This window comes from Brevundimonas fontaquae, assembly GCF_017086445.1.
GTDB classification, from domain to species: domain Bacteria; phylum Pseudomonadota; class Alphaproteobacteria; order Caulobacterales; family Caulobacteraceae; genus Brevundimonas; species Brevundimonas fontaquae.
In genome coordinates, this window is the sequence record NZ_CP070968.1 from 57,672 (window position 1) to 113,321 (window position 55,650).

The 55,650-nt window shown below is 67.2% G+C and carries 57 protein-coding genes (2 of these 57 running past the window's edge); 29 read left to right on the forward strand and 28 right to left on the reverse strand.

Going from position 1 to position 55,650, the window contains the following annotated elements; all coding sequences use genetic code 11:
- Nucleotides 1–1,276 carry the 3' portion of a DNA polymerase III subunit gamma/tau gene (locus JX001_RS00280; RefSeq protein ID WP_205681819.1) on the forward strand. 572 nt of this gene lie to the left of the window's left edge, so 1,276 of the gene's 1,848 nt are visible here — the last part of the coding sequence; its start codon lies off the left edge, out of view; it ends in the stop codon at nt 1,274–1,276.
- Nucleotides 1,277–1,285: 9 nt separating this feature from the next.
- On the opposite strand, the gene JX001_RS00285 is transcribed toward JX001_RS00280, so the two are convergent.
- Entirely contained in the window at nt 1,286–1,840 is a 555-nt protein-coding gene (locus JX001_RS00285) for an ActR/PrrA/RegA family redox response regulator transcription factor (protein ID WP_205681820.1), read from the reverse strand.
- Between the two features lie 87 nt (nt 1,841–1,927).
- On the reverse strand, nt 1,928–3,382 hold the full coding sequence (locus JX001_RS00290) for an ActS/PrrB/RegB family redox-sensitive histidine kinase (RefSeq protein WP_241004694.1): 1,455 nt from the start codon (nt 3,380–3,382) through the stop codon (nt 1,928–1,930).
- Between the two features lie 44 nt (nt 3,383–3,426).
- Here JX001_RS00290 and JX001_RS00295 point away from each other — a divergent pair, with 44 nt between their 5' ends.
- The 4 genes from JX001_RS00295 to JX001_RS00310 all read left to right on the forward strand — a co-directional run bounded on the left by JX001_RS00295 (nt 3,427) and on the right by JX001_RS00310 (nt 6,535).
- On the forward strand, nt 3,427–4,050 hold the full coding sequence (locus JX001_RS00295) for an SCO family protein (protein WP_205681821.1): 624 nt from the start codon (nt 3,427–3,429) through the stop codon (nt 4,048–4,050).
- Nucleotides 4,051–4,130: 80 nt separating this feature from the next.
- Nucleotides 4,131–5,411, forward strand: a complete 1,281-nt coding sequence (locus tag JX001_RS00300; RefSeq protein WP_205681822.1) for a polyhydroxyalkanoate depolymerase — start codon at nt 4,131–4,133, stop codon at nt 5,409–5,411.
- The gene (locus JX001_RS00305) at nt 5,377–6,099 is read left to right on the forward strand and encodes a M48 family metallopeptidase (protein ID WP_205681823.1); all 723 of its coding nucleotides are present in this window, start codon (nt 5,377–5,379) and stop codon (nt 6,097–6,099) included. The genes JX001_RS00300 and JX001_RS00305 overlap by 35 nt, the downstream gene beginning before the upstream one ends.
- Nucleotides 6,100–6,157: 58 nt before the next feature.
- On the forward strand, nt 6,158–6,535 hold the full coding sequence (locus JX001_RS00310) for a lysozyme inhibitor LprI family protein (protein WP_205681824.1): 378 nt from the start codon (nt 6,158–6,160) through the stop codon (nt 6,533–6,535).
- 70 nt (nt 6,536–6,605) lie between these two features.
- Here the strand turns inward: JX001_RS00310 and JX001_RS00315 are convergent, their stop codons facing one another.
- From JX001_RS00315 to JX001_RS00325, 3 genes are all read right to left on the reverse strand, one after another.
- Nucleotides 6,606–8,699, reverse strand: a complete 2,094-nt coding sequence (locus JX001_RS00315; RefSeq protein ID WP_205681825.1) for a transglycosylase domain-containing protein — start codon at nt 8,697–8,699, stop codon at nt 6,606–6,608.
- 88 nt (nt 8,700–8,787) lie between these two features.
- A complete protein-coding gene (locus JX001_RS00320) occupies nt 8,788–8,937 on the reverse strand; it encodes a hypothetical protein (protein ID WP_205681826.1) in 150 nt (49 codons plus the stop codon).
- 5 nt (nt 8,938–8,942) lie between these two features.
- On the reverse strand, nt 8,943–9,914 hold the full coding sequence (locus JX001_RS00325) for an alpha/beta fold hydrolase (RefSeq protein WP_205681827.1): 972 nt from the start codon (nt 9,912–9,914) through the stop codon (nt 8,943–8,945).
- Nucleotides 9,915–10,306: 392 nt separating this feature from the next.
- Between JX001_RS00325 and ftsY the strand changes: the two genes are divergently transcribed.
- The 3 genes from ftsY (at nt 10,307) to JX001_RS00340 (ending at nt 12,577) form a co-directional block, all read left to right on the forward strand.
- Entirely contained in the window at nt 10,307–11,242 is a 936-nt protein-coding gene (ftsY, locus tag JX001_RS00330; protein ID WP_055808927.1) for a signal recognition particle-docking protein FtsY, read from the forward strand.
- Nucleotide 11,243: 1 nt separating this feature from the next.
- A complete protein-coding gene (locus JX001_RS00335) occupies nt 11,244–11,864 on the forward strand; it encodes an inner membrane-spanning protein YciB (RefSeq protein ID WP_205681828.1) in 621 nt (206 codons plus the stop codon).
- A 98-nt stretch (nt 11,865–11,962) separates the two neighbouring features.
- Entirely contained in the window at nt 11,963–12,577 is a 615-nt protein-coding gene (locus JX001_RS00340; protein WP_205681829.1) for a MarR family winged helix-turn-helix transcriptional regulator, read from the forward strand.
- A 42-nt stretch (nt 12,578–12,619) separates the two neighbouring features.
- Here the strand turns inward: JX001_RS00340 and JX001_RS00345 are convergent, their stop codons facing one another.
- From JX001_RS00345 to JX001_RS00370, 6 genes are all read right to left on the reverse strand, one after another.
- Nucleotides 12,620–13,915: a cation:proton antiporter gene (locus JX001_RS00345; protein WP_205681830.1), complete on the reverse strand. Its 1,296-nt coding sequence runs from the start codon at nt 13,913–13,915 to the stop codon at nt 12,620–12,622.
- A gap of 172 nt (nt 13,916–14,087) precedes the next feature.
- Nucleotides 14,088–14,486: a phasin family protein gene (locus JX001_RS00350; protein ID WP_241004695.1), complete on the reverse strand. Its 399-nt coding sequence runs from the start codon at nt 14,484–14,486 to the stop codon at nt 14,088–14,090.
- Nucleotides 14,487–14,554: 68 nt separating this feature from the next.
- Nucleotides 14,555–15,328, reverse strand: coding sequence for a creatininase family protein (locus JX001_RS00355; protein ID WP_055754529.1), 774 nt, complete (start codon nt 15,326–15,328; stop codon nt 14,555–14,557).
- A 47-nt stretch (nt 15,329–15,375) separates the two neighbouring features.
- Entirely contained in the window at nt 15,376–15,993 is a 618-nt protein-coding gene (locus JX001_RS00360; protein ID WP_066554093.1) for a TetR/AcrR family transcriptional regulator, read from the reverse strand.
- A complete protein-coding gene (locus tag JX001_RS00365; protein ID WP_055754527.1) occupies nt 15,993–17,603 on the reverse strand; it encodes a DHA2 family efflux MFS transporter permease subunit in 1,611 nt (536 codons plus the stop codon). Before JX001_RS00365 ends, JX001_RS00360 begins: the two co-directional genes overlap by 1 nt.
- Complete coding sequence (locus JX001_RS00370; protein ID WP_112862799.1) at nt 17,600–18,685, reverse strand: HlyD family secretion protein; 1,086 nt, start codon at nt 18,683–18,685, stop codon at nt 17,600–17,602. The genes JX001_RS00365 and JX001_RS00370 overlap by 4 nt, the downstream gene beginning before the upstream one ends.
- A 121-nt stretch (nt 18,686–18,806) precedes the next feature.
- Here JX001_RS00370 and JX001_RS00375 point away from each other — a divergent pair, with 121 nt between their 5' ends.
- Together JX001_RS00375 and nth are read left to right on the forward strand one after the other, a co-directional pair.
- The gene (locus JX001_RS00375; protein WP_205681831.1) at nt 18,807–20,138 is read left to right on the forward strand and encodes a flavin monoamine oxidase family protein; all 1,332 of its coding nucleotides are present in this window, start codon (nt 18,807–18,809) and stop codon (nt 20,136–20,138) included.
- Nucleotides 20,135–20,878: an endonuclease III gene (gene nth, locus JX001_RS00380; RefSeq protein ID WP_205681832.1), complete on the forward strand. Its 744-nt coding sequence runs from the start codon at nt 20,135–20,137 to the stop codon at nt 20,876–20,878. The genes JX001_RS00375 and nth overlap by 4 nt, the downstream gene beginning before the upstream one ends.
- Here the strand turns inward: nth and JX001_RS00385 are convergent.
- On the reverse strand, nt 20,875–21,300 hold the full coding sequence (locus JX001_RS00385) for a MarR family winged helix-turn-helix transcriptional regulator (protein WP_205681834.1): 426 nt from the start codon (nt 21,298–21,300) through the stop codon (nt 20,875–20,877). The two genes, nth and JX001_RS00385, sit on opposite strands and share 4 nt — an antisense overlap.
- 233 nt (nt 21,301–21,533) lie before the next feature.
- On the opposite strand from JX001_RS00385, the gene JX001_RS00390 reads away from it, so the two are divergent.
- Nucleotides 21,534–23,051 (forward strand): methyl-accepting chemotaxis protein, encoded by a 1,518-nt coding sequence (locus tag JX001_RS00390; RefSeq protein ID WP_205681836.1) that lies wholly within the window; start codon nt 21,534–21,536, stop codon nt 23,049–23,051.
- Nucleotides 23,051–23,503 (forward strand): chemotaxis protein CheW, encoded by a 453-nt coding sequence (locus tag JX001_RS00395; RefSeq protein ID WP_205681838.1) that lies wholly within the window; start codon nt 23,051–23,053, stop codon nt 23,501–23,503. Before JX001_RS00390 ends, JX001_RS00395 begins: the two co-directional genes overlap by 1 nt.
- Here JX001_RS00395 and JX001_RS00400 read toward each other — a convergent pair.
- The gene (locus JX001_RS00400) at nt 23,500–24,372 is read right to left on the reverse strand and encodes an ATP-grasp domain-containing protein (RefSeq protein ID WP_205681840.1); all 873 of its coding nucleotides are present in this window, start codon (nt 24,370–24,372) and stop codon (nt 23,500–23,502) included. The genes JX001_RS00395 and JX001_RS00400 overlap by 4 nt on opposite strands.
- 92 nt (nt 24,373–24,464) lie before the next feature.
- On the opposite strand from JX001_RS00400, the gene JX001_RS00405 reads away from it, so the two are divergent.
- Nucleotides 24,465–25,481, forward strand: a complete 1,017-nt coding sequence (locus JX001_RS00405) for an adenosine kinase (RefSeq protein WP_205681842.1) — start codon at nt 24,465–24,467, stop codon at nt 25,479–25,481.
- 45 nt (nt 25,482–25,526) lie between these two features.
- Here the strand turns inward: JX001_RS00405 and JX001_RS00410 are convergent, their stop codons facing one another.
- Complete coding sequence (locus tag JX001_RS00410; RefSeq protein ID WP_205681843.1) at nt 25,527–26,648, reverse strand: aromatic ring-hydroxylating oxygenase subunit alpha; 1,122 nt, start codon at nt 26,646–26,648, stop codon at nt 25,527–25,529.
- A 124-nt stretch (nt 26,649–26,772) separates the two neighbouring features.
- Here JX001_RS00410 and JX001_RS00415 point away from each other — a divergent pair, with 124 nt between their 5' ends.
- The 5 genes from JX001_RS00415 (at nt 26,773) to JX001_RS00435 (ending at nt 31,476) form a co-directional block, all read left to right on the forward strand.
- Complete coding sequence (locus JX001_RS00415) at nt 26,773–26,985, forward strand: ParD-like family protein (protein WP_205681845.1); 213 nt, start codon at nt 26,773–26,775, stop codon at nt 26,983–26,985.
- On the forward strand, nt 26,982–27,749 hold the full coding sequence (gene map / locus JX001_RS00420) for a type I methionyl aminopeptidase (protein ID WP_205681847.1): 768 nt from the start codon (nt 26,982–26,984) through the stop codon (nt 27,747–27,749). Before JX001_RS00415 ends, map begins: the two co-directional genes overlap by 4 nt.
- 88 nt (nt 27,750–27,837) lie before the next feature.
- Nucleotides 27,838–29,877 (forward strand): NAD(+) synthase, encoded by a 2,040-nt coding sequence (locus JX001_RS00425; RefSeq protein ID WP_205681849.1) that lies wholly within the window; start codon nt 27,838–27,840, stop codon nt 29,875–29,877.
- Nucleotides 29,878–30,082: 205 nt separating this feature from the next.
- Nucleotides 30,083–30,307, forward strand: a complete 225-nt coding sequence (locus tag JX001_RS00430; RefSeq protein ID WP_055754537.1) for an alkylphosphonate utilization protein — start codon at nt 30,083–30,085, stop codon at nt 30,305–30,307.
- 41 nt (nt 30,308–30,348) lie between these two features.
- The gene (locus JX001_RS00435) at nt 30,349–31,476 is read left to right on the forward strand and encodes a CobW family GTP-binding protein (RefSeq protein ID WP_205681851.1); all 1,128 of its coding nucleotides are present in this window, start codon (nt 30,349–30,351) and stop codon (nt 31,474–31,476) included.
- A gap of 61 nt (nt 31,477–31,537) precedes the next feature.
- On the opposite strand, the gene JX001_RS00440 is transcribed toward JX001_RS00435, so the two are convergent.
- Nucleotides 31,538–32,593 carry a 1,9-bis(guanidino)-5-aza-nonane synthase gene (locus JX001_RS00440; protein ID WP_205681854.1) on the reverse strand — a complete coding sequence of 352 codons (1,056 nt, stop codon included), beginning with the start codon at nt 32,591–32,593 and terminating at the stop codon, nt 31,538–31,540.
- A 213-nt stretch (nt 32,594–32,806) separates the two neighbouring features.
- Entirely contained in the window at nt 32,807–34,072 is a 1,266-nt protein-coding gene (locus tag JX001_RS00445) for a type III PLP-dependent enzyme (RefSeq protein ID WP_205681855.1), read from the reverse strand.
- A 229-nt stretch (nt 34,073–34,301) separates the two neighbouring features.
- Between JX001_RS00445 and JX001_RS00450 the strand changes: the two genes are divergently transcribed.
- The 8 genes from JX001_RS00450 to JX001_RS00485 all read left to right on the forward strand — a co-directional run bounded on the left by JX001_RS00450 (nt 34,302) and on the right by JX001_RS00485 (nt 42,569).
- Nucleotides 34,302–35,531 (forward strand): DUF2254 domain-containing protein, encoded by a 1,230-nt coding sequence (locus JX001_RS00450; RefSeq protein ID WP_205681857.1) that lies wholly within the window; start codon nt 34,302–34,304, stop codon nt 35,529–35,531.
- A 106-nt stretch (nt 35,532–35,637) separates the two neighbouring features.
- Nucleotides 35,638–36,447 (forward strand): phosphonate ABC transporter ATP-binding protein, encoded by an 810-nt coding sequence (phnC, locus tag JX001_RS00455; protein ID WP_017506638.1) that lies wholly within the window; start codon nt 35,638–35,640, stop codon nt 36,445–36,447.
- Nucleotides 36,444–37,460, forward strand: coding sequence for a phosphate/phosphite/phosphonate ABC transporter substrate-binding protein (phnD, locus tag JX001_RS00460; RefSeq protein WP_205681859.1), 1,017 nt, complete (start codon nt 36,444–36,446; stop codon nt 37,458–37,460). Before phnC ends, phnD begins: the two co-directional genes overlap by 4 nt.
- Complete coding sequence (gene phnE / locus JX001_RS00465; protein WP_205681861.1) at nt 37,457–38,269, forward strand: phosphonate ABC transporter, permease protein PhnE; 813 nt, start codon at nt 37,457–37,459, stop codon at nt 38,267–38,269. Before phnD ends, phnE begins: the two co-directional genes overlap by 4 nt.
- A gap of 91 nt (nt 38,270–38,360) precedes the next feature.
- Entirely contained in the window at nt 38,361–39,428 is a 1,068-nt protein-coding gene (locus tag JX001_RS00470) for a substrate-binding domain-containing protein (protein ID WP_205681863.1), read from the forward strand.
- Nucleotides 39,429–39,548: 120 nt separating this feature from the next.
- A complete protein-coding gene (gene galU / locus JX001_RS00475) occupies nt 39,549–40,427 on the forward strand; it encodes a UTP--glucose-1-phosphate uridylyltransferase GalU (protein ID WP_205681865.1) in 879 nt (292 codons plus the stop codon).
- A gap of 101 nt (nt 40,428–40,528) precedes the next feature.
- On the forward strand, nt 40,529–41,326 hold the full coding sequence (locus JX001_RS00480; protein ID WP_169802112.1) for an enoyl-ACP reductase FabI: 798 nt from the start codon (nt 40,529–40,531) through the stop codon (nt 41,324–41,326).
- Nucleotides 41,327–41,384: 58 nt separating this feature from the next.
- Entirely contained in the window at nt 41,385–42,569 is a 1,185-nt protein-coding gene (locus tag JX001_RS00485) for a benzoate/H(+) symporter BenE family transporter (RefSeq protein WP_241004696.1), read from the forward strand.
- Between the two features lie 14 nt (nt 42,570–42,583).
- Here JX001_RS00485 and JX001_RS00490 read toward each other — a convergent pair whose 3' ends face one another.
- From JX001_RS00490 to ffh, 5 genes are all read right to left on the reverse strand, one after another.
- The gene (locus JX001_RS00490) at nt 42,584–42,970 is read right to left on the reverse strand and encodes a DUF3597 domain-containing protein (protein ID WP_205681866.1); all 387 of its coding nucleotides are present in this window, start codon (nt 42,968–42,970) and stop codon (nt 42,584–42,586) included.
- A 51-nt stretch (nt 42,971–43,021) separates the two neighbouring features.
- Nucleotides 43,022–43,738 carry a glutathione S-transferase N-terminal domain-containing protein gene (locus JX001_RS00495; protein WP_205681867.1) on the reverse strand — a complete coding sequence of 239 codons (717 nt, stop codon included), beginning with the start codon at nt 43,736–43,738 and terminating at the stop codon, nt 43,022–43,024.
- A gap of 83 nt (nt 43,739–43,821) precedes the next feature.
- Complete coding sequence (gene rimM, locus JX001_RS00500; protein WP_205681868.1) at nt 43,822–44,349, reverse strand: ribosome maturation factor RimM; 528 nt, start codon at nt 44,347–44,349, stop codon at nt 43,822–43,824.
- Nucleotides 44,350–44,418: 69 nt separating this feature from the next.
- The gene (gene rpsP, locus JX001_RS00505) at nt 44,419–44,970 is read right to left on the reverse strand and encodes a 30S ribosomal protein S16 (protein WP_165114081.1); all 552 of its coding nucleotides are present in this window, start codon (nt 44,968–44,970) and stop codon (nt 44,419–44,421) included.
- 24 nt (nt 44,971–44,994) lie between these two features.
- Nucleotides 44,995–46,530: a signal recognition particle protein gene (ffh, locus tag JX001_RS00510; protein ID WP_205681870.1), complete on the reverse strand. Its 1,536-nt coding sequence runs from the start codon at nt 46,528–46,530 to the stop codon at nt 44,995–44,997.
- 392 nt (nt 46,531–46,922) lie between these two features.
- On the opposite strand from ffh, the gene JX001_RS00515 reads away from it, so the two are divergent.
- Together JX001_RS00515 and JX001_RS00520 are read left to right on the forward strand one after the other, a co-directional pair.
- The gene (locus JX001_RS00515) at nt 46,923–48,128 is read left to right on the forward strand and encodes a saccharopine dehydrogenase family protein (protein WP_137720283.1); all 1,206 of its coding nucleotides are present in this window, start codon (nt 46,923–46,925) and stop codon (nt 48,126–48,128) included.
- A 13-nt stretch (nt 48,129–48,141) separates the two neighbouring features.
- Nucleotides 48,142–49,314, forward strand: a complete 1,173-nt coding sequence (locus tag JX001_RS00520; RefSeq protein ID WP_205681871.1) for a carboxynorspermidine decarboxylase — start codon at nt 48,142–48,144, stop codon at nt 49,312–49,314.
- Nucleotides 49,315–49,353: 39 nt separating this feature from the next.
- Here JX001_RS00520 and JX001_RS00525 read toward each other — a convergent pair whose 3' ends face one another.
- From JX001_RS00525 to JX001_RS00555, 7 genes are all read right to left on the reverse strand, one after another.
- Complete coding sequence (locus JX001_RS00525; protein ID WP_205681872.1) at nt 49,354–50,730, reverse strand: S41 family peptidase; 1,377 nt, start codon at nt 50,728–50,730, stop codon at nt 49,354–49,356.
- Between the two features lie 139 nt (nt 50,731–50,869).
- Nucleotides 50,870–51,949: a murein hydrolase activator EnvC family protein gene (locus JX001_RS00530; protein ID WP_066554033.1), complete on the reverse strand. Its 1,080-nt coding sequence runs from the start codon at nt 51,947–51,949 to the stop codon at nt 50,870–50,872.
- A 1-nt stretch (nt 51,950) separates the two neighbouring features.
- Nucleotides 51,951–52,415, reverse strand: coding sequence for a 23S rRNA (pseudouridine(1915)-N(3))-methyltransferase RlmH (gene rlmH / locus JX001_RS00535; protein WP_055808890.1), 465 nt, complete (start codon nt 52,413–52,415; stop codon nt 51,951–51,953).
- A gap of 139 nt (nt 52,416–52,554) precedes the next feature.
- A complete protein-coding gene (gene rsfS, locus JX001_RS00540) occupies nt 52,555–52,989 on the reverse strand; it encodes a ribosome silencing factor (protein ID WP_082064315.1) in 435 nt (144 codons plus the stop codon).
- Nucleotides 52,990–53,133: 144 nt separating this feature from the next.
- The gene (locus JX001_RS00545) at nt 53,134–53,799 is read right to left on the reverse strand and encodes a nicotinate-nucleotide adenylyltransferase (RefSeq protein WP_205681873.1); all 666 of its coding nucleotides are present in this window, start codon (nt 53,797–53,799) and stop codon (nt 53,134–53,136) included.
- 79 nt (nt 53,800–53,878) lie between these two features.
- Nucleotides 53,879–54,769, reverse strand: coding sequence for an alpha/beta fold hydrolase (locus JX001_RS00550; protein WP_205683017.1), 891 nt, complete (start codon nt 54,767–54,769; stop codon nt 53,879–53,881).
- A 2-nt stretch (nt 54,770–54,771) separates the two neighbouring features.
- Nucleotides 54,772–55,260: a Fur family transcriptional regulator gene (locus tag JX001_RS00555; protein WP_017505514.1), complete on the reverse strand. Its 489-nt coding sequence runs from the start codon at nt 55,258–55,260 to the stop codon at nt 54,772–54,774.
- 117 nt (nt 55,261–55,377) lie between these two features.
- Between JX001_RS00555 and JX001_RS00560 the strand changes: the two genes are divergently transcribed.
- Nucleotides 55,378–55,650 carry the 5' end (the start) of a SapC family protein gene (locus JX001_RS00560; protein WP_205681875.1) on the forward strand. The gene runs 510 nt beyond the window's last position, so the window shows 273 of its 783 coding nt (coding positions 1–273); its start codon is at nt 55,378–55,380; its stop codon lies beyond the right edge, outside the window.

Sequence of the window (55,650 nt, forward strand, 5' to 3'; positions counted from 1 at the left end):
GGACGAGGTCCACATGCTGTCGACGCAGGCGTTCAACGCCCTGTTGAAGACGCTGGAAGAGCCGCCGCCCCACGCCAAATTCATCTTCGCCACCACCGAGATCCGCAAGGTGCCGGTGACGATCCTGAGCCGCTGCCAGCGCTTCGACCTGCGCCGGGTCGAGCCGGAAATCCTGGTCGAACACCTGGGCCGGATCGCCGACCGCGAAGGCATGAAGATCGAGACCGACGCGCTGGCTCTGATCTCGCGCGCGGCCGAGGGGTCGGTGCGAGACGGTCTGTCGCTGCTGGACCAGGCCTTGGTTCAGGCCGAGCGCGGCGAGACGGTCAAGACCGAGACGGTGCGCGACATGCTGGGTCTGGCCGACCGCACCCAGACCATCGCCCTGTTCGAAAGCGTCATGGCGGGTCGCACGCCCGAGGCGCTGGAGAGTTTCCGCACCCTCTACGGCTTCGGCGCCGATCCGGTGCAGGTGACCAACGACCTGTTGGAACATTGCCACGCCGCCTCGGTCGCCAAGATGCTGGGCCCGAACGCGACCCGCCTGCCCAACGATCAGGCGCAGAAGCTGGCGGTCCTGGGCGCGGCCATTCCGGCGGCGACCTTGTCGCGCACCTGGCAGATGCTGCTGAAGGCGCTGGACGAGGTGCGGCGCGCGCCCAATCCGGCCGATGCGGTCGAGATGGCCATCGTGCGCCTGGCCTATGCCGCCGATCTGCCGGGACCGGAGGAGGCGCTGAAGCGGCTGCAGTCCGGTGAACCGATGGGCGGCGGCTCGGCCCCGCGTGGTGGCGGTGGTGGAGGCGGCGGCGGAACTTCGGCGCAGCTGGCCGCGCGGCCGGTGATGGCCCCCGCCCTGCCCGATCCGCAGACCTTCGAACAGGTCGTCGCCCTGATCGGCGAGAAGCGCGAGGTCGGGCTTCAGATGGATGTGGAGCGGTATGTGAAGCCGGTCTCGTTCAAGCCCGGCGCCATCGTCTATGAAAGCGTCCAGGGCGCGCCCATCGAACTGGCGCGCAAGCTGTCGGCCCGCCTGCGCGAATGGACCGGTCGCACCTGGCTGATCGCCGCCAATGGCCAAGGCGGGGCCGAGACGGTCATCGAGATCCAGAAAAAGGCCCGCGCCGCCGAACGCGCCGAGGTCGAGGCCAATCCCTTCGTCCAGGCGGTGCTTCAGGCCTTCCCCGGCGCCAAGCTGGGCGAGATCAAGACCATCGCCCCGACAGTGGTCACCCCGGAAATTCCCGACGTGGTCGAGGACGACGACGAGGACTGAGGGTTCATCCTATCGCGGCGCGCGCTTGGCCAGGATGCGTTGCAGGGTGCGGCGGTGCATGCCCAGGCGGCGCGCCGTCTCCGAGACATTGTGGTCGCACAGCTCATAGACGCGCTGGATATGTTCCCAGCGGACCCGGTCGGCGCTCATCGGGTTTTCGGGCGGTTCGGGCGAGTCGCCGGTGGCGAGCAGGGCCTTGACCACATCATCCGCGTCGGCGGGCTTGGACAGATAGTCGACGGCGCCGGCCTTGACCGCCGCCACCGCCGTGGCGATGGCGCCGTAGCCGGTCACCATGACGATGCGGGCGTCCTCGCGCTTCTCACGCACCGCTTCGACGATCTTCAGGCCGTTGCCGTCCTCAAGCCGCATGTCGAGCACGGCGAAGGCCGGGGCCTTTTCGCGCAGCCGCTGCATCGCCTCGGCGACGGATTCAGCGGTCGTCACCTGAAAGCCGCGCGCCTCCAGCGCCCGCCCCATCCGGGTGCGCAGGGCCTGGTCATCATCCAGCAGCAGCAGGGACTTGTCGGGCAGGGCGGCGATGCGGGCTTCGAGTTCTGACATGCGTTTCTCTCCTGCCGCTTCAAGTCGGGACGGGTAGCGCGCGGGTCAAGGCCAAGGTTCCGCCTGCGACGCTTCGACCCAATCGCTTCACGCCGCGACCTCCAGCGCCGGCCGCGCCCAGCGCACCGCCACGCGCGCGCCACGGGGGGCCGCCTTGGCCTCCGATTGCGGCAGGCCCTGACCCACGCTGACCGAGCCGCCGGTCCGCTCCAGCAGGGTGCGGGCGATGAAGAAGCCCAGGCCCATGCCGCCCTGACTGGGGGCGATGGGCGGCTCGACCGTTGCACGAGGTTTGGACGGACGGGCGGCGGCGGCGATCTGGGCGGCCAGGGCCTGGCGCGCCTTGCCCTGGGGCCGACTGGTCACATAGGGCTCGCCCAGCCGGGGCAGGATGTCGCCAGCGAAGCCCGGCCCGTCGTCCAGAATCTCGATCTCGATCCAGCCGGCGTCCACCACCGCCTGGACCCGCACCGTCGTCTTGGCGAAATCGGCGGCGTTCTCGACCAGGGTGGACAGGCCGTGGATCACCTCGGGCATCCGGCGCACGCGCGGCGCGGGCTGACCCGGCGGCGTCTTGACCAGAACATCAAAGGCCAGGTCGAAGCCCCGGTGCGGCTCCACCACCTCTTCCAGCAGGGCCTTCAGCGAGACGTCGGCATACAGGGCGTCGTCGCCCTCGGGTTGTTGCGACAGCTGGGTCAGGATGCCCCGGCACCGTTCGGCCTGTTGCAGGATAAGGGCCGCATCCTCGGCCGCGTCGCTGTCGGGGGCCGAGGCGCGCTGAAGCTCCTTGGCCACCACCTGAATGGTCGCCAGCGGCGTGCCCAGTTCGTGCGCCGCCGCGGCCGCCAGCCCGCCCAGCGCCGCCAGCCTTTGTTCGCGTTGCAGCACGTCCTGGGTGGTCGCCAGGGCCAGTTCCAGCTTCTCCGCATCGGCCGCCACCCGCCAGGCGTAGCCGGCGGTGAAGACCACGCCGGTCACCAGGGCCATGGCCATGCCGAGGCGATACAGCGTCGGCAGGTGGAAGTTCTCGTGCGGTCGCCACGGTAGGGGCTCGGACCAGAAAAACAGCACCCCGACCGCGATCAGGGCCAGCACGCCCAGCATCAGGGCCTGACGCGCCGGCAGGGCCGCCGCCGCGATGGTGACGGGGGCGACCAGCAGCAGACAGAACGGATTCTCCAGCCCGCCGGTCAGAGCCAGCAGCACGCCCAGCTGGAAGATGTCGAAGCCAAGGTGGATCGCCGTCGTGCGCCCATCGGGCAGGCTGGCCTCCAGCCGGCGCACCCGCGCCATCGCCCCCACGTTCACCGCCGCACTAATCGCGATGACGATCAGGCACGGCCAGAGCGGCAGGGGAAAATGCAGCCCCTGATGCGCCGTCAGGATCGCGGCGCTCTGGCCGATGATCGTCAGCCAGCGCAGAACGATCAGGGTCCGCAGCGAAAACCCCCGACCGCGACGCGGCGCATCGCTCCAGCCGTTCAACGGCTCCGAAGATGATGCGCCGTGCGGCGCCATGCGGGCTTCTGTCGAGGTCACACGCCTTCTATAGACCGATCACATCCGTTTCGTGAGAGGCCGTCATGCCGCGTCGTTCCATCCTGCTGTTCGCGGGCGCCTGCATCGCCATCGCCGTGGCGCTGGCCATCATCACCGTCGTGGTGGTCAGCGGCAGGGCGCCGACGTCGGACGGCGCCGAGGTGACGTCGACCGGCCAGCCCCTCGTCGGCGGCGACTTCAAACTGGTCAATCAGGATGGGCGGCCCGTCGATCAGACGATGCTGAACGGCAAATGGAGCCTGGTCTTCTTCGGCTTCACCTACTGCCCCGAGTTCTGCCCGACCACCCTGGCCGAGCTGGGCGCGGTGCAGCAGCGGCTGGGCGACAAGGCGGACAATCTGCAGATCGTCTTCGTCAGCATCGACCCCGCACGCGACACGCCCCAGGCGCTTAAGGACTATCTGTCATCCGACGGCTTTCCCAAGGGGACCATCGGCCTGACCGGCACGCCCGAACAGGTGGCGACCGCCGCCAAGGCCTACCGCGCCTTCTATCAGAAGGTCGGCGAGGGCGAGGGCTATACGATGAACCACTCCCTGACCGTCTATCTGATGGGCCCGGACGGCAAGTTCCGCACCGCCGTCGCCGATGGAATAGGCCCAGACAAGACAACCAGGATCATCGAACAGGCGATGGCGCGGGGTTAGCAGAGACCCCATAATCCTTTTGCAGGGTGATGCATTATATGTTGCCCTGCACAAACGGCGCTCGGCCGTATCGGATCGTCATGCTCTACGCCTTTCATGAACTCGCCTACCAGTCGGCCCTGCCGTTCCGGGTCGGTGCGCAACTGGCCCGCAGCTTCTGGACCTCGCCGTTCAACCCGGCGGCCGACACCGCCATCGGCCGCACGGCCTACGCCTCGGCCGAACTGTTCGAGAGCGTGACGCGGCGCTACGGCAAGCCGGCCTGGAAGCTGGAAACCATCGACATCGGCGGCAAGCCGGTGCGCACCACCGAACAGGTGATCTGGCAGAGCCCGTGGTGTCGCCTGGTCCGCTTCGCCCGCAACATCGGCGATCTGAAGCGCGCCAAGAAGCCCGCCTCCGGCCCGGCCGTCCTGATCGTGGCCCCGCTATCGGGCCACTACGCCACCCTGCTGCGCGGCACGGTCGAGGCCTTCCTTCAGGACCACGACGTCTATGTCACCGACTGGGTCAACGCCCGCCAGGTGCCGATGCTGGAGGGGCGGTTCGACTTCTTCGACTACATCGACCACGTCCGGCTGATGCTGGCCGAGATCGGCGGCCGCGCCCACGTCGTCGGCGTGTGCCAGCCCGGCCCGCCCGTTCTGGCCGCCGGCGCGGTGATGGCCGAAGACGAGGACGAAAACCGTCCCCTGTCGATGACCTTCATGGGGTCGCCCATCGACGCGCGCCTGTCGCCGACCGTGACGAACCAGCTGGCCGAGGAAAAGCCCTTCACCTGGTTCAAGTCGAACATGATCCACACCGTGCCCCTGCCCTATGCCGGGTTTGGCCGGCGCGTCTATCCGGGCTTCGTCCAGCTCTACAGCTTCATGTCGATGAACGAGGATCGCCACCGCGACGCCCACTGGAACTACTTCAACAGCCTGATCGCCGGCGACGGCGACGGGGTGGAGAAGCACGAGGAATTCTACGACGAATATCTGTCGGTGCTGGACCTGACCGAAGAGTTCTACCTCCAGACCATCGACATCGTCTTCCAGCAGCATCTGCTGGCGCGCGGCCTGTTGGAACATCGCGGGCGCAAGGTCGATCTGTCCAGGATCACCGACATCGGCCTGATGACCGTCGAGGGCGAGAAGGACGACATCTCCGGCGTCGGCCAGACCCAGGCCGCGCACGGCCTGTGCCCCAATATCCCCGAGGATCGCCGCGTCCTCTACGTCCAGCCGGGCGTGGGCCATTACGGCGTGTTCAACGGCCGTCGCTTCCGTGACGAGATCTATCCCCGCGTGCGCGATTTCATCGCCCAGAACGAGGCCGCCGGTGGCGTACCGCAACGGTCAGCGGCTGCCGCTTGACGAAAGCGGGGCCGGCGCCGGTCCCGTTCTAAGACTGTCGGTCAATCCACGCGCGCGACGCCTGTCGGTGCGGATCGACGCGCGCGCCGGCGAGGCCGTGGTCATCGCCCCGACCGAGCGCGGCCTGAGCCAGGCCGTCGCCTTCGCCCGATCCAAGGCCGTCTGGATCAGCGAACGCCTGGCCGTCCGCCCCAAGAGCCGCCCCCTGGAACCGGGCCAGGTCATCTCCCTGCGCGGGCGCCCCGTGCGGCTTGAGGCTGTGCCCGGCGCGGGCGCCGCGCGCCTGGTCGGGGACGGGACGATCATTCGCTCGGGCGGCGAAGGCGAGGCCTATGCCCGCCGCATCGAGAACCTGTTGAAGCGCGAGGCGCGAGACACCCTTCTGGAACGCACCGACCACCATCTGCGCGCGTTGGGCCAGGGCCCGGTGAAGATGGGCATCGCCGACACCCGGTCGCGCTGGGGCTCGTGCAGCCCGCACAACCGCACCATCCGCTACTCCTGGCGCGTCATCATGGCCCCGCCCCCGGTCATCGACTACCTCGCCGCCCACGAGGTCGCCCATCTGGTCCATGCCGACCACAGCCCGGCCTATTGGTCCGTCGTCGAACGGCTGGTCGGAGATCACAAGCCTTGGCGCAAATGGCTGAAGGATTACGGCGCCGCCCTTCACGCCGTGGGGCGCTAGGCGGAAACCCTGGCGTCCGTGCGCGTTTCAGCATGGCTAGTCCACTCAGGAACGCCCCATGAAAACGATGCTCACCCTTTCAATCGCGCTCGGCCTCGCCGTCACCGCCGCCTCGTCCGCCAGCGCCCAGTCTCAGGCCACGATGAACGCCAACGCCGCGCAGGAACTGCAGCGCGCCGATCGGGCGCTGAACAGCCAATACACGGCGACGATGGGACGGCTGTCGCCCGCAAGCCGCACCCTGTTGCGCACCGCCCAACGCACCTGGATCAGCTTCCGCGATCAGCAATGCCGGTTCGAAGCCTCCGGCGTTCAGGGCGGTTCCGCCTATCCGATGGTGCATTCGACCTGCCTCGCGCGCCTGACGACCGATCGGACACGCCAGTTGCGGACCCTCAGCCAATGTCAGGAAGGCGACCTGTCCTGCCCTCGCTGACCAGGCCTGAAATGCAGAGGGAGGCGACCGCCGGGTCGCCTCCCTTTTTTACGCGCTGCTGGCGTCGCGATCAGAAGAACAGGGCGTCGCCCTTGCGCTCCGGCGCCGGACGGCCTTCGGGCTGCTGCGGGTTCGGCGCATCGCGATAACCGCCCTTGGGCGACGCGGGCCCCATCGGCTGCGGCGACGGCGGCTGCATCGGCGCCTGCTCATCCGGGACATAGGGTTCGCCGGCCAGGGGATCGACGGGTTCGAGGGGCAGGCCGTTCTGGTCCAGGCCGCTCATCAGATCGCCGACCGGATCGGGCGCCATCCAGCCCTCCGGCATGGGCGGGCCGTTGGGGATGGCGGGGGCGTTCAGGCGCGGCAGGGCCGCCTCCATGAAGCCCTTCCAGATGGCGGCCGGCGACGAGCCGCCGGTCACGCCGCGCATGGCGGTGTTGTCGTCCTTGCCGACCCAGACGGCGGTGACGAAGCCGCCGGTATAGCCGACGAACCAGGCGTCCTTGTAGTCCGAGGTCGTGCCGGTCTTGCCCGCCAGGTCGCGGCCCGAGATCGCCGCCGACCGGCCCGAGCCGCTGGTCACGACGCCCCGCAGCATCTGGTTCATGTAGTACAGCGACGGATTGTTGATCGCCTGACCGCTCTGGCCCGACTGGCGCTGATAGATGACGCGGCCCTGGGGCGTGCGGATGCGGCTGATGCCATAGGCGTCGACGCGGCGCCCGCCGTTGGCGAAGGCGTCATAGGCGGTGGCCATCTCGATCGGCGAGACCTCGACCGCGCCCAGCGCCATCGCCGGCTCCAGACCGATGCGGCTTTCGATGCCCAGACGCCGCGCGGCGCGCGCCACGCTGTCGCGCCCGACCTGATCGGCGACATAGGCCGCCACCGTATTGGTCGACTGGGCCACGGCCTGAGCCAGGGTCATGTTTCCGCTGAAGGTCCCGGAATAGTTGCGGGGCGACCAGTTGCCGATGGTGATCGGCTGATCGACCACCGGGGTCTGGGGCGTATAGCCGGCCTCGACCGCCGCCAGATAGACGAAGGGCTTGAAGGCCGAACCCGCCTGGCGCTTGGCGTCGACGGCGCGGTTGAACTGGCTGTCGGCATAGGAGGAGCCGCCGATCATGGCGCGCACCCGGCCGTCGCCGTCCAGCGCGACCAGGGCCGCCTGCTGCACGCCCTTGCCGGCGTCGCGGTCCAGAATGCGACGCACCGACCGCTCGGCCGCCGTCTGCAGCGTCAGGTCCAGCGTGGTCTCGACCACCATGTCCTCGGTCGGTTCGCCGACCAGGCTGCGGATCGACTTGTCCAGCCAGTCGATGAAATACTGGGCGTGCTGGGTCGCGAGCGTCCGCGAGACGATGACCGGCTGGGTCACGGCCTGTTCACGCTGGGCGGCGGTGATGACGCCGGCCTCTTCCATCTCGTTCAGCACGACGGTGGCGCGGGCGGCGGCGCGTTCGCTCTCGGACACCGGCGAATAGCGCGACGGCGCCTTCAGCAGGCCAGCCAGCAGCGCGGCCTCGCCGACCGTCAGGTTCTTGGCCGACTTGTCGAAATAGCGCTGCGACGCCGCCTCGATCCCATAGGCGCCGGCGCCGAAATAGACCCGGTTCAGATAAAGGGCCAAGATCTCCTTCTTGGAGAATTTCATCTCCAGCCAGACCGCCAGCATCAGCTCCTGCACCTTGCGGCGCAGGTTCTGGTCGGGCGTCAGGAACAGGTTCTTGGCCAGCTGCTGGGTCAGGGTCGAACCGCCCTGCACCACCCGTCCGGCGCGCACGTTGGTCGCCATCGCCCGCATCATGCCGATGGGATCGAAACCGGGGTGGCGGTAGAAGCGCCGGTCCTCGATGGCGATGAAGGCGGCCGGCACATAGTCCGGCAAGGCGTCCAGATCGGCGGGCGGCGCCATCTGGGTGCCCCGCGTCGCGATCAACGCCCCATTGCGATCCAGATAGGTGATCGAGGGCTGGCGATCGACCTGATACAGGCTGGAGGTGTCCGGCAGGCCGCGCGCGAAGACGGCGAAGAAGACGACCAGGAAGATCAGCCCCCAGACCGCCAGCACGGCGCTCCAGTAGAACAACCGTCCCAGGGCCGACCGGCGGGGCTTGCCCTGCGCCTGTGGTCCGCCCGCATTCACCGGTCCCGCCATGTCCGTCCTTCAGATGCCGCGCTGGGCGAGTTCTCGTTCATCGGCTGTGTATCGCGTATGAACGCCCGCCGAAACGGTCCCGCCGACTTCACGGGATCGTGAGCAGCCATTTCGCCGAAAGAAAGGCGCGCCGGGCCAGCCAGACAGGGGTTTCCGCCCCGTCGTCTTCGACGGTCATGCCCGCGTCGGCCTTGTCCCGATAAAGGCCGACGATCCGTTTCGCGGACGGATGGGTCACGGCGCCTACTTCGCCAGGAAGGCGTCCAGGTCGGCGTAGAAGGCCTGGGGCTGGTCGAACATGATGAAGTGGGCGCTGTCGTCGATCCGCTTCAGCTGGGCGTCCTTCAGATTGGCGAACGACATCCGATAGATGCTGTCGGTGATCTGGGGCGTCATGCGCGGATCGTTGAACTTGACGTACACAACCTCAGTCGGGGCGGTGATCTTGGACAGTTCGGGACGCAGGTCCGTCGTGATCAGCTCGCGGAAGGCTGCGGCCGAGACCTTCTGGTCGCTTTTGCGCATGTCTTCCAACGCCTCGGCGCGGCGGCTTTCGGTGTTGATCATGCCGTTGATGCTGGCGGTCGCCTGGGCGACATAGGCCTCGCGCGGGCTGTTGGCCTGGGCGGCCCAGATCTGGTCCGCGACCGGCGTCACGCTTTCGGCCGAGGCGCCGGGCGCGGCGAACATCGCGCCCATGAAGGGGATCATGTCCACGACCATCAGCTTGCCGACCGCATCGGGATGGCGCGCGGCCAGCATCATGCCGATGGTCCCGCCCATCGAATGGCCGACAACGACCGGCTTGGTCAGCCCCTTTTCACGGATATAGCGGGCGATCTCTTCGGCGACCGGCGCGGCGACCGGCGACGGGGTCGCGCCCTGCGCATTGCCCTCGGCCGGCGCGCCGGCGAAGCCCTGGACATGTATGCGATGTACGCGCCAGCCGGCGCCCAGATGATCCACCGTCCCTTGCCAGACCTCCGGCGACGAGCTGAGGCCCGGGATAAGGATGATGTCACGCCCGCCGGCGTCGCCGTCGACGCGGACGTGGATGCGGTCGGACTGAAAGTCGGCGTGCTGGTGGCCATGAGCGTGACCCGTGTCGGCATGGGCGCCGTGCCCGTCCTGCGCGAAGGCCGCTGGAGCCACAGCGATAAAGGCGGCGGCCGCTGCGGCGCCGACGGCGCGGTTCAGAATGGATGCGATGGTCATGATCAAACTCCCCTTTGACGCCCGCTTATGCCGCATCAACTTTGATATGTAAAGTTCTCTGACATTCCAGACGCAGATAGCAGTTCGTCCAGCCAGCGCAAAACCCCGTCGTGCGGTCAACCTATTCAACGTCTTCCAGCCATTGTGAGACCTTCTGCCGTCCCCGCCTGCGGTCGCGCTATAATGTGGGGTTTTCGACCGATGTCATCGGCATTGGACCAATTAGACGAATTAGACTCGCTTTTATGGAGCGTCTCATTCCCCACTTCGCTCGCCTGACTTCAGACGGATTAGACGAATTAGACGGTGTTTTTGTCGCCGACCGTCTGAATGGCCGGACCGCGTTCGCGAATGCGGATGACGTCGGCCTTCGCCCCCGCTAAAGCCACTGCATGAACGATACGCCGAAAAAGGGCTGGTTCCAGCGCCTGTCCGCTGGGCTCTCGCGCTCCTCCAAACAGATGACCGATCAGGTCGTCGCCACCTTCGTCAAGGAGCCTCTGTCCGAGGCCTCGCTGGAGCAGCTGGAGGAGCATCTGCTGGAGAGCGATCTCGGCCCGGCCGCCTCGGCCCGGATCGTCGAGCGCTTTCGCGGGCTGAAGTTCGGCAAGGACGCGCCCGAGCGCGAGGTCAAGGAGGCCCTGGCCGAGGCGGTCGCCGCCGAACTTTCGCCGCGCCAGGCCACCTTCGACCCCCTGTCCGGCCCCAAACCCTATGTCGTCCTGTTCGTCGGGGTGAACGGGTCGGGCAAGACCACGACCCTGGGCAAGATCGCCGCCGATCTGACGGGCAAGGGCGCCAAGGTGATGATCGTCGCCGGCGACACCTTCCGCGCCGCCGCGCGCGAACAGCTGAAGGTCTGGGCCGAGCGCGCCGGCGCCGACTTCGAAAGCCGTCGCGACGGCGCCGATGCCGCGGGCCTGGCCTTCGACGCCTATACCAAGGCGCGGGCCGAAGGCTACGACGTCGTCCTGATCGACACCGCCGGCCGACTGCAAAACAAGTCCGCCCTGATGGACGAACTGCTCAAGATCGTCCGGGTGCTGAAGAAGGTCGATCCCGAGGCGCCGCACGACACCCTGCTGGTGCTGGACGCGACGGTGGGCCGCAACGCCCTGGCCCAGGAACAGATCTTCGGCCGCACCGCCTTCGTGACCGGCGTGGTCATGACCAAGCTGGACGGCACCGCGCGCGGCGGCGTGCTGGTGCCGGTGGCCCAGGCGTCCGACGCCCCTCTGATGCTGATCGGCGTCGGCGAAGGGGTCGAGGATTTGCAACCGTTCGACGCGCGCGCCTTCTCCCGCTCGCTGGTGGGACTGGAAGACTGACATGACCGAGACGCCGAAGAAGGCTTCCAACATCCGCCAGGCCGTCGATTTCGGCGCCCTCGTGGCCTTCATGGCCGCCTATGCGGTCAACCGGTTCGCGCGCGGTCTGGACGGGCAGGAAGCCCTGGTCCAGGCGACTTGGGTCCTGGTTGGCGCCTCGCTGATCGCCCTGGTCGTCGGCTATGTGGTCGAGCGTCGTCTGGCGCCCCTGCCGCTGCTGACCGGCGGGTTCGCCTTGATCTTCGGCGTTCTGACCATCGTCTTCCACGATCCGAACCTGTTGAAGATCAAGCTGTCGATCCAGAACGGCCTGCTGGCGGTCGTGCTGTTGGGATCGCTGCCGCTGAACCGCTATCCGTTCAAATATCTGCTGGGCGAGGCGATCCGCATCACCGACGCGGGCTGGCGCGGGCTGACCCTGCGTTACGGCCTGTATTTCGCCGCCGTCTGCATCGTCAACGAGATCGTCTGGCGCACCCAGTCGGATGATGCGTGGGTCGCCTTCCGCGGCGGCCTGTGGATCGCCTCGGCCGTGTTCGGCGTCTGGCAGGTCTTCTTCATCATGAAGCACCTGATCAAGGACGACGAGCCGACGCCCCTCTCGCCCGACACGGGGCTCTAGGGCGCAAGCGGAACTGTCACGGAACCGACGCGCTTTCCCCGTCAAATCGTAAAGCAGAGCTGATACGTGTTCGGACGAAACTTCAGGGGAGCGGCGCGATGGTGAAGGCGGGAAAAGCGGCAAGGAAGGTCGGGCCCCTGGCCACCTCGCCCAGCCACCTGATGCACCGCGCCCTGCAGCTGGCGCTCGACATCTATGCCGAGGAGACCGGCGCCGACGGCCTGACCCAGCGCCAGTTCGCGGTGCTGGAGGCGGTGTCGCTCAAGGCCGGCCTGACCCAGACCGAACTGGTGCGGATGACCGGCATCGACCGCTCGACCCTGGCCGATCTGGTCACACGCATGACGACCAAAGGCCTGCTGGAGCGGGAACGCTCGACCCTGGACGCCCGCGCCAAGGCGGTGCGTCTGTCGGCTGAGGGCGCAGCCCGTCTGGAGGCCGCGCGGCCGCTGGTCGAGGCCGCCGACAAGCGGATCATGGCCCTGCTGCCCAAGGGGCAGCGCGAGACCTTCCTCAATCAACTGGCCGATCTGGCCGCCGCCGCCGACGCCGCTCCCGATGCCGCCAAGGCCGAGGCCAAGGCCGCCAAGAAGGCGTTGAAGGCGGTCGAGAAGGAAGCCCGCAAGGCCGAGAAGGCCGCCAAGAAGGCCGACCGCCCGGCCAAACCGCCCAAGGTCAAGAAGCCCAAGCTGAAGATCGTCGAAACGGCCTGAGGCTGGCCGCCCATTCAGGCGGCCATGCGCTTGGTTTTGATCTTACGCTGACGCGGCGCGCCCTGACGTCTTGGCCCTCTCCTCGCCGGCGTCCGCATCGGGATCGCGCCCCTGGCTGCGATCGAACCAGCGCATGACCGGCGTCACGGTGATCCCATGTAGCAGGATCGACATCAGGCAGATCAACCCCACGATGGCCCACAGGCGGTCGCCGCCTTCAAACGGCGCGGCGTTGAGTCCATAGGCCAGATAGTAGAACGACCCCACGCCGCGGATGCCGAAGAAGGCCAGGATCAGCTTCTCGCGAAGCGGGCGCTTCCAGCCCATCAACCCGATCATGCCGGCCAGCGGCCGCACGACCAGCACGATTACGGCCGCGACGGCCACATCGAGCGGCCTCAAGGGCGCCAGCAGCCCCGACACCAGCGCGCCGCCAAACAGCACCAGCACCACCATCATCGCCATCCGTTCGATCTGCTCGATGAAGTCATGCATCTGGGCGTGGAACGCGTGGTCCCGATCAGCATGCCGGAACGCCAGCGCCGTGATGAAGACCGCCAGGAACCCGTAGCAGTGCAGCATCTCCGTCACCGAATAGGAGATAAACGTCGCCGCCAGGACGATGAACCCGTCTCGTGTGGCGGCAAGCCGTGAGTGAACCGGGATCGCAAACGTCAGCCAGCCGAACAACCAGCCGATCGCCCAGCCGATACCCAGCCCCGCCCCGATCTCCCACAGCACGTTGACGGTCAGCCATTCGACGAACCAGTAATCCTTCTGGCCCGCCGCCGCCAAGGCCAGGGCGATGGCGAGGTTGACGAATGGAAACGCCAGCCCGTCGTTCAGCCCCGCCTCCGACGTCAGCCCGAACCGAACCTCGTCTTCCCGCCCTTCGCGCGGCGCGCCAACCTGGATATCGGAGGCCAGCACCGGATCCGTCGGGGCCAGCGTGCCCGCAAGCAGGATCGCGCCCGCCAGCCCGAGCCCCAGCACCGTCCAGCCCAGCAGGACGATCGCCACGACCGACAGCATCATGGTCACGCCCAGCAGTCGCCAGGTCACCCCCCAGCGCCGCAGGTTGAAAATCCTGTCGATCTTCAGACCAGCGCCCATCAGGGCGATGATCACCACGAACTCCGTCAGCCGCTCGGTGATGTCGGGATAGGTCTGAGGCAGAGGATCGAAGCCCACCTGCGGCAGGGCGAACAGTACGGCCCCGAGGATCACGCAAACGATCGGCAATGACAACGGCGCACGCCGGAACACCAGCGGCAACCACGCCACCAGAGCAACCAGCGCCCCCACCACGAACAGCATCAGGATGTAGGGATCGGGCATGGCTCTCCGGAGCCGTCGACAAGACAGCGCTCCTTTAATGCGACAGAGCCCAGAAGGTCGCTGACACCGCGACATCGCATCATCAGAGAGGCGGCCGAAAACCCTGACCGGCGACGCTGACGACCGTCTGCGCTGCATCATTCACAGCGAGAACGACCGGCTAGAGCAGGATCTAGCGCTTCTTGCGCAGCCGTTTGGCGTTGGCCGTGGCCGTCTTGTGGATCGGGGCCAGCGCCTCGGCCTGGGCCTTCAGCAGTTCGCCGTTCAGGGTCAGGGCCTGGGCCGCCGCCCGGCTCCACCAGCCCATGGCATAGCTGAACTGGGCCTCGGCCGCCTTGGCCGGGGTGCGGGCCTGTGCCACAGCCGCCGCCGCGCGCAGGGCATGGGCGCTCTCGTCCATCGCCACACGCCCAAGCCGCTGACCGATGGCTCCGGCGCTGGCGGCCATGGCGTCGGCGGAGGCGGACATCGCCTCGGTCTTCTCGGAGCTCATCAGCGACAGCTCCTTGAAGTCCTGCCCCTTGGCGCTGGTCAGGCCCTGCGCCATCAAGCCGGTGCGGGCCGCGATCACCTCGGCCGAGGCGGTCAGGATTTCGGCGCCGACGACGGCCGCGCTGGCGGCTGTGGGGGTTTTGCGGGTCAGTGAGGACCTCCAGGTTGGGTCTCTGCGGCGAAGGCCGCGATGTCGCTCAACAGGGCGGGGATCGCCGCGTCGATGATCTGCTGGCCCTTCTCTGGACTGGCCTGGGCCGGGTCCGAGCCGATCCGGCCGTCGGGGAAGCGGGCGCGATAGTCCAGGGCGTCGCGGATCGGCCCGTTCGGCGCGATCTGCGGGCTGTAATCGGCGGTCTTGATCCGCTCGGGATAGGCGGCCTGCGTCACCGCGATCTCGGACGGGGTGGCGTGCATGCCGTGGCCGGTCGGGAACAGGCGGTTGCACAGGCCATTGACGCCGGGCAGGTCCCACCAGTTCTTCAGCTTCAGGATGAAGGGCGGGCTGTCCTCGACGAAGCTCCACTCGGCGTAGATTTCCGAGATCGTCGCCTCGATGGTCGCGACGTTCCCGCCGTGCCCGTTCAGGAAGTAGATCCGCTCGAACCCGTGACGGCTCAGGGACGACACCCAGTCCGTGATCGCGGCCATGAAGGTGGAGGGGCGCAAGCTGATGGTGCCGGCGAAGGCCAGGTGATGCTGGGCCATGCCGATGTTGAAGGTCGGGGCCACGATCAGGTTGGCGTCGGTCTTTTCCGCCGCGTGGGCGATGATCTCCGGGCAAAGCCAGTCGGTGCCCAGAAGCCCCGTCGGCCCATGCTGCTCGTTGGAGCCGATCGGCACGACCACCGTCCTGGACAGCGGGCCGCCGTCGTTCAGTCGGGCGTCGATCTCGGGCCAGGAGGACAGGTGGATCAGCATGAATGCAGTCTCAAGCGACAGGATGGGACGACTGTAGCGCGCCGGGCTTAGGAAGTCTTGGCGGCCGTAGCGGGCGGATGGGCGGCCATGAAGATGCGCGCGGCCTCTCTGGCGCGGCCTGCGCGTTTGTCAGCCTCCAGCTGCGGCACGTCCAGCATGGCGCGCAGATGGCCGTGGCCCAGCACAAGGCCGGCGAACATCTCGGCCGCCTCTTCCGGATCGGCGACGTTCATCCGGCCCAACCGCGTCTGTTCCGCCAGCCAGGCGCCCAGTTCGCGCAGGCTGCGGCGCGGCCCGGCCTCATAGATGGCGTGGGCGATGTCGGGCGCCTCGACCGAGACCAGGGCGACCCCGCGCATCGAGCCGACCTTGTCGCCGCTGCACACCCGGTTCAGCAGCGTCAGGGCCAAGGCCTCCAGCACCGTCTGCGGATCGCCGGCGCCGCGCAGGGGGGCGACGATGTCCTCGACCCGCTTTGACGCCAGGGCCTGGGCGATCTCCAGCTTGGAGGCGAAGCGGTTATAGACCGTCTGTTTGGAAACGCCGGCCAGTTTGGCGATCTCGTCCATCTTGGCTTGCAGCCCCTTGTCGGCGAACAGGGTCGCGGCGGCGTCCAGGATCGCCTCGCTCTTTCGTTCATCGACCTGTCCGCGACGCCGCGCCATCAGTGGACGTCCGAGGGCGGTGCGCCAGCCTGGGCCTTCACCGGCTGGGCGGCCAGGGTGACGAAAGCCGCGCCTGCGCACAGGATGGCCAGCAGGGCGAAGGCGTCGCCGAACGCCATCGTCGTCGCCTGTTTCTGCAACATCCCATAGATGGCCTTCATCGCCGAGGCGGCCGGGTCGATGGAGCCGGCGAACCGCTGGGCCATGCCGGCCATCATGTTGCGCATCGCCTGATCCCCCTGACCGATGGCGCTGGTCAGTTCGCTCATGTGCAGGGCCGTGTTGGACGTCAGGCTGGTGTTCAGGATCGCCAGGCCGAAGGCGCCGCCGACGTTGCGCGACAGGTTCACCAGCCCCGAGGCGTTCTTGACCATGTGCGGCGGCAGGGTCGCCATCGTCACCTGCTGGGACGCGATCATGGCCAGCATCACGCCGACGCCGCGGAAGGCCTGGACCGAGGCGAAGTTCCAGAAGCCCCAGTCGTCGGTGACGACGCGCGCCTCCCACATGCCCCAGGCGCACAGCATGAAGCCGCCGAACATCAGCACCCGCGCATCCAGCTTGCGCACCAGTCGTCCAGCGAAGGGGCCGGTGGCGAACATGGCCAGGCCCGACACGACCATGGTGGTGCCGACTTCTGACGACGAATAGCCGAGCACGCGGCCCAGGAAGAGCGGCAGCAGGAAGGTGCCGCCGAACAGGGCGAAACCGACGATGAAGGTCATGATGAAACCGACCAGGAAGTTGCGATTGCCAAAGGCGCGCAGCTCCACGATCGGCTGGCGATAGGTCAGGGACCGCCAGATGAAGATCGGTCCGGCGACCGCCGCCACGACGGTCAGCAACAGGATGTGGGTGTCGTCGAACCAGTCGTTCTTGGCGCCCTCTTCCAGCACGAACTGCATCGACATCAGAAAGGCGGCCATCAGGCCTAGGCCCCACCAGTCGAAGCCCTTGGCCAGCGACGGGTCACCCTTGTCGAAGTTCCCGTAGCGCCCGACCAGAAACAGCACCAGCAGGCCCGGCCCGACGTTGATGAAGAACAGCCAGCGCCAGCTCAGCCACTCCGTCAGGTGCCCGCCCAGCGTCGGCCCGACGGTCGGCGCCAGGGTGACGATCAGGCCCATGACGACGCTGGCGGTGACGCGCTTGTCAGGCGGAAAGGCGGTGAAGGCGACGGCGAAGACGGTCGGGATCATGGCCCCGCCCACAAAGCCTTGGATGGCCCGGAACAGGATCATCATGTCGATCGACGACGACAGACCTGTGGCGATGCTCATCAGCACGAAACCGGCGCAGGAGACCAGGAACAGCCGCTGCGTTCCCCACAGCCGCGACAGGAAGCCCGACAGAGGGATCATCACCACCTCGGGGATCAGATAGGCGGTCTGGATCCAGCTGATCTCGTCAGCCGAGGCGCCTACCCCCGCCTGGATCTGGGGCAGGGAGGCGGCGACGATCTGGATGTCCAGAATGGCCATGAACTGGCCCACCACCATGCCGGCGAAGCCCAGCAACAGCATGGTCCAGTTGATTTCGGGATGGCCGGCGACGGGACCCTTTTGCGCGACAGGGGCCCCGCCATCCGCGGCGGGGTTGGCGGCGGTCACTGGCCTGCGGCTCCCGTCGTCGTGGCAGCTTCGGCGAAGCTCTGGCCGCCCTCGCTCTTCAGGTCGATCTTGACGTCCACCGACAGGCCGGGACGCAGGGCCAGGCTGCGGTCTGCGCCGCTTACGACGATGCGGACCGGCACGCGCTGGGTGATCTTGGTGAAGTTGCCCGTGGCGTTCTCGACCGGGATCAGGGCGAACTCGGACCCGGTGGCGGGGGCGAAGCTGTCCACGCGGCCCTCGATCTTGCGGCCGGGGAAGGCGTCGGCGGAAATCTCGACGGTCTGGCCCAGGCGCACCTTGTCCAACTGCGTCTCCTTGAAGTTGGCGACGATGTAGGTGTTGGTCAGGGGCACGACCGACAGCAGTTGCGTGCCGGCGTTGACGTATTGGCCGGGCCGCACGCTGCGGGCGCCGACGACGCCGGCGACCGGAGCGCGGATCACGGTGCGCTCCAGCGCGATGCGAGCCTGATCGACGACGGCGCGGGCCTGTTCGACGGCGGCGACGCTCTGCTGACGGGTCGAGCCCAGCACCCCGGCGGTGCGTTGTTCGGCGACCAGGGCGGCCTGGGCCTGCTGGACGCTGGCGGCGGCGGTGGCGGCCGAGGCGCGCTCGGTCTGGATGCGCTGTTGCGAAACCCAGCCCTGTTCGGCCAGCTTGCCGTAGCGATCGACCTCGGCGCGGGCCAGGCCGGCCTGGGCGTTGGCCTGGGCGACGGAGGCGGCGCGGGCGGCGATGGTGGCCTGTTCCTGCTCGGCCTGGGCGTCGACATGGCCGACGGCGGCGATGGCGGCGGCCAGATTGGCCTCGGCCTGTGCCAGTTGGGCCTTCTGGTCGGAATCGTCCAGCTTGACCAGGATCTGGCCTGCTGCGACCCGCTGGTTGTCACCCACCAGAACCTCGGTGACCCGGCCGGACAGTTGCGGGCTGACCAGGGTGGTGTCGGCCTGAACGAAGGCGTTGTCAGTGCTTTCCCAACGCTGGCCGTTCACCCACCAGACGATGCCGCCCACGATCAGGGCCAGGCCGACGAGGGCGGCCGCGAACAGCGGCAGGCGTTTCTTGAGTTCAGGCGACATGGAAAATCCGGGGGAGGTGCGGCGTTTTGAAGCGGCGCTAAAATGGACCCTGCCGTCCAAAAATCAATAGGCGATCGGGACGGCGCCGATCACGACCAGTTTTCGTGTATGTCCTGACGCCATGAACGCCCGCATCTCCGCCTCCCAGCCGCTGCCGTCACAGGTCGATGTCGTGGTGATCGGCGCAGGCGCCGCCGGCATCGCCGCCGCGCGTCGTCTGATGCGACCCGGCCTGTTGGTTCTGGTGCTGGAGGCCCGCGGCCGGATCGGCGGGCGCGCCTGGACGGTTCGGGCCGAGGGCGAAGGGTTGGACATGGGCTGCGGCTGGCTGCATTCCGCCGATGACAATGTGCTGGCGGGACGGGTCGAGGCCGAGGGGCTGACGCTGGACCAGACCCCGCCGCCCTGGCGCACCCAGGCCTTCGATCACGAGATGACCCGCGCGGATCAGGCCGAGTTCGGCGAGGCCTTCGCCGCCTTCGACCAGCGGGTGACCGAGGCGGCGTCGCTCGTCCGCGCGGGTGTGGGGGAGGATCGTCCGGCGTCGGACTTCTTCGATCCCGACTGTCGCTGGAACCCGCGCATGGACGCCATCTCGGGCGCCCTGAACGGCGCGCGGTTCGCCGAGGTGTCCAGCCTGGATTACGACGCCTATGGCGACACCGGCGTGAACTGGCGGGTGCGCGAGGGCTATGGCCGCCTGATCGCGCGGCTGGGCGAGGCTGTTTCGTCCATCACGGTCACGGACTGCGCCGTCAGCCGGATCGACCGTTCCGGACCGGTGCTGCGGCTGGACACCAATCGCGGCGAGCTGACGGCGCGGATCGTCATCCTGACCGTGCCCAACAGCCTGATCGCCGGCGAGGCGATCCGCATCGATCCCCCGGTTCCCGCGCTGCTTGAGGCGACGGCGGGCGTGCCGCTGGGCCTGGCGTCCAAGGTGCATATGACCGTGCGCGGCGCCGGCGATTTCCAACCCGACACCCAGCTGTGGACCCGCACCGATACGGCCGAGACCGGCGGCTATCACCTGCGGCCGTTCGGGCGGCCGATGATCGAGGCCTATTTCGGGGCCGATCTCGCCTGGGGGCTGGAGGCGCAAGGGCCGGCCGCCCTGTTCGACTTCGCCGTGTCCGAACTGGTCGCGGCCTTGGGATCGGACATGCGCCGGCGGCTGGAGGCGGTCGCGGTCAGCGGCTGGGCCGTCGATCCGTGGTCGCGCGGCGCCTATTCCCACGCCTTGCCGGGCCATGCGGCGGACCGCGAGAAGCTGCGCACGGCGGTCGAGGACCGCATTTTCCTGGCCGGCGAGGCGACGGCGCCGGTCTATTACGGCACGGCCCACGGCGCCTGGATGGAGGGCGAGCGCGCCGTCGACGCCGCCCTGACCGCCCAAGCGCTCAAGGGCCTGGGTCTTGACCCACGTCGTCCCGAGGACGACAGCGAGGCATGAAGCCCGCCAAGGCCAAAAAGTCCGCCGCCAAGCCTGCCAGACGCCCGGCCGTGATGACCGGGGCGGCCATCCCCGTGCTGCGCTGGCCGCCCGACGAAGACCGCGTCGAGGCGATCTTCCAGCGCCTGTCCGGCGTGATGCCGGAGCCCAAGACCGAGCTGGATTTCTCCAATCCCTTCACCCTGGTTGTCGCCGTCGCCCTGTCGGCCCAGGCCACGGACGTGTCGGTCAACAAGGCGACCGAGCGGCTGTTCAAGGTCGCGGACACGCCGGAGAAGATGCTGGCCTTGGGTGAGGAAGGGCTGATCCCCTACATCGCGTCCATCGGCCTTTATCGCGGCAAGGCGAGGAACGTCATCGCGCTGAGCCACATCGTGCTGGAACAGCATGGCGGCGAGGTCCCGCTGAACCGCGCCGATCTTCAGGCCCTGCCCGGCGTGGGTCGAAAGACGGCCTCGGTGGTCCTGAACGAGCTCGGGATCGAGGCGGCCATCGCCGTGGACACCCACGTCTTTCGCGTCTCGCACCGGTTGGGCCTGGCCAATGCGGGCACACCGGACAAGGTCGAGGCCCAGCTGTTCGAGGTCGTGCCGGAGGACTGGCTGCCCAAGGCGCACCACTGGCTGATCCTGCACGGGCGCTACACCTGCACGGCGCGAAAGCCCAAATGTCTGTCCTGCATCATCGCCGACCTGTGCCCGTCGCGAGCGGGCCTGATGGCGCTGGGCGAGGGCGTCTAAGGCCGCTTCGCGCCGTCCGTCCCGTCGGCGAGCTTCTCCGCCACGGCGCTCAGAACCCGGAGCGCGGCGGCCAAGTCGTCTTGCGAAACACCGTCGAAAACCCTCTGCCGCATGGAGGCGGCATGCACTTCGAACGCCTGCATCTCCGCGCGACCGGCCGGTTCCATGATGATGAGCCACGACCGCCCATCACCGATCATGCGATGGCGACTGACAAAGCCGTCGCGTTCGAGCCTCTGCACCAATCGCGTCAAGGATGCGCCTGACAGCTCCATCCTGACCGACAGTTCGGAAAGCGTCAGCCCCTTTGGCTCATCGGCCAGGTGGTAGAGGACGACGATCGGCGCGCCGGTATGGCCTGCGTTCCTAAACATCTCGCCCATCCAGAGTTTCCATCGCCGCGCGGTCAGCATGACCTGCATGGCGACCTTCAGCTGTAAGGCCTCGCGCGAGAGGCTGGGCGACAAGGCGTGGATGTTGGGCACGGCGTCCTCGGAGAGCCGTCCGACGGCCCGTCGTTTGAGTGGCAACAATGAACGCAAACACGAAGACCACACCCGTCGTGGTTGAGCCTTAGCATGCTAACCAGGGTCATAGTCCTTCTAAAGGGGTTGTGTGGGATTAAGCTTGGAAAATCTATAGGGAGGCCAAAGGGATGCGCGTTTTTGGTAAGCCTCGGGACGACGGCAAGCTTGTCGAGTTGCAAGCCATGCTGGCCGCGGTGGATCGGTCTCAGGCGGTGATCCAGTTCGATCTGGATGGGACGATCCGCGAGGCGAACCAGAACTTCCTGTCGGTCATCGGCTATGAGCTTGGCGAGATCGTGGGGCGCCATCACCGGATGTTCGTCGATCCGGCGGAGGCGCAGAGCCCTGCCTATGCCGAGTTCTGGCGCCGGTTGAACGCCGGCGAGTTCGTCGCCGACAAGTTCGTGCGCTACGGCAAGGGCGGCAAGCGCGTCGTGATCGAGGCGAGCTACAACCCGATCCTCGACAAGGACGGCCGCCCCTACAAGGTGGTCAAGTTCGCCATGGACGTGACTGCGGTGGAGCAGGAGCGCGAACGTCGCGCCGAGATCGAGCGCGAGGCCGCCCAGGTCCAGGCCGCCGTCGTCGCGGGCACGGCCAAGGGCCTGTCGGCCATGGCGGCGGGCGACCTTTCCTATCGCATCCAGGATGAGTTCCCCGGCGACTACGCCGTCCTGCGCGACAACTTCAACCAGGCCATGGGCGCTCTGGACGAGGCGGTCCGGGTGATCGGCACGAACGCCGGATCGATGCAGTCGGGCGCACAGGAGATCAGCAGCGCCGCCGAGGACCTGTCGCGCCGCACCGAACAACAGGCCGCCAGCCTGGAGGAAACCGCCGCCGCGCTGGACCAGATCACCGCGACGGTGCGCAAGACCGCCGAGAACGCCCAGGCGGCGGACGGCGTGGTCACCCAGGGCCGCAGCCAAGCCGAAACCGGCGGCGTGGTCGTGCAGAAGGCCGTCGCCGCCATGGGCGAGATCGAGCGTTCGTCGGATCAGATCAGCCAGATCATCGGCGTCATCGACGAGATCGCCTTCCAGACCAACCTCCTGGCCCTGAACGCCGGGGTCGAGGCCGCGCGTGCGGGCGAGGCCGGTCGCGGGTTCGCCGTCGTCGCCTCGGAAGTGCGCGCCCTGGCCCAGCGTTCGGCGGACTCGGCCAAGGAGATCAAGACGCTGATCTCGGCCAGCTCCAGCCAGGTCAAGGACGGGGTGGTTCTGGTGCGCCAGTCGGGCGAGGCCCTGGCGGGCATTGCGGGGCGGATCGAGGAGATCACCACCCTGATGAGCGAGATCCGCGCCTCGACCCAGGAGCAGGCGGTGGGTCTGGCCGAGGTCAACACCGCCGTGAACCAGATGGATCAGGTCACCCAGCAGAACGCGGCCATGGTCGAACAGTCGACCGCCGCCAGCCTGAGCCTGAGCCGCGAGGCTGCCGAACTGGCCGATCTGGTCGGTCGCTTCGAGACCAGCCAGGTCGCCGCCAAGGCCCCCACGCCGATCCGTCAGCCCGCCGTCCAGCAGATGAAGGCGCGCGTCGAAAGCTTCGCCCGCGCCCACGCCGCCCCCGCCCGCGCCCGCATGGCCGCAGGCGGCGGACAGGCCGCCATCGCCGCCGTCCAATCCGACTGGGAGGAGTTCTGATGACGAACCAAGCCCTCGGCAAGAGAGAGCTGGTCGGTTTCCGCGTCGGGGACCAGGCCTTCTGCATCGACATCACCTCGGTGCTGGAGATCCGGGGCTGGACGGCGACCACGCCTCTGCCCGGCGCGCCGAACTATATGAAGGGCGTGGTCAATCTGCGCGGGACGGTGCTGCCGATCATCGACCTCGCGGTCAGGCTGGGCCTGCCCACGACCGAGCCATCCGCGCGCCACGCCATCGTCGTCGTCCGTTGCGGCGAACGCACCGTCGGCCTTCTTGTCGAAGGCGTGTCCGACATCATGCAACTGGACGACGCGGCGCGGCAGGATCCGCCGAACATGGGCGATGGTCAGGGCGCCGGCGTGGTGTCGGGCGTCTTCGCCGTCGACAGCGCGCTGATCAGCTTGCTGGATCTGGACAACCTCCTGCCGCCGGTGAGAGAGGCGGCCTAGGCCTCAAGCCGCGCCATGACAGCCTCGGCGAAGCCCGCGCCGTTCGCGGGGTCGTGGTCCAGATAGAAGTCCGGTTCGATCAGTTCGGCCTCCATCAGCACCCATCGGCCGGCGTGGTCGCGGGCCATGTCGATGCGGGCGTAGAGCAGCGGTTCGTCGATGGCGGCCAGCACCTGCTCAGCCAAGGCCATCGCCGCCGCGTCCGGCGTGACGGCCCTATACAAGCCGCCGAACTGGACCTGGATGCGGAAGTCGCCGGGAACCGGCCGTTTATTGACCGCATGGCTGAACCGGCCGCCGAAGAACAGCAGCGAGGTTTCGCCCTCGGTCTCGATCGACTTCAGATAGGGTTGGATCATCGCCGCGCCCTCGGGCGCACCGCTCAACACTTCGCCTGGCGTCAGGCGCAAGGTGCGGAACGCACCGGCCGACACCGTCGGTTTGACGATCAGCACCGGCGCGCCCGTGTCGGCGAAGGCGGCGTCCACCTGGTCCTGGGTCACGCGGTCGGTCCAGCGTGTCGGCGGGATCGGCACGCCCTTGTCCGCTAGCCGCGCCAAATAGGTCTTGTCGGAGTTCCAGCGCAGCACATCGGCCGGATTGGCGACCGCCAGGCCGGCTTCGCTCCACGTCGCGCACGCCTTCAGCCATCGCCCATGATCGCGATGATAGCCCCAGGCGATGACCGGCAGGATCAGGTCATAGGCCGCCAGGCCCGACGCGTCCTCGACATGATCGGTCCAGGGCGTGGCCGTGGCCGTCGCGCCTGTGCTCTCCAGCGTCGCCTTCAACCGTTCCAGCACCTCGGGCCAGCGGCCGACGTAGGATTTGTCGGCAGGGTCTGGGGTCAGGACGGCGATCTGGGTCATGCGGTCCTCATACCGAAGCGACGCGGAGCATATAAGGGCTTCCTTATATGATTTCGGGTGACGTGCGGGCGTTGACCGGCTAAGGCGCGACGATGACCCAGAACACCGCCCAATATGATGTCTGCGCCGTCGGCAACGCCATCGTCGATGTCCTCAGCCCCTGCGACGCCGCCTTCCTGACGGCCCAGGATCTGGCGCCCAACTCCATGCAACTGGTCGACGCCGAACGCAGCGCCGCCCTGTATGACGCCATGGCGCCGGGCGTGGAGGCCTCGGGCGGTTCTGCCGGCAATACCGTGGCGGGCGTCGGCTCGTTCGGCGGTCGCGCGGCCTATATCGGCAAGGTCGCCGACGATACGCTGGGCCAGGTCTTCACCCACGACATCCGCGCCGCCGGCGTTCACTTCGACACGCCTGTCCTGACGGGCGGGGCGGACCAGGGCTACGGCACCGGCCGTTGCCTGATCAACGTCCTGTCGGACGGCGCGCGCACCATGGCGACCTTCCTTGGCGCCGCGAACCAGCTTTATGCCGACGACATCGACGAGACCCTGATCGGCGCCAGCGAGATCGTTTATCTGGAAGGCTATCTGTTCGATCCGGCGCCCGCCCGCGCCGCCTTCCAACGCGCCGCAGCCGCCGCGCACAAGGCCGGCCGCAAGGTGGCCATCACCCTGTCGGACACCTTCGTCGTCGCGCGCTGGCGCGCCGAACTGCTGGATTTCATCACCCAGTCCGCCGACATCGTTCTGGCTAACGAAGCCGAACTGGGCGCCCTGTTCGAAACTGAAGACTTCGACGCCGCCGCTGCGATGCTGGCCGCCATCGTCGAGGTCGCCGCCGTCACGCGTGGCGAGCATGGCTCGGTCGTGATCAAGGGCGACCAGCGCGTCGTCGTCGCCGCCTATCCGGTCGCCAAGGTGATTGACACCACCGGCGCCGGCGACCAGTACGCCGCTGGCTTCCTGCTGGGCCTCGCGCGCGGCCTGACGCTCGAAGAGGCCGGCAAGCTGGGCTCGCTAGCGGCGTCCGAAGTCATCGCCCACTGGGGCCCGCGCCCGATGGTGAAGCTGGTCGACCTGGCCAAGGAGAATGGGCTGAAGCTGTAAGACCCAGTGTCCCCTCCCCACAAAGTGGGGAGGGGGACCACGGCGTCAGCTCTTCCACCTCAGCGTCGTCGGCTGGATCGGGTTCACGAACGCGCGGTCCTCAGCGCGGCTCTTGGCCCATTCGCGCTTCAACTGCTGATACCATTTGGCCTGTTTGTCGGCGTCGTCGATCCAGATCAGGGCGGGGTCGTAGCGCAGGCCTTCGTTCTGAAGGTTCACCATGCCGCCGTCCTGTTTCAGGAAGGCCACCACCCCCATACGCAGGAAGGGCTTGGCCAGGCCGAACACCCAGTGGTCGGACCAGAAGATCTGGGTGATCCGCGTCTTCGTGTCGGTGATCGGCGTCAGGCAGGTCAGGGCCAGGACCTGTTTTTCGCCGACCTGAATGTGCTCCCAACGGAAGCCGGGCAGGCGGAAGGTGATCTCGGTCGCGGGCGCGCCGCCCAGGATCTTGTAAAGCCGGCTGTTCGACGAGGGCGCATGGCGCACCATGGCCCAGCCGAACGCGGTCGGGGCGAAGGCCTTGGATTTCTCGTGCATCGAATGTTCGGACCGCCACCACCATTGCTGGTGGACGTAGGGGCCGTGGGCGGGGTCCATCAGGCCGACGACGGCGTGGTCGATGTGGCTGTCGAAATCCATCGCCTCGACCAGCTTGGCCTCGCCGCCGACCACGCCGGGGAAGACCGGCGGCTCGTGGTCCGGCTCCATCGGATTGCGGGCGTCCGACGCCATCCAGACGAAGACGATCCCCTGGCTCTCCCGCACCGGATAGGACGGCACGCGGATGCGGTTCGCCTCGAACGCCTGATCCTCGACCAGCGAAGGAATGGCGGCGCAGACGCCGTCGGGCCGGAAGCGCCAGCCATGATAGGGGCATTCGACCGTCTCGCCCTCGCCGGGCTTCTCGACCAGCTTGCCGGCCGACAGGGGCGCAGCGCGGTGGGGACAGATGTCGCGCATCGCATAGATCTGACCCGCGCGGGTGCGGCCGATCAGCACCGGCTCGCCCATGATCTCGCAGCGTTTCAGACTGGCCGGGGCGACGTCGCGGCCCAGGGCGACGAAATACCAGGCGTCGGTGACGAACCCCTTGCCGAACGGCTGCGCGCCCGCCTTGGACGGGGCGGATTCGGCTTGGGGTGTTGGCACAGGAGCGGCGGTCATCCACGCTGTTTAACAGCGGCTGACAGACGAGGCCATCATCCGAGCGGACCTCAACAATATGGCTTGTCGTACTACCAATATAATATACGAAACATATCTGTTTCATATAGTCGGGAGGTAGCAGGTGGGTATCGTCAACATCGAGGACGAACTGCACGAGCAGCTGCGGCGCGCTGCGAAGGCGTCCTATCGGTCGATTAACGCTCAGGCGGCGTTCTGGATCAGGATCGGCATGTTGTGTGAGATGCATCCCGGCGTGACGTTCCAGGAACTGGTGGCGCGCGAGTTGCGGGCGGCGGGCGTCGATGCGTCCGTGCAGACGGGCGCCGCCGCATGATCAAGACGCCGGCCGAGATTGCGCTGATGGCCGAAGCGGGGCGACTGCTGGCCTCGGTCTTCACCCATCTGAATGCGATGACGCTGGAGGGGTTGAGCACGCTGGAAATCGACCGACGGGTCGAGGCCTTCATCGTCGACGAGCTGAAGGCGCGGCCGGCTAGCAAGGGTCAGTACGGCTATGGCTTCGTGCTGAACAGTTCGATCAACCAGGTCGTCTGCCACGGCGTGCCCTCGGCGGACGACATCCTGAAGAGCGGCGACATCGTCAATCTGGACATCACGCTGGAGAAGGACAGCTTCATCGCCGATTCCTCCAAGACCTATCTTATCGGATCGGTGGGACCGCAGGCCCGGCGGCTGGTGCGCACCACATATGAGGCCCTGTGGAAGGGCATTCAGGCGGTGCGTCCGGGCGCGAAACTGGGCGACATCGGTTTCGCCATCGAAAAACACGCCAAGCAGGCCGGTTACTCCGTGGTGCGCGACTATTGCGGGCACGGCATCGGGCGCGGGATGCATGAAGAGCCGCAGGTGCTGCATTTCGGCAAGGCCGGGACCGGCGTAACCCTGCGCGAAGGCATGACCTTCACCATCGAACCGATGCTGAACCAGGGCGTGCGCACGGTCCTGACCGAGGACGACGGCTGGACCGTGGTCACCTCCGACGGAAAACTGTCGGCCCAGTTCGAACATACGGTGGCGGTGACCAAGGACGGCGTGCGGGTCCTGACCCTGAGGCCGGACGAGAAGCGGGGCGCATAGGCGCGCGAAGGAGAGTTTCCGTCCCTTCATCATTCGCGCCTATATGAAGGCCGACGACCGGCGCGGGCCGGGTGATGCGGACGATCCGATGGCTGATGCTCTGTTCCATTCTCCCAAGACCCACGGCTTCGTGCGCGTGGCGGCGGCGACGCCGGTCAGCCATCCGGGCGACCCCAGGGCGAACGGGCAAGAGCACGTCGCGCTGATCCGTCAGGCGGGCGAGCAGGGCGTGGACCTGATGGTCTTCCCCGAGCTGTCGCTGTCGGCCTATGCGATCGACGATCTGCACATGCAGACGGCGCTGCTGGACGAGGTCGAGCGGCAGATCGCCGTGGCAGCCGAGGCGACGGCCGAGGCGAATGTCGTGGCGGTGGTCGGGGCGCCGATCCGCAACGGCGACGCCCTCTATAACTGCGCCGTGGTGATCGGATCCGGCGAGGTGCTGGGCGTCGTGCCCAAGACCTATCTGCCCAACTACCGCGAATACTATGAGAAACGCTGGTTCGCGCCGGCGACGGCGCGCGCGGAAGACGTGCTCCGGCTGAACGGCGAGACGGTGGACTTCGCGCCGGGCCTGCTGTTCGAGGCCGTCAACCGCCCGGGCTTCGTCTTCTCGGTCGAGATCTGCGAGGACTATTGGGCGCCGCTGCCGCCCTCGACGAGGGCCGCGCTGGCGGGCGCGCGGATCCTGCTGAACCTGTCGGCGTCCAACATCGTCATCGGCAAGGCGGACGAGCGGGCGATGCTGAGCGCCAGCCATTCGGCCCGCACCCTGTCGGCCTATGTCTTCGCCGCCTCAGGCTGGGGCGAGAGCACCACCGACCTGGCCTGGGACGGGCAGGCGACGATCCACGAGTTGGGGTCGAAGCTGGCGGAAGGCGAGCGGTTCGCCTTGGACAGCCACCTGACGATCGCAGACCTGGACGTGGACCGGATCGGGCTGGATCGTCTGCGCAACGGCACCTTCGCCGAGTGCGCGAGAAACGAAGGCGAGCCGGCGACCGTCGTCCCCTTCATGGCGCGCGAGGATCATGAGGCCAGCGAGCTGATCCGGCCGCTGGACCGGTTCCCCTTCGTGCCGGACGACGCCGGGCGGCTGGATCAGGACTGCTATGAGGCGTTCAATATCCAGGTGCAGGGGCTGATGCGCCGCATGACGGCGACCGGCGCCAAGTCGCTGGTGATCGGCGTGTCCGGGGGGCTGGATTCGACCCAGGCCCTGCTGGTCGCGTGCCGCGCCTTCGACCGGCTGGATCTGCCGCGGACCAATATCCTGGGCTTCACCATGCCGGGATTCGCGACCTCGGACGGGACCAAGTCCAATGCCTGGGCCCTGATGACCGCGCTGGGCGTCACGGGCGCCGAGATCGATATCCGCCCCGCCGCCGAACAGATGTTCAAGGACATCGGCCACCCCTACGCCGAGGGTCAGCCGGTTCACGACATCACCTTCGAGAACGTGCAGGCAGGCCTGAGGACCGACTATCTGTTCCGGCTGGCGAACCAGCACAGGGCCTTCGTGCTGGGGACCGGCGACCTGTCGGAACTGGCGCTGGGTTGGGCCACCTATGGCGTCGGCGACCATATGAGCCACTACAACGTCAACGGCGGGGTGGCGAAGACGTTGATCCGGCACCTGATCCGCTGGGTGGCGGCGGGCGACCTGATCGGCGCGGGCGCGCGCGACACGCTGCACGCCATCCTGGACACCGAGATTTCGCCCGAGCTGGTGCCGGCCAAGGATGGGGTGATCCAGTCGACGGAAGGGACCGTCGGCCCCTATGCGCTGAACGATTTCTTCCTGTTCTACATCAGCCGGTTCGGGATGGCGCCGTCCAAGATCGCCTTCCTGGCGCACCAGGCCTGGGGCGATGCAGGCGCGGGCGAATGGCCGGCGAACACGCCCGAAGACGAGAAAGTCGAATACGACCTAGCGACCATCAAGGGCTGGCTGAGGAAGTTCCTGATCCGCTTCTTCCAGACCGCCCAGTTCAAGCGCTCGGCCCTGCCGAACGGGCCCAAGGTGGTCACCGGCGGATCGCTGTCGCCGCGCGGCGACTGGCGCGCGCCGTCGGACGGCAACGCGCGGGTGTGGCTGGATGAACTCGACGCGAACGTGCCGGACTGACTGTCTCCTCCTCATCGCAGATGGGGAGGTGGCTCGGAGCGCAGCGGAGAGACGGAGGGGCTCTTGGCTGTGCGGCGTGAAGACCCCCTCCGTCACGGCACTGAAGAAGCGCCGCGCCACCTCCCCGCTTTGCGGGGAGGAGACAGTGTCCAATAGCCATATTTTTAGCATGGATATTCGCCCACCGGACGCTAGAAGCTTCGCCATGACCGACGACGTGACCAAAGATTCCAACGGCAACATCCTGGCTGACGGCGACAGCGTGACCCTGATCAAGGACCTGAAGGTCAAGGGATCGGGCGGGGTGACGCTGAAGCGCGGGACGCTGGTCAAGAACATCCGTCTGACCGGCGACACGGACGAGATCGAGGCCAATGTGGAGAAGGTGCGCGGCCTGGTCCTGCGCACCGAGTTCGTGAAGAAGGCCTGACCCTCTTCCCTTCGCGCGATGCAGCCGCCATCTAGCGACCTATGACCGACACCCTCGCCGCCCCCGCCTCGACCGCTTCCGTCAACAGCAAGATCCCCGTCACCGTCCTGACCGGCTATCTCGGCGCGGGCAAGACGACCCTGCTGAACCGGATCCTGACCGAGGACCACGGCAAGCGGTACGCCGTCATCGTCAACGAGTTCGGCGAGATCGGCATCGACAACGACCTGGTGGTCGGCGCCGACGAGGACGTGTTCGAGATGAACAACGGCTGCGTCTGCTGCACGGTGCGCGGCGACCTGATCCGCGTGGTCGCCGGCCTTATGAAGCGCCAGCGTACCGGAAAGCCCGCCTTCGACGCCATCATCGTGGAAACGACGGGCCTGGCCGACCCCGGTCCGGTGGCCCAGACCTTCTTCGTGGACGAGGACGTCAAGGCCAAGACCCAGCTGGACAGCGTCACCACCCTGGTCGACGCCAAACACGTGATGGCGCGACTGGACGATTCCAGGGAGGCGCGCGAACAGGTGGCCTTCGCCGACCGGATCATCCTGAACAAGGTCGATCTGGCGACCGCTGACGAACTGGACGCGGTCGAGGCGCGTCTGCGGGCGCTGAACCCGCTGGCGCCCATCGTGCGGGCTGAGCGGTCAAACGTGCCGCTCGATCAGGTGCTGGGCCTGGGCGCCTTCGATCTGGAGCGGATCCTGGAGGTCAAGCCGGACTTCGTGAACCCGCCGCACGGCGCGGACGGCCATGTGCATGACGAGGCCTGCGGTCACGATCATGGGCATCATGACCATGATCACGGGCACGATAATCATCACCACGATCACGATCATTCGCACGGCGCGCGAGGTCACGCCCACCAGGACGACATCAAGGGCATTTCCCTGTCGCTGGACCGGCCGCTGGACGGGACGAAGTTCACCGCCTGGCTGGACAAGCTGTTGGGCGAGCAGGGTCAGAACATCCTGCGCGCCAAGGGCATCATCGACGTGAAGGGCGAGAATCGCCGCCTGGTCTTCCAGGCCGTGCACATGATCCTTGAGGGCGATCTGCAACGCGAATGGGGCGCCGCCGAACGCCGCTGGAGCCGCGCGGTCTTCATCGGCCGCGATCTGGACGAAGCCGCGCTGAAGGCCGGCTTCGAGGCCTGCGCCGCCTGATCTCAAAGGTGGACTGACAGACAAAAGGCCGGCGGAGCAATCCACCGGCCTTTTTCTTTGTTCAGCCCTTCTCAAACAACTTGTTCCAGCGGCGCTTGTCGCGGGCCTTCCAGGCGCCGCGGTGGTAGGCGTCGGAGCCGATCAGGGGGACGACGGTGGTGGCTTCGGCGAAAACCATCTGTTCGTGGGTGGTCTGGACCTTGCCCCAGGAGGCGGCTTCTTTCAGCGTGGACGACGAGCAGGCGCCGTCGCGGACGTCGGCGACGGTGATCTGAACCGCATAGCGGTGCATCTCGGCCTCGACACCTAGGATTTCGGCGCAGACGACCGTGTCCTGGGCGAAGTTCTTGGGCACGCCGCCGCCGACCATGAACAGGCCGGTGACGCCGGCGGCGATCTTGATGTCGGTCAGTTCGCGGAAGTCGGCGATGGCGTCCAGCATCAGATAGGGCTGGCCGGCGGCGGCCCGTTCCTTCTGGTGCTTCACCAGACCAAAGCCGGCCGAGCTATCGACGAAGGCCGGGCAGAAGATCGGCACGCCCTGTTCATAGGCGGTCTGGATCAGCGAGCCGGGCTTTTTCGCATTACCCTCGCTCAGCCACTTGCCCATCTCCCAGATGAACTCGCGGCTGGAATAGCCGCGCGGCTCCAGCCGGTTGGCGATCTCCAGGATGGTGTGGTCGCAGGCCTGGAGTTCTTCCTCGTCGATATAGGTGTCGTAGATCCGGTCGATGTAGTTGTCGCGCAGGACGTTGTCGTCCACCTCGCCGGCCGCCTGATAGTGTTTGAAACCCAGGGCCTCGAAGAAATCCATGTCGACGATCGAGGCGCCGGTGGCGACCACGGCGTCGACCATGCCGAACTTCACCATGTCGCGGTAGACGTGCATGCAGCCGCCGGCCGAGGTCGAACCGGCCAGGATCAGCCAGGGCGAGCAGTCCTTGTCCTCGATGGCCATCGAGAAGATGTCGGCGGCGCGGGCGGTGTCGCGCGACGAGAAGGACATCTTGCGCATCGAGTCGATGATCGGGCGCGCGTCGAAGCTCGTGATGTCGACGTGCTCGACGACATTCTGCAGCAGCTGGGCCTTGGTGTTCGATTGAACGGGAGCGTTCATTTCGGCGGTTTCCCTGTGATTTGAGCGCCCGTCGAACAAGCAGACGTGCCGGGACGGAGCGACCGACAGGACCGATAGACGCCCGACCTTCGGCCGTCACCCTCGGACTTGATCCGAGGGTCGGACGTTCCGCCGCGCGCTCCTCGAAAGGAAGACGCAGAGCGGCCGATCCTCGGGTCGAGCCCGAGGATGACGGATTTCAGATGGCGCGTCCTACTTCCGGCGCGACTTGCGCTGACCGGCCTTACCCTTGGGGCGTGACAGGCGCACGACCTTGCGGGCGTTCTCTTCCGCCGTGGTGCGCACGGTGGGGATGGAACGCGGGGCCAGACCGTACAGCGAGGCCATCGGGGCGTCCTCGACCGCGGCGATGTCGTGTTCGCCATAGCCGTTGAAGCCCGTCGACATGGCCACGCCGTAAGCTCCCAGCATGCCGATCTCGATGAAGTCGCCTTCGCGCACATCGGCCGGCAGCCAGAAGGGCCCCGGCATATGGTCGATGGAATCGCAGGTCGGGCCGTAGAACTGGAAGGCCTTCAGCTCGCCCGCGCTTTCGCCGTCCCGGATCAGCTTGGTCGGGAAAGGCCAGCGCGAATGGGTCGCGTCGAACAGCGAGCCGTAGGAGCCGTCGTTCAGATACAGGGCGTCGCCCTTGCGCAGATCGACACGGGCCAGGATCGACGAGGATTCGGCGACCAGCGCCCGGCCGGGCTCGCACCACAGCTCGGTCGTTTCCGACACCGGCATCTCGTTGAAGCCGCGATGGATGGCGTCGGCGTATTCGCTCATGTCCGGCGGGACCATGCCCGGATAGACGGACGGGAAGCCGCCGCCGACATCGACGATATCGACGATCACGCCAGCACGGCTGATCGACCGGCCGACCTGGGCCATGGCGGCCTGATAGGCGGTCGGGCGCATGCACTGGCTGCCAACGTGGAAGGAAACGCCCATCAGGCCGTCCTTGACCGCCTGGCGCGTGGCCATCAGCAGGGCCGGCGCCTGATCCGACGACACGCCGAACTTGCCAGACAGCGTATAGGCGGCGCCGTCGGCCGAGACAGCCATGCGCACGATCAGGTTCAGGTCGTCCGCGCCGCCGGTGGCGTCGAGGATCTTGTTCAGCTCGTCGATGCAGTCGAGCGAGAAGGTGCGCACGCCGTGATCGAAATAGGCCTTGGTGATTGCAGAGCGGCTCTTGACCGGGTGCATGAAGGCCAGGCGCACGTCATGGCTGACCGAGCGAACCAGCTCGATCTCGGCGATGGACGCCACGTCGAAGCCGCGAACGCCGGCCTCGATCAGGGTTTCGACGACCCAGCGCGAAGGGTTGGCCTTCACAGCGTAGAAGACGTCGGCCTTTAGATTATCCTGGAACCAGCGCGCCGCTACGGAAACCGAACGCGGCCGCACGAGGGCGACGGGACGTTCAGGGGACCGCTCACGGACCAGGTCCAGGGGAAGCTGATACGTGCGCAATTCACGTAACCCCCTGCTAATTGTTAAACCCAGACCGGCGTTAGCGGCGCAGACAGGACCTACGGGGTCCGCCGGAGAGCGCGATATGGGGACGCGCGACTGTCATGTAAAGAGGTTTTTTCGTGGCGGGGCCTAGGTTTGGTTGTCACAAATCCGGTCTGCGCCCTCCACGACACGATCCAACGGCAACCTTGACCTTTCTATGCCGTTGCCATGGTCGGAGGGTTTCATGAACCGATGGCTGTTCTTTTGGCGCAAGATGCAGCGTCAGCTGTGGGTGCGCGCCACGGCCTATGCCGCCGCAGGCGTCGCCGCAGCCTTGCTGGCCGCCGCCCTTGCCCCCTGGGTCCCGCAGGAGATGGCCGAGCGTCTGGGCGGCGAGTCTGTGGAATCGATTCTGACGATCCTGGCGTCCAGCCTGCTGGGCGTGGCGACCTTTTCGGTCGGCGCCATGGTCACGGCCTATACGTCGGTGTCGTCGGCGGCGAGTCCGCGTGTGGCGGCCCTGGTCACCAGCGATGACGAGACCCAGAAGTCGCTGGCGACCTTCGTCGGCGCCTTTCTCTACGCCATCGTCGCCGTCACCGCGATCAACGCCCACTATTACGGCCAGAACGGCCGCGCGATCCTGTTCCTGATCAGCCTGGCCATGGTGGGTCTCGTGGCGTTTCGCCTCCTGGCCTGGATCAACCGTCTGTCCAGCCTGGCGCGGGTCGGTCACATGATCGATCTGGTGGAGGACAGGGCGCGCGAGGCGTTGGAGCAGCGACGCGACAATCCGTTTCTGGGCGGGCGAGCAGGCCGTCTTGAAAACGGCGCAGAGGTGACGGCGCCGGAAACCGGCTATGTTCAGAACGTCGATCCCGACCGCCTCCAGGCCATGGCCGAGAAACGGGACTGCCAGGTCGAGGTGGTCGCTGCGCCGGGCTCCTTCGTGCGACGCGGCGAGGTCCTCGCCAGGGTCAGCCTGCCGGCCTGCGACAAAGAGGCCCAGGACGCCTTCTGCTCCGCCTTCGCGCTCGGAGACTCGCGCTCCTATGATCAGGACCCGCGCTTCGGCCTGATCGTTCTGGGCGAGATCGCCGCCAAGGCCCTGTCCCCCGGCGTCAACGATCCCGGAACGGCCATTCAGGTGGTGTCGACCGGCGTGAGGCTTCTGGATATCTGGGCCGGCGAGCGTGACGAACACGAGGGCGGCGTCTCGCGCGATCGTTTGATGGTGCCTGGCATCTCGCACGCCGATCTGCTCGACGACGTGTTCGGCCCGGTCGCCCGCTATGGCGCTGGCGACGTCGCGGTCGCCATCAGGCTGCAAAAGGGCCTGAGAACGCTGGCCTCGATCCCCTCCCTGACCGCGCCGGTGCGGATCATCGCCGATCAGGCGCTGGAGCGGTCGCGCGTCGCCATGCCGATTCCGGCGGACTACGCCCGGGTGAAGGGTGCGGCGGAAGGCGTCTGAAGCGCTCAGGTCTGGACGAGATTGCGCCCGACGTGCGATTAGGACTTGCCCGAGCGCGATTTCAGCTTATTGCGGCGCCCCTTCGCCATAGCCTCCTAGCGAGTTCATGAGTTCATCCGCAGCCGCCGCCGCCCCTGGGCTAGTCCTGGCGCGTGACGTGTCGAAGACCTTCGGATCGCGAAAGGCGCTGGACGGCGTCTCGATTTCCGTGGCCTCCGGCGAAATGGTCGCCCTGATCGGTCCGTCCGGTTCGGGCAAGTCCACCCTGCTCCGCTCCATCACCGGCCTGCAGTCGATCGACGCCGGCGCCGGCACCATCCAGGTGTTCGGCGAGACCGTGCAGAAGGACGGCCGCGTCACCGGCGCCGTGCGCAAGGCGCGCAGCAAGCTGGGCATGATCTTCCAGCAGTTCAATCTTGTCGGGCGACTGAGCCTGTTCTCCAACGTCATGCTGGGCGCGCTGGGCCGTCTGCCCGGATGGAAGGGTCTGCTGGGCCTGTGGCCCCAGGCGGACAAGGACAAGGCCATGGCGGCCCTGCACCGGGTCGGCGTCAGCGACTACGCCGCCCAGCGCGCCAACACCCTGTCCGGCGGCCAACAGCAGCGCGGCGCCATCGCCCGCGCCATCGTGCAGGGCGCCAAGGCCATTCTGGCCGACGAACCCGTCGCCTCGCTGGACCCGGTGTCCGCCCGTAAGGTCATGGAACTGCTGGTCGAGTTGAACAAACGCGACGGCATGGGTGTGATCGTCACCCTGCACCAGGTCGACTACGCCATCCGCTACTGCGACCGCGTCATCGCCCTGCAAGGCGGCAAGATCGTCTATGACGGCCCGTCCACGGCGCTGGACCAAAAGCGCCTGATCGAAATCTACGGTCCCGAGTTCGAGGACGCGTTCTGGGAGACCAAGGCATGAGCCTGTCGCGCATTTCCCCCACCCGCCGTCTAATCGCTGCGGCCGGCGCCGCCGTCATGATCCTGGGCCTGGCGGCCTGCGGCGGCGGCGAGGACAAGAAGGCTGCGGGGGGCGCGCCCAGCGAGATCACCTTCTCGATCCTGTCCGCCGAAGGCCAGGCCTCGGCCGGCCCGCTGTGGCAGCCGCTGCTGGACGACATGTCCAAGGCCATCGGCGTGCCGGTGAAGCCCTATTTCGGTTCGAACTACACCGTCCTGGTCGAGGCCATGCGCGGCAACCACACCCAGGTGGGTTGGTTCTCGGCCAAGCCTGAGGTCGAGGCCATCGATCGCGCCAAGGCCGAGGTCATCGCCCGCACCGTCAACCGCGAGGGTCTGGACAGCTATCAGTCCACCCTGATCGTCAAGAAGGGATCGGGCATCACGCTCGATCAGGTCATGGCGTGCGGCAAGAAGTACAACTTCGGCATCGGCGACGCCCAGTCGACGTCGGGCACCCTGGCTCCGCTGACCTTCCTGTTCAATCCGCGTGGCGTGGTCCCCAGCCAGTGCTTCAAGACCGTGCGCTCGGCTAACCACCAGGCCAACGCCTTCGGCGTGGCGACCGGCGTGATCGACGTGGCGACCTCCAACAGCGTGAACACCATCTTCATGCGCAAGGAAAACCCGCAACTGGCCGGCCAGATCGAGGAAATCTGGACCTCGCCGCCCATCCCCGAGAGCGGCATCGTCGTGCGCGAGGACCTGGATCCGGCGCTGAAGGAAAAGATCCGCAGCTTCTTCCTGACCTATGGCCAGGGCGAAGGCGCCGAGGCCGAGCGTCAGCGCAAAATCCTGGCGGACCTGGAATATTCCCGCTTCACCGCCGCTGACGACAGCTATCTGGACCCGATCCGCGAGATGATCGCCGACCAGAAGCTGGGCGAGGCCCGCGCCAAGGGCGATACGGCCGCCGCCGCCGCCGCCGAGCGCGAGCTTCAACGCCTGCGCAGCCTGCGTGAGGTCCGGCCTTGACCGCAGTCGCGTCTACCGCCGTCGCGATTCCGGCGGCGCCCAAGAAGTCCGCCCTCGCCTGGGTCGCCGACGTCCTCGTCTGGGGCGGCGTCGCCGCCGTCCTGCTGTACAGCATCGACGCCGTCGATCTGGGCAACATCTCGCGTCTGTTCGCCGGCAACGACAGCACCCAGCTGTTCGTCCACGACCTGCTGCGTCCCGACTTCAGCGACTGGAAGATGTTCGTCGCCAAGATGTGGGAGACGGTGCAGATCGCCCTATGGGGCACCTTCCTGGCCGTGATCCTGGGTATTCCGCTGGGTCTGGCGGCGGCGCGCAACATCGCGCCCGTCTGGGTCGTGACGCCGGTGCGCTGGATCATGAACCTGCTGCGTTCGGTGCCGGATTTGGTGATCGGCCTGCTGTTCGTCACCGCCGTGGGCCTGGGGCCTCTGGCGGGTGTTCTGGCCATCACCCTGAATACGGCCGGGGTTCTGGCCAAGCTGTTCTCGGAAGCGGTCGAGTCGATCGACAAGGGTCCGGTCGAGGGCGTGCGCGCCACCGGCGCCGGCAAGCTGCACGAGATCGTCTGGGGCGTCCTGCCTCAGGTCGCGCCGCTGTGGACCTCGTTCGCCCTGTACCGTTTCGAATCCAACAGCCGGTCCGCGACAGTGCTGGGTCTGATCGGCGCGGGCGGCATCGGCCAGGTGCTGTTCGACAGCATGAACGCGTTCGATTTCCGCGCCGTCTCGGCCATCGTCATCGTCGTCGTCGTCGCCGTGACCCTGATCGACACCCTGTCGCAGGTGATGCGCCGCCGCCTGCTGTAGCGGCGGCGGTCCCTTTCGCGGGCCCATTCTCGGGACTGTCATAATCCTCTGCTCTAAGCATCGCGAAATCGATGCTCAGGGAGAGCCTTGGATGATCCGCACACTGAAACTGGCGGCTTCGGCCGCCGCCCTTCTGGCCCTGGCGGCCTGTGGCGACAACGGCGGGGGCGGCTCCGCCTCCGGCGCGCGTTCCGGCATCTGGGCGGCCGGTTCGTCGACCGTCTTCCCCTTCGCCACGCGGGTCGCCGAGACCTTCGCGCGCGGTTCGGGCGGCGCGGCGCCGCGCGTCGAATCGCTGGGCACCGGCGGCGGCATCCAGGCCTTCTGCCAGGGCGTCGGCCCGACCACTCCGGACATCGCCAACGCCTCGCGTCAGATGAAGCAGTCCGAGTTCGACCTGTGCGCCAAGAACGGCGTCACCGACATCGTCGAGATCAAGATCGGCTTCGACGGCATCGTCATCGCCACGGCCCGTAACGGCAACGGCTTCAACTTCGAACTGAACGACCTGTACGAGGGCCTGGCCAAGGAAGTGCCGGGCGCCAACGGTCAGTTCGTCCCCAATCCGGCCAAGACCTGGAACCAGGTCAACGCCGGCCTGCCGAACCAGCGCATCCAGGTCTATGGCCCGCCGCCCACCTCGGGCACGCGCGACGCCTTCTTGGAGCTGGGCATGACGCCGGGCGCCAAGCTGGTGCCGGCCGTCAAGGCGATCGAAGGCGACAAGGACCGGTTCGAAGCCATCGCCCACACCCTGCGCGAGGACGGCGCCTGGATCGATTCCGGCGAGAACGACAACGCCATCGTCCAGACCCTGACCCGCACGCCAGGCTCGCTGGGCGTGTTCGGCTATTCGTTCCTGGAGCAGAACCTGGACACGGTGAAGGCCGAGACCATCGACGGCGTCGCCCCGACCGCCGACACCATCGCCAGCGGTGAATACCCGCTGTCGCGCAGCCTCTACATCTATGTGAAGAAGGCCCATATCGGCGTCATTCCGGGCCTGCAGCAGTTCGTGCAGGAGTTCCTGTCGGAAGGCGCCGCCGGCAAGGGCGGCTATCTGGCCGACCGCGGCCTGATCCCGCTGCCGGAAGACCAATTGCTGGCTCAGCGCGCGACCATCGCCGCCATGACGCCGATGGCCCGCCCCGCCAAGTAAGGCGGAACCCGACCGCCGTTCCGCCCCTTCTTTCACCGGTTCGCCCCGTTGAAGCGCGAAGCGCTTCAACTGAAGCGCACGAGGCCGTAGAAGGGGCGGGATAGCTGTCAGGATGATTTGATGACCACCACGCCCGCGCGCCTGCGCAAGGCCGTACTGCCCGTCGCGGGCCTCGGCACCCGGGTCCTGCCCGGCACCAAGACGACCCCCAAGGAACTGCTTAACGTCGTCGACCGGCCGATCCTGTCCTACATCGTCGAAGAGGCGCGCGAAGCCGGGATCGAGCACATCGTCTTCGTCACCGGCCGCTCCAAGGGCGCCATCGAGGACTATTTCGATCACCAGATCGAGCTGGAAGCCCAGCTTCTGGCCAAGGGCAAGACCGATATCCTGGAGATGATGAACGCCGAATTGGCCTTGGCAGGGGAGATGAGCTTCACCCGCCAGATGCAGCCCAAGGGGCTGGGTCACGCCGTCTGGTGCGCGCGCGACATCATCGGCCACGAGCCGTTCGCCGTCATCCTGCCCGACGTCATCGTGGACTCTCAGCCCGGCGCCCTGAAGCAGTTGGCCGAGGTCTATGCCGAGACCGGCGGCAACATCATCGGCGTGGAATCCGTCCCCGAAGATCAGACCCACAAATACGGCATTGTCGATCCGGTGAGCCGCGACGGTTCGCGCATCGTCATGAAGGGCATGGTCGAAAAGCCCGCCGCCGGAACCGCGCCGTCCAACCTGTCGATCTCGGGCCGTTACATCCTGCAGCCGGAGATCTTCGACCTGTTGGCGACGCAGGAAAAGGGCGCGGGCGGCGAAATCCAGCTGACCGACGCCATGGCGCGACTGATGGCGGACCAGAGCTTCACCGCCGTTGAATATGAGGGCGTGACCCACGATTGCGGCGACAAGATCGGCCTGTTGCGCGCCAACGTCGCCCTGGCCCTGAAACGCCCCGACCTAGGCGACGCGGCTCGCCAGGCGATCGCGGGCCTGCTCTGACGCTAGGGAAGGCGGCGGGGGTTCCGGTTTACGCCCGCCCCTGCTAACCCTCCGCGCAAATCATCAGGAGACGAACCATGGCGACTTCCGAAGGCTGGGACATGCCGACCGGCGACCTCATGAAGGGCAAGAAGGGCCTGATCATGGGCGTGGCCAACTCCAGCTCCATCGCCTGGGGCATCGCCTCGCAGCTGGCCGCCCAGGGCGCCGAGCTGGCCTTCACCTATCTGGGCGAGAGCTTGGAGCGCCGCGTGCGTCCTCTGGCCGAAAGCGTCGGCGCCAAGCTGCTGATCCCGGCCGACGTCACTGACGACGCCTCGATGGATGCGGCCTTCGCCGAGCTGGAAAAGACCTTCGGCACGATCGACTTCGTCGTCCATTCGGTGGCCTTCGCCAACAAGGATGAGTTGAAGGGCAGCTTCGTCGACAACACCACGCGCGACAGCTTCCTGCTGGCCATGAATATCTCGGCCTTCAGCTTCGTGGACGTGTCCAAGCGCGCCGCCAAGCTGATGCCGAACGGCGGCAGCCTGATCACCCTCACCTATCTGGGGTCCGAGCGGGTCATTCCGAACTACAACACCATGGGCGTGGCCAAGGCCGCGCTGGAAGCCGCGACCCGCTATATCGCGCGCGACCTGGGTCCCAAGAACATCCGCGTCAACGCCATCTCGGCCGGAGCGATGCGCACCCTGTCGCTGGCCGGCATCTCGGGCGGGCGCGGCTTGCACTCCAAGTCGGCCCAGTTCTCGCTGATCAAGGAAGAGACCTCGATGGAGGGCGTCGCCGGCGCGGCCTTGTGGCTTTGCTCGGACCTCGGCCGTTCGACCACGGGCGAAGTCGTCCACGTCGATGCGGGCTTCCACGCCGTGGGCCTGCCGGAAGACATCGAAGGCTGATCAAGGAGGGCTGGATCCCAGCCTTCCGCCATCAGAGACGACGGTTTAAGGCCGGGGCATGACTGCTCCGGCCTTTTCCATGCGCACCCTGCCCGCCTCGGCCTTTTCGTCCGCCGCCGTGGCGACGGTGATCGGGTTTGGCGGGACGGTCGCCTTGGTCGTTCAGGCCGGCCAGGCCTTCGGCGCAGACGCGGGCCAGATCGGGTCAATGGTGACGGCCCTGTGCCTGGGCATCGGGGCGCCGGGCGCCTTGCTGAGCTGGCGGCTGAAGATCCCCGTCGTGCTGGCCTGGTCCACGCCGGGGGCGGCCCTGCTGGCGGCCTCGACCCTGGGCCTGTCGTGGCCGACGGCGATTGGCGCCTTCGTCTTCGCCGCCCTGCTGATGATCCTGACCGGCTTGATCCCGGTGCTGGGGCGGCTGGCGGCGCGGATCCCGGCGGCCATCGCCTCGGCTATGCTGGCGGGGGTGCTGCTGCCCTTCGTGCTGAGAGTGTTCAAGGTGGCGCCGGACGAGACGGCCTTGGTCGTCGGGTTGATCGCGGTGTTCCTGATCTTCAGACGGCTGTGGCCGCCCTGGGCCTTGCCCGCCGTGCTGGCGGCGGCTTTTGCGGTGCTGGCGATGCGGGGGCAGCTGGCCCTGCCGGCCGGCACCGGACTGTTCGGCCATCTGGAGCCGCTCGCGCCCGTCTTCGACTGGAAGGCGGCGGTCAGCCTGGGCTTTCCGTTGTTTCTGGTGACGCTGGCGGCCCAGAACCTGCCCGGGCTGGTGGTGCTGCAGAGCGCCGGCTATCCGCCGCCCGCCAACCGAATGATCCTGTCCACCGGCGTCGCCAGCCTGCTGATCGCCCCGTTCGGCGGGCATGGGGTCAATCTGGCGGCGATCACGGCGGCGATCTGCACCGGGCCGGACGCGCACCCCGATCAGGCCAAGCGATGGGTCGTGGGCGTTATCTACGGCGGTCTTTATCTGGTCGTGGCCCTGTTCGCCGCGCCGCTGGCCGGGCTGTTCATCGCCATGCCGCCGGTCGTGCTGGCGGCGGTGACGGGTCTGGCGCTGATCGCGCCGCTGACCGGCGCGCTGCAAAACATGATGACGGAGGTCGGATCGCGCGAGGCGGCCGTGCTGACGTTTGCGGCGACGGCTTCGGGCCTGACCCTTTTCGGCATCGGGTCGGCCTTCTGGGGTCTGGTAGTAGGGTTTGCGGCGCTGGCCGCGATGCGCTGGATCAGACCGCCGGCCTGATCCAGCTGAAGGTGCTAGTCGCGCAGCGAGGCCGGGACCTGACCACCGTTTTCGGCCAGCTTCTTCCAGACCGCCTTGGACAGGGCGATATTCTGTTCGGCCGAGCCGTGCTCGCCGGCGTGGACGTTCAGTTCCTCGGCCAGTTCCTTGCGGGCCGCCAGGCTGGAATCCAGGTCCAGCAGCTTCAGCAGGTCGACGATCGAGGTGCGCCAGTTGCCGCCGCCGCCCTTCGACGCCGCCAGATCGCTGAGGACCGCCTCGACGTCCACGGGTGGAAGAGCAGGCGTGGCGGTCGGGGCGGCGCCGGGCGCGGGTTGGGCGCTGGGCGCCGGGGTAGGCTGAGGTGCCGCCTTGGGCTTGTGGCCCGTGATCTTGTTCCAGATCGAAGAGAAGATACCCATAGGTCGCGCTCCAGTTGATGCCGTCAGATAATGCCCGTGGGCGGCGACGGTTCAGTGACGCGCCGGAATCTCTATGCCGCGCTGGACCGCGGGGCGGGCCAAACCGCGCTCCAGCCAGGCGGCGACGCGCGGGAAGTCGGCGAATCCGACGATCTCGCCCGCTTCGTAGAAGCCGATCAGGTTGCGGACCCAGCCCAGGGTGGCGACATCGGCGATGGAATAGTCGCCGACAAGCCAGTCGCGGGGTTCTCCCCCGTCATTGGCAAGCCGCGTCTCCAGCACGCCCAGCAGGCGGCGGCTTTCGGCGACGTAGCGGTCGCGCGGGCGCTTGTCCTCGTACTCCTTGCCGGCGAAGCGGTGGAAGAAGCCCAGTTGGCCGAACATCGGGCCAATCGCGCCCATCTGGAACATGACCCACTGGATTGTCTCGTAGCGGGTCGCCGGGTCGGTCGAGAGCAGCTTGCCGGTCTTTTCCGCCAGATAGATCAGGATGGCGCCGGATTCGAACAGGGCCAGCGGCTGTCCGTTCGGGCCGTTCGGATCGAGGATGGCGGGGATCTTGCCATTGGGGTTCAGCGACAGAAACTCCGCCCCCCAGGTCTCGTTCTTGGTGATGTCGACGAGGTGCGGCTCATAGGCCAGGCCGACCTCTTCTAGCATGATCGAAACCTTCACCCCGTTGGGCGTCGGCAGGGAATACAGCTGGATGCGATCGGGATGCTGCGCCGGCCAGCGTTGCGTGATCGGGAAGGCGGACAGGTCGGTCATGGGTGCGGCCTCGGCTATTTCGATAGGCCTATGTCGGCGCCGTCCGGGCGATCCGCAACACCGACGGGAGCGATGACGAAGGGCTATTCCGGCTCACGCTCGCCCACCTCGGTCGGCGGCACGGCCAGAAGCCAGCCGTCGGCCAGGTGCAGTTCCGGCGTCGCTTCCTTGGTGAAGGGCAGATACCAGGTCGGGCCGCCCGCGGCGGGCGCGATCTCCAGCATATCGTCGGCGCCGAAGTTCTGAACCGATTTCACCGTGCCCATGACGGCGCCCGCCGTGTCGCGGACCTGAACGCCCAAGAGGTCGGCGAGGTAGAATTCGTCTTCATCCGGCTCGGGGAACCGGTCGCGGGGAACGTGCAGTTTCAGGCCGCGCAGGGCGTCGGCCTGTTCCTTTGTGGCGATCTCCTTGGCCCGGCCGACGACGCCGTTCTTGTCGGGCCGCGTCGAGGTCAAGGTCAAGGCCACGGTCCCATCGGCGCGCAGCAGAGGGCCATAGGCGGTCAGGGCCAGGGGATCGGCGGTGAAGGCGGTCACCCGCACCTCGCCCCGCACGCCGAAGCCGCCGCCGATCTGGCCGACGAGGATCAATCTGCTGTCGGTGGTCATGCGTGTTCTTAACCCATGAAAAAGGCGGCGTCGAAAGACGCCGCCCTGATCATCGTCAAACCGAAAGGCTTAGCCTTCGGCCTTTTCCTCGGTCGCTTCAGCAGCCGGGGCTTCCTCTGCGGCGGCGTCAGCGGCCGGAGCCTCTTCGGCAGGCGCTTCTTCAGCAGCGGGAGCGTTCTTGGCGGCTTCGGCGGCGGCGGCGGCCTCTTCCTTGGCGCGGGCGGCGGCTTCAGCGGCCTCGACCTTGGCGGCGGCTTCGGCTTCCAGGCGGTCGGCTTCGCGCTGGGCGCGTTCAGCGGCGCGCTCTTGCGCCTTCTTGCCCGGAGCGCCCTTGTTCGGGTTGTTCGACTGCGTCCACTTGACCTTCTGGCCCAGGGTTTCGTCCTGCGACAGGAAGCGGGCGACGCGGTCGGTCGGCTGGGCGCCCTTGCCGAGCCATTCGGCGATGCGCTCGACCTTCAGGGCGACGCGCGGTTGGGCGCCGTCCTTGGGCAGCATCGGGTTGTAGCTGCCGACCTTCTCGATGAACTTGCCGTCGCGCGGCGAGTGCGAGTCGGCGATGACGATGTGGTAGTAGGGGCGCTTCTTGGCGCCGCCGCGGGCCAGACGAATCTTCAGCATTTCAGGTCTCTTTCTAGGAAGTCGTTATTTCTTGGGAGGGAAGCCCGGCAGGCCAGGAAGACCTCCCGGAAGTTGTCCGCCGCCCAGTCCGGCGAGCCGGTCCTGGATGGCTTTCAGATCGTCGGCGGAGGGTTCGGCCATCTTGCCGCCGCCCAGCGCCTTGAGGCGGGCCATGTCGGGGCCGCCGCCCATGCCGGGCATGCCGCCGCCGCCAAGGCCGCCGAGCATGGCGGCCATCTGCTGCATCTTCTTGGGTCCGCCGCGCGCCATCGACTTGACCACATCAGCCATCTGGCGGTGCTGTTTCAGAACCCGGTTCACGTCCTGCACATCGACGCCGGCACCGGCGGCGATGCGCTTCTTGCGCGAGGCGTTCAGCAGGTCGGGCTTCTTGCGCTCGGCCTTGGTCATCGAGGAGATGATGGCTTCCTGACGCAGGATCATGCGGTCGTCGATGCCGCTCTCGGCCATCTGACCCTTCATCTTTGCCACGCCGGGCAGCATGCCCATGATGCCTTGAAGCCCGCCCATCCGCTTCATCTGCTGAAGCTGACCGGCCAGGTCATCCAGATCGAACTGACCCTTGGCCAGTTTTCGGGCCATCTTCTCGGCCTTGGCCTGGTCCAGATCCTGGCTGGCCTTTTCGACCAGGGCGACGATATCGCCCTGACCCAGGATGCGGCCGGCGACGCGGCGGGCGTCGAACACGTCCAGCGCATCGATCTTTTCGCCGGCGCCCAGATATTTGATCGGCAGGCCGGTGACGGCCCGCATCGACAGCATGGCGCCGCCGCGACCGTCGCCGTCGGCGCGGGTCAAGACCAGGCCGGTCAGGGGCAGGCGCTCGTGGAACGCCTTGGCGGTGCGCACCGCATCCTGGCCGGTCAGGCTGTCGGCGACCAGCAGGGTCTCGACGGGCTTGGCGATGTCGGCGACCTCGGCGACCTCGTTCATCAGCCCCTCGTCCAGGGTGATGCGGCCGGCGGTGTCGAGGATCAGGACGTCGAAGCCCTGGAGTTTTGCCGATTGCAGCGCCCGGCGCGTGATCTGGACCGCGCTCTCGCCCGCCACGATCGGCAGGGTGGCGACCTCGATCTGCTTGCCCAGGGTGGCTAGCTGTTCCATCGCGGCCGGACGACGCGTGTCCAGCGAGGCCATCATGACCTTCTTGCGATCGAACTTGGTCAGGCGCAGCGCCAGCTTGGCCGAGGTCGTGGTCTTGCCCGAGCCCTGCAGGCCGGCCATCAGCACCACGGCGGGCGGATTGGCGTTGGTGTTCAGCGGGACCGGCTCTTCGCCGCCCAGCATCTCGATCAGGCCGTCATAGACGATCTTGACCACCTGATCGGCCGGCTTGACCGAACGGATGACTTCTTCGCCCGTCGCGCGCTCGGTGGCGAAGGCGATGAATTCCTTGACGACCGGCAGGGCGACGTCGGCCTCGAGCAGGGCCACGCGCACTTCGCGCATCGCCTCGGCGACATCCTTTTCGGACAGGGCGCCGCGCCCGGTGATCCGGTCGAAGACGCCTGTCAGCCGCTCGTTCAGAGCCTCGAACATTCACTACCTCGTGTGGCGCAGGTGAAACGGCTCCATACGACAACGGCCCCCGGCGACGATCACGTCGGCGGAGGGTTCTCGCCGGGCTCGTTCTCTTTTGCGGGCTATCGGCCTTGCGGCCTACTTGAGCCCGAATGGGCTGTGCTCAAGTAGCGCGGAGCGCGGTAGCACGACAAAAAAGCTGTCGTCCCGGTGGAGACGCAGGTTCACTTGCGTCGGAAGCGGCGGCTTATGGCGGAAAAACCGCACAAAGGCAACCGGACCGATCCGGTCACGCTATAACAGCCAATATCGGCGCAGGGATTTAGCGGATTGTCATCATCGTGCTAAGAGCCGCGCCCTTTATAGGGGCGGCGCTGTCGCCAGGGTTTCAGACTTCGGGAGAAGCACAGATGAGCAAGGTGCTGGTTATCGGCGCAGGCGGCGTCAGTTCGGTGGCCGTCCACAAGATGGCGATGAACGCGGACATCTTCTCGCATATCACCCTGGCGAGCCGCACCAAGTCCAAGTGCGATGCGATCGCCCAGTCCGTGAAGTCGCGCTTCGGCGTCGATATCGACACGGCGGCCATCGACGCCGACGACGTGGCGGCGACCACCGCGCTGATCCAGAAAGTGCAGCCCGAGTTGGTCGTGAACCTGGCCTTGCCCTATCAAGACCTGTCGATCATGGACGCCTGCCTGGCCGCCGGCGTCGACTATCTGGACACCGCCAACTACGAGCCGCGCGACGAGGCCAAGTTCGAATACAAGTGGCAGTGGGCCTATCAGGATCGTTTCAAAGACGCCGGGCTGATGGCGCTGCTGGGTTCGGGCTTCGATCCCGGCGTGACCTCGGTCTTCACCACCTACATCAAGAAGCACCTGCTGGATTCCATCGAGACGCTGGACATCCTGGACTGCAACGGCGGCGACACCGGCCTGCCCTTCGCGACCAACTTCAATCCCGAGATCAATCTGCGTGAAGTGACCGCGAACTCGCGTCACTGGGAGAACGGCCAGTGGGTCGAAGGCCCGGCGCTGAGCCACAAACAGACCTTCGACTTCGAGGGCGTGGGTCCCAAGAACATGTACCTCATGTACCATGAGGAGCTGGAATCGCTGGCGAAATTCTATCCCGAGATCAAGCGCATCCGCTTCTGGATGACGTTCGGCGACAGCTATCTGAAGCACCTCGAAGTGCTGGAAAACATCGGCATGACCTCGATCGAGCCGATGCAGTTCCAGGGCCGCGAGATCATTCCGATCGAGTTCCTGAAGGCCCTGCTGCCAGAGCCGGCCTCGCTGGGTCCGATCACCAAGGGCAAGACCAACATCGGCGTCATCGCCACCGGCCTCAAGGACGGGGTCAAGAAGACGGTCTACGTCAACAACATCTGCGACCACGAAGAGGCCTATGCCGAGACCGGCAACCAGGCCGTCAGCTACACCACCGGCGTGCCGGCCATGATCGGCGCGGCCCTGATGGTGACCGGCCAATGGAAGGGCGACGGCGTGTTCAACATGGAGCAGCTGGACCCCGACCCCTTCATGGACATGCTGAACAAGCACGGCCTGCCGTGGAAGGTTCAGGACCTGGACGCCCCTCTGGACTTCTGATCGGACCGACTGAATGCAGACCCAGGCCGGCGATCCGGGCGCCTTTGCGCATTTCGACCTGAACCGCGTCGCCTCGCCCGCCTTCGTGGTGGACGAGGCGGCCATCCGCCGCAATCTGTCCGTGTTGAAGGGCGTGCGCGACGGAGCGGAGGCGCGCGTGCTTCTGGCGCTGAAGGCGTTTTCGATGTGGTCGCTGGCCGATGTGGTCGGCGAATACCTCGACGGGGTCTGCGCCTCGGGTCTGTGGGAGGCGCGGCTGGCGCGCGAGTTCTACAAGGGCGAGCTGACCACCTATTCGCCGGCCTATACGGCGCAGGACCTGCCCGAGATCCTGCGTCTGTCGGACCACGTCATCTTCAACAACCCGGCCCAGATCGCCCGTTTCGCGGACCTGATCGCAAAGGCGCGGACTGAAAGGCAGGTGTTCGAGATCGGCCTGCGGCTGAACCCCGAACATTCCGAAGGGGAGGTCGCCAAATACGACCCAGCCCAGCCCTGTTCGCGCCTGGGCTTTCCGGTTTCGCAACTGACGGCCGATCATCTGATCGGCGTCGATGGTCTGCATATCCATGCGCTGTGCGAACAGGACTTCCAGCCGCTGTCGCGCATCTGGGCGGCGGTGGAGCCCAAGCTGGCGCCGCTGCTGGGCGGGATCAAATGGCTGAACCTGGGCGGGGGGCACCACATCACCCGCGCCGACTATCAGACCGACGATCTGATCGCCTTCGTGCGCGATCTGCAGGCCCGGCACGGGGTTCAGGTCTATCTGGAGCCGGGCGAGGCCGTGGCGCTGGACGCCGGCATATTGATCGGCGAGGTGCTGGACGTGTTCGACAACGGCATGCCCATCGGCATCACCGACATTTCGGCTACCTGCCACATGCCCGATGTGATCGAGGCGCCCTATCGCCCCGCACTGCTGAAAGAACCCGAACATGGGGTGACGGTACGGCTGGGCGGGCCGTCGTGCCTGGCCGGGGACATCATCGGCGACTATGTCTTCGCCGAGCGGCCGACGCCCGGAACGCGGATCGCTTTTCTGGACCAGGCCCACTATTCGATGGTGAAGACCAACACCTTCAACGGCGTACCGCTGCCGTCCATCGTGCTGTGGAACTCTCAGACGGATGCGCTGACGACGGTGCGCGCGTTCGACTATTCGGCCTTCCGCGACCGCCTGTCTTAGACGCAAGAAAAAGGGCGGCTCGCGCCGCCCTTCCCTGACCTATTCTTCTTTCGGCACGTCCGCCGCCGGCTCGGCGTCGGGCTTGGGCGTCGAGCCGGGTTCGGTGACGACGATGCCTTCGGGCGGGGCCGACAGTTTCGACAGGTCGCCGCCGGCGCGCAGGACGTCCAGCGCGCGCTGAAGCTGATAGTCCTTTTCCTTGTCGAACTTTTCGCCCGGAGCTTCGCGCGGGGTGTGCGGACCCTTGCGCTCGGCGCCGATGGAGGCGTCCAGGGCCGTGGCGTAGGCGGCCTCGGAATAGATGAAGCTGGAGCGCGAGACGATGCGGGCCTCGGCCTCGTTGCGGGCGACTTCCAGATCCGGCTCGATGCCGATCTTCTGGATCGAGGCGCCCGAGGGAGTGTAGTAGCGCGCGGTCGTGATCGACAGGGCGCCATCCTGGCCCTGACGCAGCGGGATCACGGTCTGGACCGAACCCTTGCCGAAGCTGGTCAGGCCCACGATGGTCGCGCGCTGATGGTCCTTCAGGGCGCCGGCGACGATTTCCGACGCCGAGGCCGAGCCATAGTTGACCAGAACGACCAGCGGCAGACCGCCGGTGACGTCGCCGGGCTTGGCGGAATAGCGCTGGATCTGCTCGGGCTTGCGGCCCCGTTGGCTGACGATCTCGCCGCGTTCCAGGAAGGCGTCGGACACGTCGATGGCGGCGTTCAGCAGGCCGCCGCCGTTGTTGCGCAGGTCCAGGACATAGCCCTTCACCCCCGGCTTCTCGGCCTTGATCTTGGCGATGGCTTCGTTCAGCTCGCGGCCGGTGTTCTCGTTGAAGGTCGAGACGCGCAGATAGCCGAAGTCACCCTCGACCCTGCCTGTGACCGACTGGACCTTGATGACCTCGCGGGTCAGGGTCACTTCCAGCGGGTCTGACCCGTCGCGCAGGAAGGTCACCTTGACGCTGGTGCCCACGGCGCCGCGCAGCTTCTCGGACACCTGGCTGACCGTCAGGCCGGCCGCGTTCTGGCCCTCGATCGAAGAGATCACGTCGCCCGCCTGGACCCCGGCCTTGGCAGCGGGGCTGTCGTCCATCGGCGAGATGACCTTCACCATGCCGCCGTCGGCGCTGATGGTCAGGCCGACGCCCGAATACTGCCCCTCGGTGCGCTCGCGCAGATCATCGTAGTTGGAGGGCGGCAGATAGTTGGAGTGCGGGTCCAGCGCCGTCATCATGCCGGCCAGCGCGGCCTCGATCAGCTTCTTGTTGTCGACCGGGACAACGTAAGCCTGCTCGACGATGCCCACCACGTCGCCAAACAGCTCCAGCATGCGGAAGGTTTCGTTTCGCGGGGTCTGGCTGCTGACAGCAGCGGCGGATCCGCCGAGCACCAGAGCGGCGCAGCCGACGAGGAGCAGTTTACGCATTCGGTCTCTTTCGGTCGGGCCGATCACTGTGGGCGCCGGTGGGAAGGTTAAGGCCCCGTCGTCACGACCAAATCGTGGCGACGCGGCGTCCCGCCGATAAAATCAGCGTCAGACGAGAATGCAAAGGACTATTGCGGGTTCACCGCAACCACGGTCCCGGATCGATCGGCCGTTCGTCGCGGCGCAGTTCGAAATAGACATCGCCGTCCGGGCCGCTGCGCCCCAGGGTCTGGCCGTCCGAGACCCGGGCGTCCGGGCCGACATCGACGCTTTCCAACCCGGCGATGACGGCGCGCCAGCCGGGACCGAGGTCCAGCACCACCACATTGCCCCACCCCGTCAACGGCCCGGCGTAGGCGACCTTGGCGTCGGCGGGCGCGGTGACGGCTGCGCGGTCGGCCCGCCAGCGCCAGCCGGAGGTTCCGGCGCCCCAGGTCTGGCTGGGCGCGCCGGCGACGGGCGAACTGAGGCGGCCGCGTCCGGCGGGAAGACGAGCGGTCGGCGTCTCTTCGGCCTGGGTGGTCGGGACCGCGCCGCCCAGTTCGCGGATGCGGCGCTCCAGCACGGCCGCAGCGCGTTCGGCGGCGCGGGCCTCGGCGTTCAGGACGGCGGTCAGGGCGGTCTTGCGCGCCGTCAGCCCCTCGATCTCTCCACGCCGGTCGCCCTGCTCGCTCTCGGTCGTCAGCAGTCGCTCCGAGGACAGGACAGCGAGGCGGCGGATGCGCATGATCTCGGCCTGACGGGCGGCCAGCACCTTGGCGCGGCTTTCCAGATCCGGCGTCATGGCCTTGAGCAGGATGGAGGCGCGCACCGTGTCGATGGCCTTGTCGGCGGGCACCAGCAAGGGCGGCGGCGGGCGGCGGCTCATCATCTGCAGCGCGCTGAGCAGACGGCCTTGGGCGCCGCGCTCGCGCGCCAGGTCCGTCACCAGTTCGGCCTCGCGCTCGGTCAGTTGCTGGAGGCGGGCGCGCTGATCGTCGATCTGACGGTCGCCGGTCTGTTCGTCGGCCCGCAACGAGGCCAGGCGGCGCTCCAACTGGGCCAGTTCGGTCTTGGCGGCGTCAGCGTCGGCGCGCAGACGACGGGCGCGCACCGTCTCGTCGCGGTATTCGGCCTGGATGCGCGACAGTTCGCTCTCGGGCGCCTGGTTGCTCATCGCCGGGGCGGCGCAGACGAAACCCGTCAGCAGGGCCAGCGATAAGGGTATGGCGCGACGCATCTCAGTCGCGATGATAGGGCGATCCGGCCAGGATGGTCACGGCCCGATACAGTTGTTCGGCCAGCATGGCGCGCGCCAGGGCGTGGGGCCAGGTCTGGGGACCGAAGGCCAGGGTCGAGGACGCGGCGTCGCGCACGCTGGCGTCCAGCCCGTCCGCCCCGCCGATGGCGAAGACCAGACGACGCTCACCCTGGTCCCGCAATTTGGCGATGTGGTCAGCGAAGGCGCGCGAGGAATAGGTCTTGCCGCGCTCGTCGCAGGCGATCAGGTGCGATCCTTCCGCGGCCGCGAGGATCAGCTCAGCCTCCGGCGCCTTGCCGGGTCTGCGGGCTTCCAGATCGATCAGTTCGAGGGGACCGAGGCCAAGCGCGCGCCCCGACAGGGTGGCGCGCTTGGCGTAGTCGTCGGCGAGCGTCGCTTCAGGCCCCCGGCCCGGTCGGCCGATGGCGACGATGCTCAGCTTCATGGTGCTAGAGCCTGATCGGATGAGGAGGAATCGCTTCGCGATTCCTCTGAAGCCGTGAATCAGGCTCCAGATGTAAGCGAGAGCATGATTCACGCTTATGTCGGAACCGCGAAGCGGTTCCTTCCAAAACGATCATGCTCTAGTCGCGGACCATGCGGTGGGCGGAATCGACCGCCCAGATCTTTTCGATGTTGTAGAAGGTGCGCACTTCCGGGCGGAACAGGTGCACGATCACATCGCCGGCGTCGATCAGAACCCAGTCGCAGTGCGGCAGGCCCTCGACCTTGGCCTTGCCCAGCCCCTGTTCCTTGAGCGTGCGCAGCAGGTGGTCGGCGATGGCGCCGACGTGACGGTGCGAACGACCGGACGCCACGATCATGGTGTCGGCCATGGCGCTTTTGCCCTTCAGGTCGATCAAGACCATGTCCTGGGCCTTGTCCTCGTCGAGGCGGCTCAGCAGGGCTTCTTCCAGCGGCGTGGAGCCGACGGGGCGGGGAGCGGAATCGTCGAAGCCGCGCGGGGAGGCGTCGGATTCAAAGCCGTCTTCGGAATGGAGAGGTTCGATAGGGTCCATCTCGTGCGCCGTATTCGAGACGGCGGCGTCTTGCGTATCATACGCGGGCGAGGGGGTCAGCGGAGGGCTCCGGGAGCGTTGACTAAAGAAGCCCTCTAGCACGGATGGGCCGCAACGTGAACCGCCGCCCGAATCATCCGGCGATCACGAGGTCGCGCGCACGCCTGCGCCGGTCCTGATCGCCGTGGACGACAGGGGGTTTAGCGGCGCCGTCAGATAGGTCCAGGCGGGCGCCTGAAGCGTCGGCAGAAGCCCCGCCTGCTGTGCGGGAATGCGGAAACCGGCGAAGCGGGCGGCGGCCGGCGCCGTGCGGCTGTCCAGCAGCGAACCCGGCCGGGCGATGACCGCCACCGGCATCAGCCGCATGATGTCGGTCCAGCCGCGCCAGCGATGGAAGCTGGCCAGATTGTCCGATCCCATCAGCCAGACGAAATGCACGCCGGGATGCCGCGCGACCAGAAGGCGCAGGGTGTCCACGGTCCAGGCGACGCCGGCCCGGCTCTCGAAGTCCGAGACGATCATCGACGGACCACGTGCATGCTGGCGCGCCGAGGCCATGCGGTCTTCCAGCGGCGCGCTGTGGCGGGCATCTTTCAAAGGGTTCTGCGGCGAGACCAGCCAGACGACGCGGTCGAGATCCAGACGGCGCATGGCGGTCTCGGCGACATGGGCGTGACCGTCGTGGGCGGGATTGAAGGAGCCGCCGAACAGGCCGACCTTCATGCCTGGAGCGAGGATCAAACCGTCGCGCAGCGCCCCGGAGCGGGGGCCGGCGCCTTTGGGCGCGGGACCGGCGTGGAAGAAGGACAAGCGGCGTCTCGGGCGGCGGGCGTTATGCTCAGCGGCGCCCTTATAGCGCGCGCCCATGCTCCGCCTACAGAATTCGTTCTCAGACGGCGGCGTCGAACAGGGCGTCGCGCGCCACGTCGGCATGGGTCATGGGGAACAGATGCCCGCCGCCGGACACGACCTCGACCGAGACATTGGGCAGGCCGCGGGGCTGAACCGGCACATGGGTCAGGGCGCCGTATTCGGCTTTGAGGATGCGAACCGGCCCGGGATAGCGTTTCATGGCCCGCCACGGATCGTGCGCCTGGGCTGCGTAGTTGGCCGCCTCCCAGGCCGGCGCGGCGGTCAGGCTGAACCCGCCGTCGCCTTCGCTCAGGCCTTCGGACAGGTAGTCGGCCAAAACCATGTCGGGCCAACCCTTGAAGGCGCCGCGCCCGCGATAGGCGGCCATGGCCTGTTCGCGGCTGTCGAACTGGCTGCGACGGCGCAGGGTGGCCTTGGCGATGGGGATCGCCTTCATCAGCTTGTGGGCGAAGGGCAGGTTGAAGGCGAAGACCGCCGAGCGTTTCCAGATCACCGGATCGAACAGCACCAGGCTGGACACCCGATCCGGCCGGACGGCGGCCGCCAGAAGCGAGGCCGTGCCGCCCATCGAATGGCCAGCCATGACCACGGGCGGACCGTCAATGGCTTCGAGCAAAGCCAGCAGGTCGTCGCGGTGGTCCAGCCAGCTGGTCTTGGGCCGGGCGAAGGTCGGCAGCGCAGACCGTCCATGGCCGCGCAGATCCGGCGCCCAGATCCGCAAGGACGCCGACAGCGGCGACAAGAGGCTGCGATAGGTGGCGGCGTTGAAGCCGTTGGCGTGAGAGAAGATCAGATCGACCGGCCGGTTCGGATCGCCGAAATCCAGCACGGCCATCTTGCCGGCGCCCCAGCGATTGTCGATCGGCACGGACAGGCGACGCGGTGGGGACATCAACGCCGCGTCCATGGTCATGCGACGTCGCGACAGGCGGCGCAGCGACCGTGCGCCTCGATCGTGGTGCGGGCGATGGCGTAGCCGGCGGCCGATGCGGCGGCGTTCATGGCGCTCTGGTCCGGTCCGCTGACCTCGCGCGTCGCGCCGCAGCAGTCGCAGATCAGGAAGGCGGCCGCATGGGCGGCCTCGCCATCGTCGGTACAGGCGACATAGGCGCTGATGGAGGCGATGCGGTGGACCATGCCCAGCCGTTCCAGAAACTCCAGCGCGCGATAGACGGTGGGCGGCTTGGCGGCCTGACCGTCTTCGCCGAAGCGCGCGATCAGATCGTAGGCCTTCACCGGCTCGCCGCTTTCCAGCAGCAGGGCCAGGACGCGCCGGCGCTGGGCGGTCATCCGCTCGCCCTGCTGGACCGCGCGCGCCTCAGCCGCCGCCAGGGCGCGGTCCAGCGCCCCGCCGTTCAGGCCGGAGTGGTCATGGTCGTGATCGCAGGCGGAACCCATACGCCACAGCTAATGGCTGGCGCCCCCCACTGCAACCGACGCATCGCGGGTTTGCCGGTTGCGCGGCGTTGGGCTAGAAGGCGCGCCTCCGATCTTTAACCAGAGCGTCCTCGCTTCATGACCGACACGAACAATTCGCCGCTTGAAGGCAACGTCCTCTTCTACACCAACCCCGAACCGCTGGATCAGAGCGTCCACGGCGGCCTGGGCGTGAACCCGAGCGACAAGCCCTACGCCTTCGTGGCCCAGACCAATATCGTGCCGCTGACGGTCACCGAGTTCTCGGCCGCCGCCCTGTCCTATCCGATCATCTTCACCGGCGATAACCGCCAGCCGGTCGCCGTGATGGGCCTGAGCTCCAACGAGAACCTGTTCGTCGCGCCCGACGGC

Bases quoted from the DNA above. Each gene is read 5' to 3' on its own strand.
- JX001_RS00285 (WP_205681820.1), bottom strand. From the start codon at position 1,840: ATGTCAGAACTCGAAGCCCGCATCGCCGCCCTGCCCGACAAGTCCCTG.
- JX001_RS00295 (WP_205681821.1), top strand. From the start codon at position 3,427: ATGCCGCGTCGTTCCATCCTGCTGTTCGCGGGCGCCTGCATCGCCATC.
- JX001_RS00300 (WP_205681822.1), top strand. From the start codon at position 4,131: ATGCTCTACGCCTTTCATGAACTCGCCTACCAGTCGGCCCTGCCGTTC.
- JX001_RS00310 (WP_205681824.1), top strand. From the start codon at position 6,158: ATGAAAACGATGCTCACCCTTTCAATCGCGCTCGGCCTCGCCGTCACC.
- JX001_RS00315 (WP_205681825.1), bottom strand. From the start codon at position 8,699: ATGGCGGGACCGGTGAATGCGGGCGGACCACAGGCGCAGGGCAAGCCC.
- JX001_RS00325 (WP_205681827.1), bottom strand. From the start codon at position 9,914: ATGACCATCGCATCCATTCTGAACCGCGCCGTCGGCGCCGCAGCGGCC.
- ftsY (WP_055808927.1), top strand. From the start codon at position 10,307: ATGAACGATACGCCGAAAAAGGGCTGGTTCCAGCGCCTGTCCGCTGGG.
- JX001_RS00335 (WP_205681828.1), top strand. From the start codon at position 11,244: ATGACCGAGACGCCGAAGAAGGCTTCCAACATCCGCCAGGCCGTCGAT.
- JX001_RS00340 (WP_205681829.1), top strand. From the start codon at position 11,963: ATGGTGAAGGCGGGAAAAGCGGCAAGGAAGGTCGGGCCCCTGGCCACC.
- JX001_RS00345 (WP_205681830.1), bottom strand. From the start codon at position 13,915: ATGCCCGATCCCTACATCCTGATGCTGTTCGTGGTGGGGGCGCTGGTT.
- JX001_RS00355 (WP_055754529.1), bottom strand. From the start codon at position 15,328: ATGCTGATCCACCTGTCCTCCTGGCCCGAGATCGACGCCCGACTGAAC.
- JX001_RS00360 (WP_066554093.1), bottom strand. From the start codon at position 15,993: ATGGCGCGGCGTCGCGGACAGGTCGATGAACGAAAGAGCGAGGCGATC.
- JX001_RS00370 (WP_112862799.1), bottom strand. From the start codon at position 18,685: ATGTCGCCTGAACTCAAGAAACGCCTGCCGCTGTTCGCGGCCGCCCTC.
- JX001_RS00375 (WP_205681831.1), top strand. From the start codon at position 18,807: ATGAACGCCCGCATCTCCGCCTCCCAGCCGCTGCCGTCACAGGTCGAT.
- nth (WP_205681832.1), top strand. From the start codon at position 20,135: ATGAAGCCCGCCAAGGCCAAAAAGTCCGCCGCCAAGCCTGCCAGACGC.
- JX001_RS00385 (WP_205681834.1), bottom strand. From the start codon at position 21,300: ATGCAGGTCATGCTGACCGCGCGGCGATGGAAACTCTGGATGGGCGAG.
- JX001_RS00390 (WP_205681836.1), top strand. From the start codon at position 21,534: ATGCGCGTTTTTGGTAAGCCTCGGGACGACGGCAAGCTTGTCGAGTTG.
- JX001_RS00395 (WP_205681838.1), top strand. From the start codon at position 23,051: ATGACGAACCAAGCCCTCGGCAAGAGAGAGCTGGTCGGTTTCCGCGTC.
- JX001_RS00400 (WP_205681840.1), bottom strand. From the start codon at position 24,372: ATGACCCAGATCGCCGTCCTGACCCCAGACCCTGCCGACAAATCCTAC.
- JX001_RS00405 (WP_205681842.1), top strand. From the start codon at position 24,465: ATGACCCAGAACACCGCCCAATATGATGTCTGCGCCGTCGGCAACGCC.
- JX001_RS00410 (WP_205681843.1), bottom strand. From the start codon at position 26,648: ATGACCGCCGCTCCTGTGCCAACACCCCAAGCCGAATCCGCCCCGTCC.
- map (WP_205681847.1), top strand. From the start codon at position 26,982: ATGATCAAGACGCCGGCCGAGATTGCGCTGATGGCCGAAGCGGGGCGA.
- JX001_RS00425 (WP_205681849.1), top strand. From the start codon at position 27,838: ATGGCTGATGCTCTGTTCCATTCTCCCAAGACCCACGGCTTCGTGCGC.
- JX001_RS00430 (WP_055754537.1), top strand. From the start codon at position 30,083: ATGACCGACGACGTGACCAAAGATTCCAACGGCAACATCCTGGCTGAC.
- JX001_RS00435 (WP_205681851.1), top strand. From the start codon at position 30,349: ATGACCGACACCCTCGCCGCCCCCGCCTCGACCGCTTCCGTCAACAGC.
- JX001_RS00440 (WP_205681854.1), bottom strand. From the start codon at position 32,593: ATGAACGCTCCCGTTCAATCGAACACCAAGGCCCAGCTGCTGCAGAAT.
- JX001_RS00450 (WP_205681857.1), top strand. From the start codon at position 34,302: ATGAACCGATGGCTGTTCTTTTGGCGCAAGATGCAGCGTCAGCTGTGG.
- phnC (WP_017506638.1), top strand. From the start codon at position 35,638: ATGAGTTCATCCGCAGCCGCCGCCGCCCCTGGGCTAGTCCTGGCGCGT.
- phnD (WP_205681859.1), top strand. From the start codon at position 36,444: ATGAGCCTGTCGCGCATTTCCCCCACCCGCCGTCTAATCGCTGCGGCC.
- JX001_RS00470 (WP_205681863.1), top strand. From the start codon at position 38,361: ATGATCCGCACACTGAAACTGGCGGCTTCGGCCGCCGCCCTTCTGGCC.
- galU (WP_205681865.1), top strand. From the start codon at position 39,549: ATGACCACCACGCCCGCGCGCCTGCGCAAGGCCGTACTGCCCGTCGCG.
- JX001_RS00480 (WP_169802112.1), top strand. From the start codon at position 40,529: ATGCCGACCGGCGACCTCATGAAGGGCAAGAAGGGCCTGATCATGGGC.
- JX001_RS00485 (WP_241004696.1), top strand. From the start codon at position 41,385: ATGACTGCTCCGGCCTTTTCCATGCGCACCCTGCCCGCCTCGGCCTTT.
- JX001_RS00490 (WP_205681866.1), bottom strand. From the start codon at position 42,970: ATGGGTATCTTCTCTTCGATCTGGAACAAGATCACGGGCCACAAGCCC.
- JX001_RS00495 (WP_205681867.1), bottom strand. From the start codon at position 43,738: ATGACCGACCTGTCCGCCTTCCCGATCACGCAACGCTGGCCGGCGCAG.
- rimM (WP_205681868.1), bottom strand. From the start codon at position 44,349: ATGACCACCGACAGCAGATTGATCCTCGTCGGCCAGATCGGCGGCGGC.
- rpsP (WP_165114081.1), bottom strand. From the start codon at position 44,970: ATGCTGAAGATTCGTCTGGCCCGCGGCGGCGCCAAGAAGCGCCCCTAC.
- ffh (WP_205681870.1), bottom strand. From the start codon at position 46,530: ATGTTCGAGGCTCTGAACGAGCGGCTGACAGGCGTCTTCGACCGGATC.
- JX001_RS00515 (WP_137720283.1), top strand. From the start codon at position 46,923: ATGAGCAAGGTGCTGGTTATCGGCGCAGGCGGCGTCAGTTCGGTGGCC.
- JX001_RS00520 (WP_205681871.1), top strand. From the start codon at position 48,142: ATGCAGACCCAGGCCGGCGATCCGGGCGCCTTTGCGCATTTCGACCTG.
- JX001_RS00525 (WP_205681872.1), bottom strand. From the start codon at position 50,730: ATGCGTAAACTGCTCCTCGTCGGCTGCGCCGCTCTGGTGCTCGGCGGA.
- JX001_RS00530 (WP_066554033.1), bottom strand. From the start codon at position 51,949: ATGCGTCGCGCCATACCCTTATCGCTGGCCCTGCTGACGGGTTTCGTC.
- rlmH (WP_055808890.1), bottom strand. From the start codon at position 52,415: ATGAAGCTGAGCATCGTCGCCATCGGCCGACCGGGCCGGGGGCCTGAA.
- rsfS (WP_082064315.1), bottom strand. From the start codon at position 52,989: ATGGACCCTATCGAACCTCTCCATTCCGAAGACGGCTTTGAATCCGAC.
- JX001_RS00550 (WP_205683017.1), bottom strand. From the start codon at position 54,769: ATGGACGCGGCGTTGATGTCCCCACCGCGTCGCCTGTCCGTGCCGATC.
- JX001_RS00555 (WP_017505514.1), bottom strand. From the start codon at position 55,260: ATGGGTTCCGCCTGCGATCACGACCATGACCACTCCGGCCTGAACGGC.